The sequence below is a fragment of the Achromobacter piechaudii NBRC 102461 genome (assembly GCF_001571245.1).
Taxonomy (GTDB): Bacteria; Pseudomonadota; Gammaproteobacteria; order Burkholderiales; family Burkholderiaceae_B; genus Achromobacter; species Achromobacter piechaudii.
Genome location: NZ_BCTK01000014.1, coordinates 53924 through 110381, shown reverse-complemented (window position 1 = coordinate 110381; position 56458 = coordinate 53924). Strand labels below are relative to the sequence as shown.

The 56458-nt window shown below is 63.8% G+C and carries 56 protein-coding genes (2 of these 56 cut by a window edge); 20 read left to right on the top strand and 36 right to left on the bottom strand.

Annotated elements, in window-relative coordinates; all coding sequences use genetic code 11:
* The 3 genes from API01S_RS25225 to lipA all read right to left on the bottom strand — a co-directional run.
* Positions 1-810, bottom strand: partial view of an FAD-binding oxidoreductase gene (locus API01S_RS25225; RefSeq protein WP_061306453.1) — the 5' portion only. Its footprint begins 483 nt before the window's first position; 810 of the gene's 1293 nt are visible here — the first part of the coding sequence; its start codon is at positions 808-810; the stop codon falls past the left edge of the window.
* Complete coding sequence (locus tag API01S_RS25220; RefSeq protein ID WP_082305979.1) at positions 804-2240, bottom strand: UbiA family prenyltransferase; 1437 nt, start codon at positions 2238-2240, stop codon at positions 804-806. Before API01S_RS25220 ends, API01S_RS25225 begins: the two co-directional genes overlap by 7 nt.
* Before the next feature lie 377 nt (positions 2241-2617).
* A complete protein-coding gene (gene lipA / locus API01S_RS25215; protein WP_006216431.1) occupies positions 2618-3628 on the bottom strand; it encodes a lipoyl synthase in 1011 nt (336 codons plus the stop codon).
* A gap of 174 nt (positions 3629-3802) precedes the next feature.
* Here lipA and API01S_RS25210 point away from each other — a divergent pair, with 174 nt between their 5' ends.
* Entirely contained in the window at positions 3803-4615 is an 813-nt protein-coding gene (locus tag API01S_RS25210; protein WP_050728427.1) for a substrate-binding domain-containing protein, read from the top strand.
* Positions 4616-4650: 35 nt separating this feature from the next.
* On the opposite strand, the gene API01S_RS25205 is transcribed toward API01S_RS25210, so the two are convergent.
* From API01S_RS25205 to API01S_RS25160, 10 genes are all read right to left on the bottom strand, one after another.
* Positions 4651-5370, bottom strand: a complete 720-nt coding sequence (locus tag API01S_RS25205) for a tetratricopeptide repeat protein (protein WP_050728426.1) — start codon at positions 5368-5370, stop codon at positions 4651-4653.
* Entirely contained in the window at positions 5367-6017 is a 651-nt protein-coding gene (gene lipB, locus API01S_RS25200; RefSeq protein WP_050728425.1) for a lipoyl(octanoyl) transferase LipB, read from the bottom strand. The genes API01S_RS25205 and lipB overlap by 4 nt, the downstream gene beginning before the upstream one ends.
* Before the next feature lie 12 nt (positions 6018-6029).
* Positions 6030-6302, bottom strand: coding sequence for a YbeD family protein (locus tag API01S_RS25195; RefSeq protein ID WP_050728424.1), 273 nt, complete (start codon positions 6300-6302; stop codon positions 6030-6032).
* A gap of 116 nt (positions 6303-6418) precedes the next feature.
* Positions 6419-7285, bottom strand: coding sequence for a D-amino acid aminotransferase (locus tag API01S_RS25190; RefSeq protein WP_061306452.1), 867 nt, complete (start codon positions 7283-7285; stop codon positions 6419-6421).
* Between the two features lie 132 nt (positions 7286-7417).
* Positions 7418-8680, bottom strand: coding sequence for a D-alanyl-D-alanine carboxypeptidase family protein (locus API01S_RS25185; protein ID WP_085947625.1), 1263 nt, complete (start codon positions 8678-8680; stop codon positions 7418-7420).
* A 151-nt stretch (positions 8681-8831) separates the two neighbouring features.
* Positions 8832-9488 (bottom strand): alpha/beta hydrolase, encoded by a 657-nt coding sequence (locus tag API01S_RS25180; RefSeq protein WP_050728422.1) that lies wholly within the window; start codon positions 9486-9488, stop codon positions 8832-8834.
* A 33-nt stretch (positions 9489-9521) separates the two neighbouring features.
* Positions 9522-10223, bottom strand: coding sequence for an ABC-type transport auxiliary lipoprotein family protein (locus API01S_RS25175; RefSeq protein WP_061306451.1), 702 nt, complete (start codon positions 10221-10223; stop codon positions 9522-9524).
* Entirely contained in the window at positions 10220-11176 is a 957-nt protein-coding gene (locus tag API01S_RS25170; protein ID WP_039882511.1) for an MlaD family protein, read from the bottom strand. Before API01S_RS25170 ends, API01S_RS25175 begins: the two co-directional genes overlap by 4 nt.
* Complete coding sequence (locus tag API01S_RS25165) at positions 11163-12002, bottom strand: ABC transporter ATP-binding protein (RefSeq protein ID WP_006216441.1); 840 nt, start codon at positions 12000-12002, stop codon at positions 11163-11165. Before API01S_RS25165 ends, API01S_RS25170 begins: the two co-directional genes overlap by 14 nt.
* A complete protein-coding gene (locus API01S_RS25160; RefSeq protein ID WP_061306450.1) occupies positions 12002-13132 on the bottom strand; it encodes an MlaE family ABC transporter permease in 1131 nt (376 codons plus the stop codon). The genes API01S_RS25165 and API01S_RS25160 overlap by 1 nt, the downstream gene beginning before the upstream one ends.
* Positions 13133-13227: 95 nt before the next feature.
* Here API01S_RS25160 and API01S_RS25155 point away from each other — a divergent pair, with 95 nt between their 5' ends.
* From API01S_RS25155 to API01S_RS29390, 3 genes are read left to right on the top strand one after another with little or no spacing between them, the layout of a single operon-like run.
* Complete coding sequence (locus API01S_RS25155) at positions 13228-14079, top strand: biotin--[acetyl-CoA-carboxylase] ligase (RefSeq protein ID WP_061306449.1); 852 nt, start codon at positions 13228-13230, stop codon at positions 14077-14079.
* On the top strand, positions 14076-14882 hold the full coding sequence (locus API01S_RS25150; protein WP_050728419.1) for a type III pantothenate kinase: 807 nt from the start codon (positions 14076-14078) through the stop codon (positions 14880-14882). Before API01S_RS25155 ends, API01S_RS25150 begins: the two co-directional genes overlap by 4 nt.
* Positions 14883-14894: 12 nt before the next feature.
* Positions 14895-15059 (top strand): hypothetical protein, encoded by a 165-nt coding sequence (locus API01S_RS29390; RefSeq protein WP_006216445.1) that lies wholly within the window; start codon positions 14895-14897, stop codon positions 15057-15059.
* Positions 15060-15070: 11 nt separating this feature from the next.
* Here the strand turns inward: API01S_RS29390 and API01S_RS25145 are convergent, their stop codons facing one another.
* From API01S_RS25145 to API01S_RS25135, 3 genes are all read right to left on the bottom strand, one after another.
* Positions 15071-16357, bottom strand: a complete 1287-nt coding sequence (locus API01S_RS25145) for a 3-deoxy-D-manno-octulosonic acid transferase (RefSeq protein WP_061306448.1) — start codon at positions 16355-16357, stop codon at positions 15071-15073.
* Position 16358: 1 nt separating this feature from the next.
* A complete protein-coding gene (gene waaC, locus API01S_RS25140) occupies positions 16359-17396 on the bottom strand; it encodes a lipopolysaccharide heptosyltransferase I (protein ID WP_061306447.1) in 1038 nt (345 codons plus the stop codon).
* A gap of 160 nt (positions 17397-17556) precedes the next feature.
* Complete coding sequence (locus API01S_RS25135; protein WP_050728416.1) at positions 17557-18660, bottom strand: glycosyltransferase family 4 protein; 1104 nt, start codon at positions 18658-18660, stop codon at positions 17557-17559.
* 244 nt (positions 18661-18904) lie between these two features.
* Between API01S_RS25135 and pgi the strand changes: the two genes are divergently transcribed.
* The 4 genes from pgi (at position 18905) to API01S_RS25115 (ending at position 23475) form a co-directional block, all read left to right on the top strand.
* On the top strand, positions 18905-20476 hold the full coding sequence (pgi, locus tag API01S_RS25130; protein ID WP_050728415.1) for a glucose-6-phosphate isomerase: 1572 nt from the start codon (positions 18905-18907) through the stop codon (positions 20474-20476).
* Positions 20477-20571: 95 nt separating this feature from the next.
* Positions 20572-21141, top strand: a complete 570-nt coding sequence (locus tag API01S_RS25125; RefSeq protein WP_006216451.1) for an SRPBCC family protein — start codon at positions 20572-20574, stop codon at positions 21139-21141.
* Positions 21142-21234: 93 nt separating this feature from the next.
* Positions 21235-22587 carry an MFS transporter gene (locus API01S_RS25120; protein ID WP_050728653.1) on the top strand — a complete coding sequence of 451 codons (1353 nt, stop codon included), beginning with the start codon at positions 21235-21237 and terminating at the stop codon, positions 22585-22587.
* An 18-nt stretch (positions 22588-22605) separates the two neighbouring features.
* Positions 22606-23475, top strand: a complete 870-nt coding sequence (locus API01S_RS25115) for a DMT family transporter (protein WP_006216453.1) — start codon at positions 22606-22608, stop codon at positions 23473-23475.
* 9 nt (positions 23476-23484) lie between these two features.
* On the opposite strand, the gene clsB is transcribed toward API01S_RS25115, so the two are convergent.
* The 12 genes from clsB to API01S_RS25055 form a co-directional block, all read right to left on the bottom strand.
* On the bottom strand, positions 23485-24696 hold the full coding sequence (clsB, locus tag API01S_RS25110; protein WP_061306446.1) for a cardiolipin synthase ClsB: 1212 nt from the start codon (positions 24694-24696) through the stop codon (positions 23485-23487).
* Entirely contained in the window at positions 24693-25559 is an 867-nt protein-coding gene (locus API01S_RS25105) for an endonuclease/exonuclease/phosphatase family protein (RefSeq protein WP_006216455.1), read from the bottom strand. Before API01S_RS25105 ends, clsB begins: the two co-directional genes overlap by 4 nt.
* A gap of 239 nt (positions 25560-25798) precedes the next feature.
* Positions 25799-27586, bottom strand: coding sequence for an aspartate--tRNA ligase (aspS, locus tag API01S_RS25100; protein ID WP_061306445.1), 1788 nt, complete (start codon positions 27584-27586; stop codon positions 25799-25801).
* 40 nt (positions 27587-27626) lie between these two features.
* A complete protein-coding gene (locus tag API01S_RS25095; protein WP_050728412.1) occupies positions 27627-28292 on the bottom strand; it encodes a DUF502 domain-containing protein in 666 nt (221 codons plus the stop codon).
* Positions 28293-28308: 16 nt separating this feature from the next.
* Complete coding sequence (locus API01S_RS25090; protein WP_061306444.1) at positions 28309-28638, bottom strand: FmdB family zinc ribbon protein; 330 nt, start codon at positions 28636-28638, stop codon at positions 28309-28311.
* 206 nt (positions 28639-28844) lie between these two features.
* Positions 28845-30128 (bottom strand): putative Na+/H+ antiporter, encoded by a 1284-nt coding sequence (locus API01S_RS25085; protein ID WP_050728410.1) that lies wholly within the window; start codon positions 30126-30128, stop codon positions 28845-28847.
* A 158-nt stretch (positions 30129-30286) separates the two neighbouring features.
* Positions 30287-31183, bottom strand: a complete 897-nt coding sequence (locus API01S_RS25080; RefSeq protein WP_050728409.1) for a DUF6999 family protein — start codon at positions 31181-31183, stop codon at positions 30287-30289.
* On the bottom strand, positions 31180-33114 hold the full coding sequence (locus API01S_RS25075; RefSeq protein WP_061306443.1) for a StlD/DarB family beta-ketosynthase: 1935 nt from the start codon (positions 33112-33114) through the stop codon (positions 31180-31182). The genes API01S_RS25080 and API01S_RS25075 overlap by 4 nt, the downstream gene beginning before the upstream one ends.
* Positions 33115-33146: 32 nt before the next feature.
* Positions 33147-34055: a fatty acid desaturase gene (locus tag API01S_RS25070; RefSeq protein WP_006216461.1), complete on the bottom strand. Its 909-nt coding sequence runs from the start codon at positions 34053-34055 to the stop codon at positions 33147-33149.
* Positions 34039-34815, bottom strand: coding sequence for a sterol desaturase family protein (locus API01S_RS25065; RefSeq protein ID WP_061306442.1), 777 nt, complete (start codon positions 34813-34815; stop codon positions 34039-34041). The genes API01S_RS25070 and API01S_RS25065 overlap by 17 nt, the downstream gene beginning before the upstream one ends.
* A 135-nt stretch (positions 34816-34950) precedes the next feature.
* A complete protein-coding gene (dapA, locus tag API01S_RS25060) occupies positions 34951-35844 on the bottom strand; it encodes a 4-hydroxy-tetrahydrodipicolinate synthase (protein ID WP_050728405.1) in 894 nt (297 codons plus the stop codon).
* 331 nt (positions 35845-36175) lie between these two features.
* Entirely contained in the window at positions 36176-36661 is a 486-nt protein-coding gene (locus tag API01S_RS25055; protein ID WP_006216464.1) for a GAF domain-containing protein, read from the bottom strand.
* Between the two features lie 158 nt (positions 36662-36819).
* Here API01S_RS25055 and API01S_RS25050 point away from each other — a divergent pair, with 158 nt between their 5' ends.
* From API01S_RS25050 to API01S_RS25030, 5 genes are all read left to right on the top strand, one after another.
* Positions 36820-38022, top strand: a complete 1203-nt coding sequence (locus tag API01S_RS25050) for an aminotransferase-like domain-containing protein (protein ID WP_039883716.1) — start codon at positions 36820-36822, stop codon at positions 38020-38022.
* A gap of 101 nt (positions 38023-38123) precedes the next feature.
* Positions 38124-39050 (top strand): 4-hydroxybenzoate octaprenyltransferase, encoded by a 927-nt coding sequence (gene ubiA / locus API01S_RS25045; protein WP_061306441.1) that lies wholly within the window; start codon positions 38124-38126, stop codon positions 39048-39050.
* Between the two features lie 92 nt (positions 39051-39142).
* Complete coding sequence (locus API01S_RS25040; protein WP_006216467.1) at positions 39143-39547, top strand: DUF1090 domain-containing protein; 405 nt, start codon at positions 39143-39145, stop codon at positions 39545-39547.
* 344 nt (positions 39548-39891) lie between these two features.
* Entirely contained in the window at positions 39892-40284 is a 393-nt protein-coding gene (locus tag API01S_RS25035) for a DUF4148 domain-containing protein (RefSeq protein WP_006216468.1), read from the top strand.
* Positions 40285-40486: 202 nt separating this feature from the next.
* Positions 40487-41608: a saccharopine dehydrogenase family protein gene (locus tag API01S_RS25030; RefSeq protein ID WP_061306440.1), complete on the top strand. Its 1122-nt coding sequence runs from the start codon at positions 40487-40489 to the stop codon at positions 41606-41608.
* Positions 41609-41633: 25 nt separating this feature from the next.
* On the opposite strand, the gene glcC is transcribed toward API01S_RS25030, so the two are convergent.
* Positions 41634-42398: a transcriptional regulator GlcC gene (glcC, locus tag API01S_RS25025; protein ID WP_050728404.1), complete on the bottom strand. Its 765-nt coding sequence runs from the start codon at positions 42396-42398 to the stop codon at positions 41634-41636.
* Between the two features lie 238 nt (positions 42399-42636).
* Here glcC and API01S_RS25020 point away from each other — a divergent pair, with 238 nt between their 5' ends.
* From API01S_RS25020 to API01S_RS25010, 3 genes are all read left to right on the top strand, one after another.
* The gene (locus API01S_RS25020; RefSeq protein WP_061306439.1) at positions 42637-44817 is read left to right on the top strand and encodes a malate synthase G; all 2181 of its coding nucleotides are present in this window, start codon (positions 42637-42639) and stop codon (positions 44815-44817) included.
* Between the two features lie 111 nt (positions 44818-44928).
* Positions 44929-45546, top strand: a complete 618-nt coding sequence (locus API01S_RS25015) for a TetR/AcrR family transcriptional regulator (RefSeq protein ID WP_061306520.1) — start codon at positions 44929-44931, stop codon at positions 45544-45546.
* Between the two features lie 258 nt (positions 45547-45804).
* Positions 45805-46662: a cysteine hydrolase family protein gene (locus API01S_RS25010; protein ID WP_061306438.1), complete on the top strand. Its 858-nt coding sequence runs from the start codon at positions 45805-45807 to the stop codon at positions 46660-46662.
* Positions 46663-46766: 104 nt separating this feature from the next.
* Here the strand turns inward: API01S_RS25010 and API01S_RS25005 are convergent, their stop codons facing one another.
* The 4 genes from API01S_RS25005 to API01S_RS24990 form a co-directional block, all read right to left on the bottom strand.
* Positions 46767-47369, bottom strand: a complete 603-nt coding sequence (locus tag API01S_RS25005) for a TetR/AcrR family transcriptional regulator (RefSeq protein ID WP_006216477.1) — start codon at positions 47367-47369, stop codon at positions 46767-46769.
* A gap of 140 nt (positions 47370-47509) precedes the next feature.
* Complete coding sequence (locus API01S_RS25000) at positions 47510-47818, bottom strand: DUF4148 domain-containing protein (protein WP_050728401.1); 309 nt, start codon at positions 47816-47818, stop codon at positions 47510-47512.
* Between the two features lie 88 nt (positions 47819-47906).
* Positions 47907-48215, bottom strand: a complete 309-nt coding sequence (locus tag API01S_RS24995) for a DUF4148 domain-containing protein (RefSeq protein ID WP_050728400.1) — start codon at positions 48213-48215, stop codon at positions 47907-47909.
* A gap of 302 nt (positions 48216-48517) precedes the next feature.
* The gene (locus API01S_RS24990; protein WP_061306437.1) at positions 48518-49495 is read right to left on the bottom strand and encodes a helix-turn-helix transcriptional regulator; all 978 of its coding nucleotides are present in this window, start codon (positions 49493-49495) and stop codon (positions 48518-48520) included.
* Positions 49496-49636: 141 nt separating this feature from the next.
* Here API01S_RS24990 and API01S_RS24985 point away from each other — a divergent pair, with 141 nt between their 5' ends.
* The 3 genes from API01S_RS24985 (at position 49637) to API01S_RS24975 (ending at position 54276) form a co-directional block, all read left to right on the top strand.
* Positions 49637-51841: a TonB-dependent siderophore receptor gene (locus API01S_RS24985; protein ID WP_050728398.1), complete on the top strand. Its 2205-nt coding sequence runs from the start codon at positions 49637-49639 to the stop codon at positions 51839-51841.
* Between the two features lie 290 nt (positions 51842-52131).
* Positions 52132-52908 (top strand): EAL domain-containing protein, encoded by a 777-nt coding sequence (locus API01S_RS24980; protein ID WP_050728397.1) that lies wholly within the window; start codon positions 52132-52134, stop codon positions 52906-52908.
* 42 nt (positions 52909-52950) lie between these two features.
* Positions 52951-54276: a sensor domain-containing diguanylate cyclase gene (locus tag API01S_RS24975; protein WP_050728396.1), complete on the top strand. Its 1326-nt coding sequence runs from the start codon at positions 52951-52953 to the stop codon at positions 54274-54276.
* A 38-nt stretch (positions 54277-54314) separates the two neighbouring features.
* Here the strand turns inward: API01S_RS24975 and API01S_RS24970 are convergent, their stop codons facing one another.
* The 3 genes from API01S_RS24970 to API01S_RS24965 all read right to left on the bottom strand — a co-directional run bounded on the left by API01S_RS24970 (position 54315) and on the right by API01S_RS24965 (position 55363).
* Positions 54315-54545 (bottom strand): hypothetical protein, encoded by a 231-nt coding sequence (locus API01S_RS24970; protein ID WP_006216487.1) that lies wholly within the window; start codon positions 54543-54545, stop codon positions 54315-54317.
* A gap of 89 nt (positions 54546-54634) precedes the next feature.
* Positions 54635-54793 carry a DUF2256 domain-containing protein gene (locus API01S_RS29000; protein ID WP_082305977.1) on the bottom strand — a complete coding sequence of 53 codons (159 nt, stop codon included), beginning with the start codon at positions 54791-54793 and terminating at the stop codon, positions 54635-54637.
* 114 nt (positions 54794-54907) lie between these two features.
* Entirely contained in the window at positions 54908-55363 is a 456-nt protein-coding gene (locus tag API01S_RS24965) for a fasciclin domain-containing protein (protein WP_050728395.1), read from the bottom strand.
* A gap of 179 nt (positions 55364-55542) precedes the next feature.
* On the opposite strand from API01S_RS24965, the gene API01S_RS24960 reads away from it, so the two are divergent.
* Positions 55543-56458, top strand: partial view of a MerR family transcriptional regulator gene (locus API01S_RS24960; RefSeq protein WP_006216489.1) — the 5' portion only. 47 nt of this gene lie beyond the right edge of the window; 916 of the gene's 963 nt are visible here — the first part of the coding sequence; the start codon lies at positions 55543-55545; its stop codon lies off the right edge, out of view.

Here is a 56458-nt window from a genome sequence, read left to right as displayed (position 1 = left end):
CAAAATGAAGTATGCCCAATTGAACGGCCGTAGCGATAATCGATTGACAAGTGAAATCGGCGGCGTGAACGGCATTTTTCTCGCTCGGACTGCCGGATCGGGACGTACCCCCCCATCGATATGATTGCCGCGCATGAATAGCCCTTTCCCCTCTTTGGATTGGCAGTCGATCCACGCGACGGTGTATTCCCAATCATGCTCGGCACCATCCGCCAAGACAAAAAACTCGTCGAGCGTGTGGTAAGCCCGCGTCTCGGTGACTAGCCAAGGGCCAGCCACGCGCCGCAACTGTAGCTCTGCAGCCAGAATCACCCCCGTCAAGCCCAATCCACCTATCGTCGCGGCGAACCAATCCTCGTTGGTCTGAGGCGAACACTCTATGCGCTCGCCATCTGTGCGCTGGAGGACCAGGCGAACGACGTGGTGGCCAAACGTTCCCAAAACGTGATGGTTCTTGCCATGGACTTCATTCGCAATCGCACCCCCTACGGTAACGATCTGCGTACCAGGAGTGACGGGTAACATCCAACCTCGCGGCACCGCCAGTTGCTGAATATCTCGCAGCAGCACCCCCGCCTCGCAATAAACACGACCTGTAGATTCATCAAAGGATAGGAATCGGTCCAGGCCCGACATTTGCCATAAGGCGCCTTCGGGATTGAGGCAGGCGTCACCATAGCTACGACCCATGCCGAATGCGATACCCGGCGTAGATCGTCTCAATTGCTGCGCGATACGCGAGCGATCGGACAAGTCGTAGACGACGTGGGGGCGCCTTTCCAGACGCCCCCAGGACGAAACCGTTACCATGGCTGCATCACCGTACCCAGCGTCAATACCGCGACAAAGACCACGCCAGCGCACAGGCTTGCTTTGTCCTTCACCGCGAATACCAGCGGATCGTCGTGCATATTTCCTCGGTGCGCCTGCATCCACATCCAGCTAACCCAAAAGAGCATGACAGGGACGGCTCCCCATACTATCTCGGGCATCTGATAGAGGGTCAGCACTTGGGCACTGTTCAAATACAATGCCAACACCAGTACCGACGCATACCCGGCGGTAATACCCAAAGTCTGGATCAAAGGAGCATCAGACGTGTAATAACCGCGTCCATGCACCTTTTTCTTTCCGCTAAGAATCTGAACCTCCAGCTCTGCATACCGCTTCACGAAGGCAAGCGACAAGAAGAGGAAGACGGAAAAAGCAAGCAACCAGAAGGATAGAATCAACCCCGCTGCGGCAGCGCCGGCGATAATCCGAAGGGTGTATAAGATCGCCAACACAAGGCAATCCACGAGCATGAGCCGCTTCAGACCCCATGAATATGCGCAGGTCAACAGGAAATAGGCCGTCAACCAGGGGATAAACGCCCCGCCCACGAAGAAAGCAAGCAGGTAGCTCGCCACCAACAGCAACGGTGCCAGCAATACGCCGCGCCAGATCGGGACCGCGCCACTCGCAAAAGGGCGGGTGCGCTTGCGCGTATGCTGGCGGTCACTCTCCAAGTCGAACAGATCGTTAGCAATATAGACTGCCGACGCGCACAGACTGAACGAAATAAAAGCAACGATCAAGGACAACCAAGTGTCCATATCACTCAGTTGATGCCCGGCGATGAAGGGGACGAACAACAGCACGTTCTTCATCCATTGATGCATGCGTAGCACTCGGCGCCATACCCGCACGCCGTGCTTTACGGGAGGAAACACCGTTTCGACTTCGCAGCATTCCGCAGCCTTGGCGGGCAGGTCGGCCTTCGCATTGACCACAATGGCCCGACGTGCCTTACGCCAAACTGCCAGATCAACAGATGAATTTCCTGCATAATCGAATCCACCACGGCCAAACCGCGACTCTAGCGAATCTGCTTTATGCAAGCCCGAAAGATTGATCTGCCCATCGCTGGCCATCACCTCGTCGAAAATGCCCAGGTGTGCGCCGATCGTTTCGGCAATTGAACGATCCGACGCAGTGCACAGAATTAAAATCCGCCCTTCTTTTTTCTGTTGCTTTAACCAACACAAAAGTTCTTCGTTATAAGGCAGCGACTCTGGATCAAATACCAACGAGCTTGCCAAACGCTGTTTGAGAACGGCCTTGCCCTGCGCTAACCATTTAGGCACGCACAATACGCTACCAGGCCTATCGCGCAGAGTACGCAATGCCGACTCATGCAGCATATCGGTCTTGATCAGGGTGCCATCCAGATCGATTATCAGCGGCGGGGAAAAGCTCAAAAATAACTCCTACACACAGTCCATTAAAAACCATATGGATAGGCAAATAAGCCGCGCCACATTATCAGTACTTTGCTAAAAAACTTGAACTTTGGATATAAAACAGGACCGCTTCTTAGTACGCCTGGGAAGCATCAAGGATGAAACGGCTGACCGGCGTGGCGGGATGGATTCGTCTGCCCCGCCAAAAGGCCTTGCATGTTAACGCCAAAGCCTGCATTCAGGCCGAAACGCACCTAAAACGCAACTGGGAAAACCCTATTTAACCAGTAGCTACCTAACATCCAGACGCCACGTCCAAGCGGTCCAAGGTGGCGTCAACTCACGAAAAGGGGCTGCCAATGCAGCCCCTTTTCGTGATTCAGTACGCTACCGCTTTAATTCACCCCAGCCGCATGCGCCTGCTCGTCTGCATGATAAGAAGACCGCACCATCGCTCCCACCGCCGCATGCGAGAACCCCATCGCATAGGCCTCACGTTCAAACATCGCGAACGTATCGGGATGCACGTAGCGCAGCACCGGCAGGTGATGTTCCGACGGCTGCAAATACTGGCCGATGGTCAGCATATCCACGTTGTGTTCGCGCATGTCGCGCATCACTTGCAGAATTTCTTCGTCGGTCTCGCCCAGCCCCAACATCAGCCCTGACTTGGTGGGCACTTCGGGGTGCAGCTTCTTGAATTCCGCCAGCAGCTTCAGCGAGTGCATGTAGTCCGAACCCGGGCGCGCCTGCTTGTACAAACGCGGCACGGTTTCCAGGTTGTGGTTCATGACGTCCGGCGGGCCGGCGTTCAGGATGGTCAGCGCGCGATCCAGGCGGCCGCGGAAGTCGGGCACCAGGACTTCGATACGGGTGGTGGGCGACAGTTCGCGGATGTGCGTGATGCAGTCCACGAAATGGCCGGCGCCGCCGTCGCGCAGGTCGTCGCGGTCCACCGAGGTGATGACCACGTACGACAGCTTCAGCGCGGCGATGGTGCGCGCGAGGTTCTCGGGTTCTTTGGTGTCCAGCGGGTCGGGGCGGCCATGGCCCACATCACAGAACGGGCAGCGGCGCGTGCACTTGTCGCCCATGATCATGAACGTGGCAGTGCCCTTGCCGAAGCATTCGCCGATGTTCGGGCAGGACGCCTCTTCACAGACGGTGTGCAGATTGTGTTCGCGCAGGATGCGTTTGATGTCGTAGAAGCGCGAACCGGGCGCGGCGGCCTTCACGCGGATCCACTCGGGCTTTTTCAGGCGTTCGGCGGGAACGATCTTGATGGGAATGCGCGCCGTCTTGGCCTGCGACTTCTGCTTTTGCGTCGGATCGTAAACCGCTTGCTCAGGCGCGGACGCAGCGGCGGATTCGTTCGAGGGGACGGGAGACTCGGCAAGCGTAGACATTGGGCACCTTCAAAACCGGCGCGAGTGGCGGCCCGGCCTGAGACAAAAAAAGGCATTTTACCCTTCGCCGCCCGAGTGCGCCCGACAGCGCGCGCCGCCCCCGAATCGTGCGAGGCGCCTGCCGGGTTATCGTCTTGCCTGCAAATCCGTCGAATTTCTCTCGCCTTGCCGCCCATGTCGCACTCTTCTTCGCCTCGCCTCGTCGCCCTGATCGCCCCCCGTCTGGACACCGGACCCGCCAGCCGGGCCATCCAGGCCTGCGCCGAGCGCCTGGCTCCCGAGGGCTACTTCCTGGCCGCGGGTCCCTGGCACGATCCCGCGACGCTGCCGCAGTTGGCGGCGTTGCATCCCGCCGCCGCGCTGGTGATCGGCCCCTTGGACGACCCCATTCTGCGCGCCGGCGTGGCCGCGCTGGAAATACCCGTGGTGGAAACGTGGAACGCCTCGGCGCACCCGCTGGACACTGCCGTCGTCATCGACAACGAAGAAGCCGGCCGCATGGCGGCGCGCCATCTTGCGGAAAAGCGCCACGCGCTGGTGGCCTGCATCAGCGCCGACAACCCTTGGGAACGCGCGCGACGCCAGGGCTTCATCAGCGCGGCGGCTGCGCTTGGGCTGGATCGCGTGGCGGACATCGTTCAGCCCGAGGTGCTGCAGATGAACGATGGGCGCATGGCATTTCTGCGGCTCCTGGCCACGAACACGATCTTTGACGCGGTGTTCTGCACGTCGGACCTGCTGGCCGCCGCTGCGGTATCCGAAGCGCACAACCGCGATCTGCACGTGCCGCAGGACCTGGCGGTACTGGGATTCTCGGATGACGGCAGCGCGGCGCAATGGGCGCAAGGGCTGACGACGCTGGGCGTGGACGCCGCCGATCTGGGCCGTCGCGCGGGGCAGGTGCTGCTGGATCGGCTCCAGGGTGAACTGGCGGCTGGCCAGCATCAGACCCTGGATATCACCTTCGACTCGCGCCTGAGCACCTGATGCGGCAGGCGGCGGGCGGCAATGCCCGCCTGCCCTCACACCTCGTAGAGCGCGGGCAAGCCGCTATCTTGCAGCATGGCGTTGGCTTCCAGCAGGAACGCTGGCGTGGCGGTCTCGGGCACGCGGACCAGCCATTGCACCGCCTCTTCCTTCCTGCCACGCAAGAGCAGCAGGCGGCCCAGATGGAACATGCCTCGGAAGTCACCGCCGTCGGCGCACCGTTGATAGCAGTCGAACGCGCGCTCAAGATCTTGCTCGACCACGTCGCCCGCCTCGTAAAACCGCCCTACGACACCGATGGACTTCACATGGCCAGTCTGCGCGGCCTGCTGATACAAGGCCAGCGCCGCCGCCTTGTTTTGGGTAACGCCGCCGCGACCGGCGCGCAGCATGTGCGCGTAGTTGTACATGCCCCAGTCCAGGCCGCGATCAGCCGCCAACCGAAACCAATACGCGGCGACGGTATCGTCCGCCGCCACGCCCCAGCCGTTTTCATAGCAACGGCCCACCATGTTGATGGCCATCGGATGGTCGGCGTTGGCCGCCCGCTTGAACCAGGCCAGGGCGACCTCGGGCTGACGCGCGACGCCCACCCCATCCAGCAGCATCTGGCCATAAATGGTCTGCGCTTCCACCAGCCCAAGCTCGGCCGCAGCGCTGATCCACGCGGCGTAGGGCTCGGGTGGCCCCTCGCGCAACCGGGCCAGTTGCTCCGGCGTCGTCGCGGCCACGTCGGCGGCGGTGTAGGTCTTCAAACGGTGCTCCTTGCGCGGTGCCAGGCATCCGCCAGATTATGGGCCAGCGCCTCGCCCACCTCGGTAGGCGCGCGGCGCACGCCACAGGCCGCCATGTCGACCGTGCGCAGCCCTTCGTAGCCGCAGGGATTGATGCCCAGGAATGGAGACAGATCCATGTCCACGTTCAGCGACACGCCGTGATAGGCGCGTCCGTTGCGGATCTTGATGCCCAGCGCCGCGATCTTGGCGAGTTCACCGCTGTCAGGGCCCAGATCGGGATCAGGCACGTAGACACCCGGCGCGCCGGGCTTGCGACAGGCACCCGCCACGCCGTGCTGGATCAGGGTGTCGATGACAGCTCCCTCCAGCAGCGTGACGTATTCCTTCACGTACATATCCACGCGGCGCAGATCGAACAACGCGTACGCCATGACCTGGCCAGGTCCGTGATAGGTCACCTGACCGCCGCGATCGCAATGAACGATGGGAATGTTGCCGGGGTTCAGCAGATGCTGGGGCAGGCCCGCCTGCCCCAATGTGTAGACCGGTTCATGCTCGCACAGCCAGATCTCGTCCGGCGTATCGGCGCCGCGCTGCGACGTGTACGCCTGCATGTCCTGCCAGATCGGCAGGTATTGCGCCGGCCGCGCGAGCCACTTGATCACGGCAATTCCGATTTACAGGACCATGGACACCATCGGATGGCCGTGCAGGGCCTTGTACAGGTTGTCCAGCTGTTCGCGCGAGGTGGCGCGAACGATGAACGTCAGGCCCATGTAGTTGCCGCCCTTGCTGGGACGCATCTCGACCGTGGCGGCGTCAAAGCCGGGATCGAACTGCAACACCACGTCGGTCAGCGTTTGCGCAAATTCGGGATGCTGCTTGCCCATGACCTTGATGGGAAAGTCGCTGGGATATTCGATGAGCGATTCTTCGGGCGGAATATGCATGAGAGTTACCTAGAGAGGTTGTTGCCCCTGAATGTTCTTATATGGGGGCAAACTGCACACAGGCAAGGCCGGCCAAAAGAGCACGGGCGGCTGAGGCAGCCGCCCGGAACAACGGTTTACAGCGCGGCGATGCGGGCATCATAACCCGCTCGCAATTGCTCAAAAACAGGGCCGGGCTTGCCCGAACCCACCGGTTTGCCGTCCAGGGAAACAATCGCCAGCACTTCCTTGGTGGCCGAGGACAGCATCAGTTCGTCGGCGGATTCCACCTCTTCCTGCGAGATGCGACGAGCCTCGAACGGGATGCCCGCGGCGTCGGCGAGCTCGCCCATCAGACCGTAGCGGATGCCTTCCAGGATCAGGTTGTTCTTGGGCGGCGCCAGCAGCTTGCCGCCCGAGACCACCCAGATATTGGTCGAAGACCCTTCGGTCAGATAGCCATCACGAAACTGCACCACTTCGTCGGCGTTCGCGTCCACGGCCTGCTGCTTGGCCAGCACGTTGCCCAACAGGGACACCGATTTGATTTCGCAGTGCAGCCAGCGTTCGTCGGGAATGCTGATCGCGGTCAGGCCCTGGGTGCGCTGCGCGGCGGGCGGCGGCGACCAGGGCGAGATCATGCCGAACACGGTAGGCGTGATGGCGGTTGCCGGGAACTGGTGATCGCGCTTGGCCACGCCGCGCGTGACTTGCAGGTACACGATGCAGGTATCGAGGTTGGTGCGCGCGAGCAGTTGTTCGATCAGGTCGACCCAGCCTGCCCGTTCCATCGGCGGCGTGATACGCAGCGCGGCAAGGCTTCGATCCAGACGGTTCAGGTGTTCGGCCATGCGGAACGCCTTGCCGTGATACACGGGAACGACTTCGTAGATGCCGTCGCCAAAAATAAAACCGCGGTCCAGGACGGAGACTTTCGCCTCGTCGACACGCAGGAACTCACCGTTGAGATACACCTGGCTTTCGCCCGGCACGCCCGGAATCATGGGGTACTCCTGAAGGATCAAAAGTCGCGGACGAACCGTAGCGGTTCGCCGTGGAATGAAAAACGGGCGTTTCGCGCACGAAACGCCCGTTGCAAGCTTACACCTGGCGGACGCGCGCGGGGCGCGCCGCGCTTACTGGAACCAGCGCTTGACGGTATCGACCATGCGGCCGAAGAAGCCCGCGCGTTCGACGGCGTCCTGCACCACCAGCGGCTCGGTGCGCAGCACCTTGCCATCCAGCGTGAATTGCAGCGTGCCCACCTGCTGGCCCTTGGCCAACGGAGCGATCAGGGGATCGGTGCGTTGAGCAACCGGCTTCAGATCGCCGGCCTTGCCACGCGGCACTGCAATCGACACCGGCTTGGGCGGACCCAGCTTGACGTTTTCAGCCGTGCCTTCCCAGACGCGCGCATCGATGCCCGGCTGGCTCTTGTCGAACAGTTTCACGGTGTCGAAGTTCTGGAAGCTCCAGTTCAGAAGCTTCAGGCTTTCTTCGGCGCGCGTGGCTTCGCTGTCGGTGCCCACCACCACCACCAGGATGCGGCGGTCGCCGCGCATGGCGGTCGAGACCAGGCAGTAGCCGGCCGAATCGGTGTGCCCGGTTTTCATGCCGTCGACCGACGGATCCGCCCACAACAGACGATTGCGGTTCGGCTGCGTGATCTTGTTGTAGGTGTAGCTCTTTTGCTTGTAGTAGTGGAAGAAGTCCGGGTGATCGGTGATCAGGTGCGAGGACAGCGTGGCCAGATCGCGCGTGGAGGTCACGTGCTGCGGATCCGGCAGGCCCGTGGCGTTCATGAAGTGGGTGTTCTTCATGCCCAGCCGCTCGGCTTCCTGATTCATCAACGCGGCAAACGCGGACTCGCTGCCGCCCACGGCTTCGGCCAGTGCGACCGAGGCGTCGTTGCCCGACTGCACGATCATGCCCTGGTTCAGTTCGTCGACAGTAACCGGCTTGCGCGGCTCGATGAACATGCGCGAACCGCCCGTGCGCCATGCGTGTTCCGAGACGGGCACGGTCTGTTCGAGCGTCAGGCGCTTTTCTTCCAGCGCGTTGAACACGACGTAGGCCGTCATGATCTTGGTCAGCGACGCCGGTTCAACCTTCATGTCGGGGTTGGAAGCGGCCAAGGTCTGGCCGCTGTTCACGTCGATCACGATCCAGGCCTTGGCCGCGATGGTGGGCGCCGGCACGGCCGACACATCCCCCACCGGCACCGCGCCCGAGGCCGTCGGCGCCGGAGCGGTCGCGCCCGCGGCGGCCGGAGCAGCGGCGGGCGCCTGTTGCGTCCAGGCCGGCATCGATACGGCAAGCATTGCTGACAGCACCGCGCCTGTCAGAAGGCGGCGGGTAAAGGCAGTCGGGGATTGAGCGGAGTAAGGCAAATTCTTCATCGGCAACGTGGGTCCAGGAAAGACGCCCGCCGGCGCGGGGCTAGTGGCTGACAATTATAGGCAGGCGATTGGACAGGGCCGGTTCACGCGGGGTTCCTTGTGCACTTAAAACATGCAACCTGATGCAACCTGCGGCCTGCATCGAGCAGGATCAGTCCAGCGCAACCTTCAAACGCGCCTGCACCAATTGGCGCAGCACCAGCAGCTTGCCGTGAAAGAAGTGCGACGCGCCCGGCACCACCACCACGGGAATCGAACGCGGACGCGCCCAATCCATCGCTTCGGACAGCGGCACGACTTCGTCTTCTTCGCCATGGACCATCAGCGTGTCGTCAGGAACCTGGACTTCATGAGACTGGAATCGGTTCACGGCGGGCCCCATCAACATCAACGCGGACGGCAGCACCGCATCGCCCGCGTCCGCCAGCGCGGCGTAGGTCTGCGCGGCCACGGCGGTGCCGAACGAGAAGCCCGCCAGTACCCAGGGCGCCTCGGCAAGCTCGGGATGCAGCTCGCGCATTTGCGCCACGACTGCCAGCATGTCCTGCGTTTCGCCCACCGACTTGTCGAACACGCCTTCCGACTGCCCGACCCCGCGAAAGTTCGGACGCACCGCCACCAGCCCGTGCTGCACGCAAGCGCGCGACAAGGTCGTGACGACCTTGTTTTCGCGCGCACCGCCTTGCAGAGGATGCGGGTGCAGAACCAGGGCCCAGCCTCGCGGCGTGCCGGCAGGCCAATCGATGGCGCAATCGATGCGGCCGGCGGCCCCGGTGAAGGCGTGGGTATCAGTACGAGCGGAGGACATGGCAGGACTCAACGTGCAAAGAGGGAAATCGGTTCAGTTGGCGGACCGCGAGGTGGCGGAAGACTTGGCGGGACTATCGAATGCCGGTTCGTATGACGGGCCGGGTATGGAGCCAAATCCGCGTCGAGGCGTGGCTTCGGGAGCAGCTTGCACCACCCCGGCCAGCCATTGCGCCAGCTGATCGGCAGCCTCGTCCGTGGCTTGGCGCAGTGCTGCAACGCCACCTGCGGCGTCTTGCGTGGGCGCGGGTGTCTGCACCTGAATGCGCTTCTGAGCCACAACGGCGCGGCCGTTTAGCAGCACCGCCTGCAACAGCAGGCGGCCTTCGCTGGACTGGCCGTTTTCGGCATACACCTGTTCGAACTGCATCAACGACAGTTGCAACTGCGGCATTTGAAGATTGATGCGGTCAGCCAGTACCGGCCCTTGGCGCGACAGACGGTCGGTGAGGCGCTGGCGCACGAGTTCAGACGGTGACGAGGCCCAGCGGAACGTCGCATACGCCCTGGGCGCGGCGCTGTCGCCCACGCGCCAGATCATGCTGGTGTCCGACAGGGCGGGCGGCGCTTGCAGGCTCATCGCGATGGGCACGCGCGCCGGCAGCGCCGGCACGGGCTTGGCATCCAGCCCCAGGTCGAACACCGATGGCGGCGTCGCCACGCGGCCGATGCCGCAGCCCGCCAGGGCGCTGGTGATTGTCAGGGTCAAGATCAGTACGGCGCGACGCATCTTCATTTGGGCTGTCTCCCGAAACCGGCAAATCCGGCTTCGCCGGGTCCGGGCGCAACGGGCGCCGGGCCGAACAAGAACGATTGCGGCGTGCTGTCCACACGGCGCAGGGTGATGGTGGCGCCGCGCGCCGCCGCGCTGACGTTGGCGGCCATGTTGGTGACAGCGGGCAGGGTCTCGCCATCCAGGCGGGCGGCGGCCAGCGCGATGTCATTCAGGCTGCGCGTAGCCACCGACAAGGGGCCATCAGGCGCGTTCAGGCGCGCCAGCGCCTGCCGCGACTGCTGCGCAAGATCCGCGATCTCGCGCGCGGCGCGGTCCGCCTGGCGCGACGTGCTGCCCAGCGAATCCACCAACGGCCCAATCTTGGCCAGCGTGGGGCCAAGATCGCGGCTGGCGTCGCGCAGGGACTGCGTGATGTCCGTCGCATTCTGCAAGCTGGCGGTCAGCGCCTGCACGTTCTGTTCGCTCAACACGCGGCGCAGTTGTTCCGTGGCTTCTTCCACATTCGAGAGCAGCTTGCCCCCCCGCTGTTCGATGCGATCGAGAAAGCCCGGACGCAGCGGAATGGCGGCCGGGTGCTCGGCCGATGACGCCAGCCGCTTGATCGACGAGCCGTCGTCGCGCAGTTCCACGTTGGCGATGCCCGTCACGCCCTGCACACCCAGTTCGGCCCAGGTGGATTCGGTGATGGGCGTGTTGGGCGCAACGCCGATACGGATACGCACCTGACCGGGCTTGTCCGGGTTCAGCGCCAAGGACTGCACTTTGCCCACCGGCACGCCCTGATAGCGCACGGCCGATTGCGGATTCAGTCCGCTGACCGCCGTGGCCGAAATGATTTCGTACGGTTGCAGCTTGGTGCGGTCTCGTCCGATCCAGACAGCCACCAGCGCGGCGGCCGCCAACAAGACCAGCGTGAAGATGCCGGCCATGAGCGCATGACTACGGTTTTCCATGATGCAACCCCTTCGGCGCCAGGTCCCCAAGCGCGCGCAAACCGCGTTCGCCCAGGAAGAATGTATGAATGAACGGGTGATCGACCTTCAAGACTTCCGGCACCGTGTCACATACGATCACCCGCTTGTCCGCCAGCACGGCGACACGCGTGGCCAACGCCAGCAGCGTGTCCAGATCGTGCGTCACCATGACGACGGTAAACCCCAATTGCCGGTGCAGACTGCGCACCAGGTCCACGAACTCGTCCGAGCGCAACGGATCCAGGCCGGCCGTGGGTTCGTCCAGGAACAGCAGTTCGGGATCCAGGGACAAGGCGCGCGCCAACGCGACGCGCTTGACCATGCCGCCCGACAGGTCGGAGGGCCGCTTGTCGGCATCCTTGGCGGTCAGCCCGACCATGGCCAGCCGGCACATCACGACGTCGCGCACCAGGTCTTCGGGCACCGTGCGCAGCTCACGCAGCGGCAAGGCCACGTTGTCGAAGACGGACAGCGCCGAGAACAGCGCCCCCGCCTGGAACAGCATGCCCCACCGGTAGGACAGGCGCCGGCGCTCGCCGGGTGACAGGTCGAACAGCGAATGGCCCAGCACCTTGATCGTGCCCGCAGCGGGCTGGTCCAGGCCGATGATCTGCCGCAGCAGCACCGTCTTACCCGTGCCCGAGCCACCCACCAGCACCAGGATTTCGCCGGGGAAGACGGTCAGGTCAAGGTTGTCGTGGACCACATGGTCGCCAAACGCCGTGCGCAATCCGCGCACCGTGATGACGGGTTCCACCGTGACGCTATCGTCGGTGAACAGGCGATTCTGCGTGGCGCTGTTCATCAGACGCCCACCGAACTGAAGATGATGGCGTACAACGCATCCAGCAGGATCACGCCAGTGATCGACGTGACCACCGATGTCGTTGTCCCCCGGCCCAGGCTTTCGGTGTTGGGCTGGATGCGCAAGCCGAAGTGGCAGGCGATCAGCGCAATCAAGATACCGAAGGTCACGCCCTTGAAGATGCCGATCCAGTAATTGGTCAGCGAGATGGCGTCGGGCAAGGACGTCAGGAACCACTGCGCGGACACGCCCAGCTGCATCTGCGCGGCCAGCATGCCGCCCAGGATCGCCATGGCGTCCGTCCACAAGACCAGCAACGGCATGGTCACCGCCAGCGCCACCACGCGCGGCAGAATCAGCCGCTGCCCATGCGAGATGCCCATGACGAGCATGGCGTCCAGCTCCTGCGTGACGCGCATCACGCCGATCTGCGCGGTGATCGCGGACCCGGATCGGCCCGCCACCAGGATGGCGGCCAGCACCGGGCCCAGCTCGCGCACGATCGACACGCCCAGCAGCCGCACGATGAAGCGGTCGGCGCCTATCATTTGCAGTTGCTGCGCGGACAAGTAAGACAGCACCACGCCGATCAGAAACCCCACCAGCGCCGTAATGCCCAGCGCCTGCGCGCCGGTCCGATACACCTGCGCCGAGATCTCGCGCCACGGCCCCAGGCGCGGACGGCGCAGCATGCCGCCCAGGTCCAGCATCAATTGGCCCAGCATGATGAGCAGAGCGCGGCCATTCTCGGCTGCCTGCAATATTGCGCCGCCCAGGCCGCGCATCCAGCCGAAGGTTTCCGGCTTGGGAGGGGCCGTCTGGACCTCGCCCTTGTTCATGGCCAGCGCGTTGAACACATCCTGCTGGCCGGCCGACCAGCGCACGCGCTCGGGCAGCTTTTCGCCCCAGGCCTGCCAGATCAGCAATGCGCCGATGGTGTCCAATCGGCTGATGCCGTGCAGGTCCCACCGCATGCCCTGCTCGGCGGCCTGCGCCATGGCGGCGCGCCGGCGTTCGACTTCGCCAGCCTGGGCCAACGCCAGGACGCTCCAGTCGCCCGCCACATGGCAGACTTTCCCGTCCAGACGGAAAGGCGCGGCGGCGGGCGCGGATGAAGCAGAATGCGGCATGTAGGCGGGGCACCGATGCAAAATGTATCGCCAATGATAAACGCTTGCGCCCTGAAAGGCCGCGCGTGCCGGCCGCGTGCCCTACAATCGCCGCCATGTCCGAACACGTCCGACCTCTCGACCTGCCCGCGCCGGAAATCCTGGCCCGGGAGCTAGGCTTGCGCCTGCCCGTATTCCAAGACATCGCCTGGGCCGGTGACACCGGGTCGACCAATGCCGACCTGCTGGCGCGCGCGCGCTCGGGCGTGGGCGCCGCCAAACCCTGGCTGCTGGGCACGCATCTGCAAAATGCCGGCCGTGGCCGTGCGGGCCGCCCCTGGCAAAACCGGACAGGCTCCACGCTGATGTTCTCGTGCGCTTACGACGTGCACCTGCCCGCCGCGCAACTGCCCGCGCTGTCTCCCCTGGCGGGCGTGGTCGCCTGCGAGGCCTTGCGCGCCGTCGCGGGGCCGCGTGCGCGCGGCTTGTGCATGAAATGGCCGAACGACGTGCAGTGGCATGACGCCAAGTTGGCCGGCGTACTGGTCGAAACGACGCGCAACCCTGGCGGCCGCGAGGCGGGTTACACGGTTGTCATCGGCATGGGGATCAATTTGAGAGATGCTGACGTGCTGTCCCGCGCGCTGGGCCGCGACGTGGCCGACTGGACCCAGGTGCAGGCTGAATCCGACCGCCAGCCAGACGCGGCCGACCTGGTCTGCGCCAGCGCCACCGCCTGGCATGACGCCATCCAGACGCTGGAACGCGAAGGTTTCGCCGCCTTCAAGCATCGTTTCGATCAGGTCGACGCCCTGGCGGGCCGGCCGGTGAACGTGCTGGAGAAAGGCGATATCCTACTTAGCGGCACTGCCTGTGGCGTGGACGAACATGGCCGCCTGCTGGTGCAAACGCCCGAGGGCGCCTCACCGATCTCGATCGGTGAAATTTCGATTCGACGCCAAGCATGATTATTCTTATCGACTCCGGCAACAGCCGTCTGAAGGTGGGTTGGCTGGACGCCAGCAACCCTGACATGCCGCGCGAACCGGCGGCAGTCGCCTTCGACGGCCTGGACCTGGATGCACTGGACGGCTGGCTGGCCGCGCTGCCGCGCCGTCCGCTGCGCGCGCTGGGCGTGAATGTAGCGGGCGAAGCGCGCGGCGCCGCCATCACCGCGATCCTGCAAAAGCACGGTTGCACAGTGACATGGTCGCCGTCCCAAGCCACCACGCTGGGGCTGGTGAACAGCTACCGCGTGCCCACGCAACTGGGCGCCGACCGCTGGGCATCGTTGCTGGGCGTGCTGTCGCGCCTGCCCGGCGCGCATCCCCCCTTCGTGCTGGCCAGCTTCGGCACCGCCACCACCATCGACACCGTAGGGCCTGACAACGTCTTCGCAGGCGGCCTGATCCTGCCCGGCCCGGCTATGATGCGCAACGCTCTGGCCCATGGCACGGCCAATCTGCCCATTGCCAACGGTCAGGTCGTGGCCTACCCCGTCGACACGCACGAAGCCATTGCCTCGGGCATCGCCGCCGCCCAGGCAGGCGCCGTCGTGCGCCAATGGTTGGCGGGCCGCCAACGCTACGGCCAAACGCCGCAGATCTACGCGGCGGGCGGCGGCTGGCCCGAAGTGCATCAGGAAATAGAACGCCTGCTGGCCGACGCCGGCGGCGCATTCGGCGCCGCGCCAGTACCGGTGTATCTGGACCACCCCGTCCTGGACGGCCTGGCGGCGGTCGCCCGCGCCACCCTGGACACCTACGCCTGAGCGAGGCCGGCCATGCGAGTGCTCTTCATCCTGATCCTGCTGGCCAATTTATGGGTACTGGCGCTGGGCCAAGGCTGGATCGGCGTGCGCCCGGAAGACGAAGGCCGGGATACGCGGCGCTTCAGCCAGGAATTGAATGCGGACGCGGTGACGCTGGTGCGGCGGACGGGGCAGTGATCGGGGCCTGATCAGTCCAGCCAGGCCGACAGCGCATCCATCGACCGCTGCGTAGCACCCGCGTGCAATTCGAACCAGCGGCGCGCGGCTTTGCTGGCCTCGCGACGCCGCGCTTCGTCGTCCAACATGGCGATCGCAGCATCCACGGCCGCCTGCGGATCGGGCTGGCGCAGCACCGCACCCGCCGCAATCGCATCCTCCGCCGCCTGCTTGAAATTGAACGTGTGGGGTCCCACGATGACCGGCACGCCGGCCGCGCAGGCTTCGATCAGATTCTGGCCGCCCAGCGGCGCGAAGCTGCCCGCCACGATGGCGACGTCGGAAGCCGCGTAATAGAAAGCCATCTCGCCCAGGCTATCGCCAAGCAGCACCGAGGTTTCAGCCGTGGGCTCGCCACCCGCGCTGCGGCGCATGAATGGCAACCCTGCATCGTTCAACAAGCGGGCAGCCTCGTCAAAGCGCTGCGGGTGTCGCGGGATCAACAGGAATAGCGGCGCGTTCGGCTGACCGCTGTGGCGCTTGATCGCGTCGATGAACGGCGCGTCCTCGCCTTCGCGGGTACTGGCGATGGCGACGACCGGCCGCCCCAGCCGAGCGCGCCATTCACGCCCTGCCTGCACCTGCGCGGCCGGCAGGACCAGATCAAATTTCAAGTTTCCCGTTACCACGGGCACCGGCGCGCCGGCCTGCACCAACCTGGCGGCATCTTCCACCGTCTGGGCCAGCACACTATTCAGACCGGCCAGCGCTTCGTGCATGACGCTGCCCATGCGCTTGGCCTGACGCAGCGAAGAGGCGGAATACCGCGCGCTGACCAGCGCCATCGGCACGCCCGCAGCGCGAGCAGCGGCCAGCAGGTTGGGCCAGATCTCACGTTCGATAAGCAGGCCGCAGCGCGGCTCGTACGCGCGCATGAAGCGGCGCGTCGCACCAGGGAAGTCGTAGGGCAGCCAGGCTTGCCGCAGTTGCCCACGCGACACGGCATCGGCAAACAATCGCTGGCCTTCCGCGCGCCCGGTCGCGGTCATGTGGGTCAGCAACACCGGCAGGCCACGGACCAGCAAGGCTTGCAGCAAAGGCTGCGCGGCCCGGGTTTCACCCAGGCTGACGGCATGTACCCAGACCGGGGAATGCCATGCGAAATCGGTAATGGGCGACGGCGACTTGGGCGCATGGCCGAAGCGTTCGGGCGAAAACACCTGCCACTGACCACCCGCCCGTTTGGCGCGCCGCGCCATCCAAAGCCACAGCAGCGGAGCGAAAAGCCGCAACGCCAGCGTGTAGACGCCGCGATTCATGTCAGTGCGCGGCCAGCGCCTGTTCGACCGAGGCCATCACCGCCTCGCGCGATGGCGAAGCGCCCCGATCACCCAGGCTGGCGGTGTAGTTGGAACCGACTAGCGGCGTGCGGACCGGCGTGGAGGCGCGATAGATACCGATGGTCGGGCGGCCCAAGGCGGCCGACAGATGCGTCAAGCCGCTGTCCAGGCCCACCATCAGGCGCGAGCCGGCAAGCAGGCGCGCTACGGAAGTCAGATCCATCCGGGGCATCACTTCCGCCCCATCCATGCCGGCCACCAGCAGGCTGGCGCGTTCGGCCTCGGATTCGTTGCCCGCCAGAAGCTTCAGCGTGCATCCGGCCTCGCGCAAACGGCGGAACACAGCTCGCCAATCTTCTTCGGGCCAGAGTTTGTCATCACGGCTGGCCGACGGCATGATCACCGCGTAACCGCGATCGTTATCCAGATGATGCAGGCGCGGCAGCTCGGCGGCGTTAAGCCCGGCGCTACCTACTTCGACGACCGGCTCGGCCGGTTGCGCCGCCTGGCGCACGAAGTTCTGCAAGCCGAAATCGGGCAGCCCGGCATGCGTGTAGCCAAAGGTCAGGCCCGCCAACTTGCGCTGCCGGATCACGGCGGGCTGCCAGAATTCGACGCGATGGCGCACGTTGTAGAACAGCGAGGCAAGGGGTTCGCGCGCCGAGCGCCAATCCAGCCCGTGACGCACGCCACGCGCCTGGCGCACCAGCCACGCGGACTTCAACAGGGCCTGCATGTCCAGGACGATGTCGTACTGGGTCGAGCGCAGCCGCTCTTTGAGCGCCCGGCGCTCCATGCGCACCTGGGCCGACCACCACGACTTGCGCCAGCGCCGATGTGCGACTTTGATGATTTCGTTAACGGCCGGGTGCCAGGACGGGATCTCCGCGAATGCTTCCTCGACGACCCAGTCGATCTGTGCGTCAGGCACATGCCGGGCAATATCGGTGATTGCCGGAAGCATGTGGACGAGGTCGCCCAGAGAGGACGTGCGTACGATGAGAATTCGTGTGGGCATGAGCAAGGATTCGAGCTGGCGCCGCCCTCAACCCGATGTTGGCAGGCGCCGTTCAACGCAGCCCGCACTGTACAACAACATTGCCGGTTAGCGCGATGCGCCTTTCACCGGCCTATGGCAGGAAATTCTGGGCAATGGTGGTTAGCGAACGCCGTATCGGTCAAAGACGTTTTTTCTTCTTTACGATCATCCACTTGGGCATGCGAAACAGTACCAAGCGGCGATAAAGCACCACATACGTGGTCGAAAACACCGCCGTGAAAAACATTAACAAGTAGGGCTGCTGCCAAAAGAGCACGGCGGGAATAACCGCCAGCGAGGAAAGCAGCCACAGGTACGGAGATGTCATGGAATTGCGCTGCGTCTGATGGCGCATTTCGCGCGAGCCTATCGCCCAGCGCACCAGGCGCTTGTAGATCAGCATATGCAGGTGCACGCCGTCCGGCGCGCCGGGAGAGCGACCGCGCAGCCATTTCTTGCGGTAGATGGAGAACAGTGTTTCGAACACGGGATAAATGCACAGCAGCAGCGGAAACCAAGCCGACACTTCAGGGTGGCGCGCCAGCATCAGCACCGACAATTCGCCGATCATGAACCCCAGGAAGTAGGCCCCGCCATCGCCCAGGAATATGTGCCCGTGCGGATAATTCCAAACCAGAAATCCGATAATGCCGCCCAAGGTGCTAAGGGCAACAATCAACAAAAACCGGTCTCCGAGATAAAACGAAACATAGGCAAATCCTGCCAATATCATTGCGGACACCACGGCCGCGAGGCCGTTATATCCGTCAATAATATTTATGGCATTTGCAGCCCCACTGATCGCCACTGATGTAAAAATCAAGGAAATAATCCCGAACTGCAGCAGCCAATCAATTCCAATAATGTCGACACGCGTCACGGCCGCGCCAAGCAGATAATAAGCCAGCGCGCCCGAAAGCATTGCCATTCCGAGCCGCACCAGGACTCGTACCTGCTTGGTCAGGTCCTCGGCGAAACCGCCCAGAAAGGCGGGCATCGAAGCGGCCAGCAACAGGACCATATTGGGCAGAACGTCCGGCTCGCGCACCGCCACCAACGCACAAGTGACGCCACTGGCGATCAGCAAGGACAGCCCCCCAATGCGCGGCACCGGCCTAGCGTGATACTTTTGCACACCTTCCAGATCGTGGTCGGCCGTCAGGCCGTCATGCCAGGAACGGTAGCGAACGATCAGCAAGGTCGAGAACAGCGAAACCAGAAACGCTACTAGAACGTACAGCATAAAAAAACGCGCCGGAAAGAGAAGTCGCGGAATTGTAGCGTCAGACGCAGACAAGACATGCAAACAATATGGACAGCTTTGCAAAAGAATGGAAACGCGGCTTGCAAAATAAAAAGGGCCTGCGTGGCGCTCTGCCGACCGGCTAAACTCGCGCTTTTACAGATTTGCGCGAACAGCGCCCGCCTCGGGTTGGATGAGGTGCATCTGGACTTGGAACTTCAGTATCAAGACGTATTTACAAAATATGCTGCCTTTAAACCCTATTGAATTGGCCAAACTGCCGCGCCAGCCCGAATGGCAATCGTTCTGCCAGGCCGTCCAGGCAGCCTCGATCTGTACCGATGAGCTTCGCTTGATGCAAGCCGCCGGGCTGACGATTGATCTGAGCGCGCAGGTCTCTTCCCATGAGGCCCGGGCCGCCGCGACAGCCCTGCTCGAAGCACGTGGCTTTGACGCGGCTCGCACCGCCCTCCTTGCCGGCGACCACGTAAACAAGACCGAAGACCGAGCCGCCTGGCACACCATGCTGCGCGCACCCGAACCCATCGAAGCTGTGGCTCGCGAGCACCAGCGAGTCCGCGAATTTGTGCAACAGGCGGATGCCCAGGGAAAATGGAAAGCGGTGATCCATATCGGAATCGGCGGCAGCGACTGGGGCGTGCGCCTCGCCACGGACGCGTGCAGCGGAAGCGGCGCGCGTCGGGCGTTGAAGTTCGTGGCAAATATTGACGGGCACGCGCTGGAAGACGCCATCCTTGGCCTGAATGCCGAAGACACCCTTCTGGTGGTGACGTCCAAGTCATTCACGACGACCGAAACCTTGGCGAACCTGCGTCGCGCGGTGGCCTGGCTGACCCAGGCGGGCGTCGAACAACCCTACGATCAAGTCGTCGCCATCACCGCCCGCCCGGATGCAGCCCGGGCGCTCGGCGTTCCGTCCTCTCAGATCTTCGAGTTCTGGGATTGGGTCGGCGGGCGCTATTCCTTGTGGTCGGCCGTTGGGCTGCCCGTGGCCATGGCGGTCGGAATCGACGTCATCGAAGGCATCCGCGAGGGCGCCGCAGCGATGGACGAACATTTCGCCCAGGCGCCCATCGCCGAAAACGCCCCGGCGCAGCTTGCCTTGGCCGGTGTAGCCAATCGCAGTGTGTTGGGATATAGCTCACTCAGTATCGCGGCCTACGACGCGCGCCTCCAATTCTTGGCTCCCTACCTCCAGCAACTGGACATGGAATCGCTGGGCAAATCGGTGGACATGGCGGGCGACCCGGTGGGCGTACCCACCGGCCCGTCCGTCTGGGGCATGCCGGGCACTGATGGCCAGCACACGTTCTTTCAGTGGCTGCACCAAGGCACGGACGGCGCTGCCGTCGACTTCATCATGTGCCGGGAAGCCGACCATCAGTGGACAGAAGAACACGCGATGCTGCTTGCCAACTGTCTGGCGCAACGCCAGACACTGCTGCGCGGGACGTCGCTGGAGGCGGATCGTGACGCCATGCTGGCCCAGGGTGTGCCCGCCGACAAGGCGGAATGGCTCGCGCGCCACCGCCGACACGAAGGCGGCAGGCCCTCGACGCTGATCGTGCTGCCCAGGCTGACGCCCCACGCGTTGGGCGCCCTGCTCGCCTTGTACGAACACAAGGTCTTCGTGCAGGCGCTGATCTGGGGGATCAATCCCTTTGATCAATGGGGCGTCGAGGCCGGCAAGAAAATGGCCAGCGGCATCTTGCGCGAACTGCATGGGCAAGAGCCAGACGCCGACCACGACCGCTCGACCGAGCATTGGATTTCGGTTCTGACCCAAGACCGCTGACTCAAGCTCGCTGCTTGCCTGGCCCGAGGCCCAAGTAGCCAAACCCGATATTTGGGACGAGAATGTGCATATAAAGCTTCTAAAAGGAGACAGCCATGCGCATTGCCGATGCCCAATGGATTCCTTCGACGCAGCACCAGACATGGGATGCGTTGACCGACCCGAGAGTCTTGCAGAAGTGCATTCCGGGCTGCGTGGAAGTTGCGATGCGCAGCCCGACCGAATATGCCGTCACCCTGCGTGCGAACATCGCAGGGATCGACACCGACTACGAGGGCGAGATCCTGCTCTCCGACGTCAATGCTCCCGACAGTTGCACGCTGGTGTTCGAAGGCAAGGGCCGCGCGGCGTGCCTGGCCATCGGCACCGCCCAGGTCAACCTCAGCACCAAGGACCAGGGCACACGAGTCGCTTACACGGTCGCCGGCATGGCGGGCGGGAAGTTGGCCGAGTGCGGCGAGGGGCTGCTGCTCAAGGCGGGCGACAAGATCATCCAGAAGTTCTTCGCCGCCTTCATCGACCACATGGCAGCACAGCCACGCCTCGCGCCGCCGCCCCCTCCTCCCGAACCCGAACCGCGCGGGGTGTCCAACTCCCGCTGGTCATGGCTGCTGGTCGTGGTCATCATCGCGGTTTTCTGGGGCTACCACTCGTTTTACAAGTGAAAACCCTAGTGGGCCGGTGATATCCTAGGCGGCATGACTCCGCCACCGCCCTCGCCCGCCGCCGATCCCGCCCGTTCAAAAAGGGATTTGTTGATGGCCATGGCGGGGGTGTCGGCGACGGTGGTGTTGGCCGCGCTGGACTCCACGATCATCAGCACCACGCTGCCTCGGGTAGCCGAGGCGCTGGACGGCATGGCGCTCTATGCCTGGGTAGGTACCGGCTACCTGCTGGCCACCGCGGCCTCCATCCTGATCTTCGGCCGGCTAGGCGACATGTTCGGCCGCAAGCCGCTGATGCTGGTCTCCGTCCTCATCATCGCGCTCGGTTCCATCGCCTGTGGCCTGGCGCAATCCATGACTCAATTGATCGTGTTCCGCACCCTGCAAGGGGTGGGCGGCGGCATGATGATCGCCACCGCGTTCGCGGCGCCCGCCGACCTGTTTCCGGATGCCAAGCAGCGCGTGCGATGGATGGCGCTGGTGTCGGCGGCCTTTGCCATGGCCAGCGGCATAGGCCCGGTGCTGGGCGGCGCGGCCACCCAGGCGCTGGGTTGGCGGGCCGCGTTTTTCATCTCGCCCATTGCCGCCGCGGGCGCTTTCTTTTTGTTGGCGCGGTATTTCCCGCGCATCCGGCCGATGCATGACGGCAGCCGCAAGATCGACTGGGTGGGCGCCATCCTGCTGGTGCTGGCGGTGGGCGCGCCCCTGGCGGCGCTAGAGCTGGCTTTCGCTCGCGGCGAGCATGCTCACCCTCTGCTGGGCGGCTTGCTGGCACTGATCGGCGTAGCGGCCATCGTCATCCTGATTCCCACCGAACGCCGCGTGCAATCCCCGATCTTTCCACTTCGGGTGCTGGCGGGGCGCGAGTCGCGGCTGCTGAACCTGGCGGCAATGATGGTCGGCGCGGTGATGTTCGTGCTGATTTTCTACAGCCCGCTGCTGTTGCAGCAGGTGCTGGGCTACACCCCCAGCGAAGCCGGTCTGCTGCTGACGCCGCTGGTCGCCGCGATTTCGGTGGGCAGCATCATCAACGGCCGCATGTTTCCCAAGCAGACCGAACCGCAACGCCTGATGGTGTTTGGCGGCCTGCTGCTGGCGAGCGGCACGCTGATGGTGCTGTTGATCTCGCCGGGCACCTCGGCCTGGTGGATCCTCGCCGCCTTCTTCGTCAACGGCTGCGCGTTGGGCTTCCTGCTTCCCAATCTGACGCTCTTCATGCAGATGTTGAGTGAGCGGCGGGATGTGGGCGTAGCGTCCGCGCTGGTGCAGACCACGCGCGCGATCGGCAGCGCGCTGGGCACGGCGCTGGTCGGCATCATGATTTCGCATGGCACCGTACTAAACGGAGTGCGAGCCGGCCTGGTCTTGTGTATTGTCCTGTCCCTGACCTGTGCGCTGCTGGCGCACCGGGTCAAGATGAAGAATCTGGTCACCAGCCGGAAATAAGGCACACCGAGACACACCATGCGTCAACGCAACTTGCTGGACCTGCTGCTGCTGGCGGCGGTCTGGGGCGGCTCCTTCCTGTTCATGCGGGTCGCCGTCAAGGATTTTGGGCCCGTCGCGCTGATCGAGCTTCGTGTCGGTCTGGCCGCGCTGTTCCTGCTACCCGCCGCGATATGGCGTGGCAAACTGCCGGTGATTGCGCGGCACTGGAAGGCGCTGCTGGTGGTGGGCACGCTGAACGCCGCCGTGCCGTTCCTGCTGTACGCCTACGCCGCGCAATCGCTGGGCGCGGGGTTTCTGTCGGTGGCCAATGCGGTGACCCCGGTGTGGGGCGCCGTCGTCGGGTGGCTGTGGCTCAAGGACCGGCTGCCGTGGATGCGGTCACTGGGCCTGTTGATCGGCTTTGTCGGCATCATCGTGCTGGTGTGGGACAAGCTCAATTTTCAGGCGGGCGGCACCGGGCCGGCCGTGCTGGCCGCCGTATCCGCGCCCGTCTTCTACGGCATCGCCGCGAACTGGACCAAGCGGTTCCTGACCGGCGTAGACGCGCTGGCCAGCGCCACGGGCAGCATGATCGCGGCGTCGCTGGTGCTGCTGCCGATGGCGGTGTCCGCCTGGCCGGAAGCACCCGCATCGGCAGCCGCCTGGATTTCCACCGTGCTGCTAGCCGTGGTCTGCACCGGCGCGGCCTACATCATCTTCTTCCGGTTGATCGCCAACGTGGGTCCGACCGCCGCCGTCAGCGTCACCTTTCTGGTGCCGATTTTCGGCGTGGTGTGGGGAGCGTGGTTGCTGGACGAAAGCATCACGCCGTCCATCGCCGTGGGCGCTGCCATCATCCTGATTGGCACCGCGTTGGCGCTGGGGCTGGTCAGGCGGCGCGGATGACGCGCGGCGTCAGTACTTATCGGACGAACCCGTCAGCGCCACGCCAATACGCAGCAGCGTGTAAGAGGCCGCATCCACCCAGCGACGCAGCCAGCCCCGGCGCTGGTAATCCAGCGGACGAATGAACCGGCCGCCTTCGCGGATGGCCGTTTCCAGGCGCTCTTGCAGGTCCCATGCAAAGGGCTGGTCGTCAACGACGACGTTCGCTTCGCGCGCCAGCAGCAAGCTGAAAGGGTCCAGGTTGGACGAGCCCACCGTGGCCACGTTATCGATGACCGCCACCTTGGCGTGCAGATAGCTGGGCATGTATTCGTAGATCTCGATGCCGTCGCGCAGCAGCTGGTCGTAAAGCGAGCGCGTCGCGTGATACTGCATGCGGTACTCGACCTTGCCTTGCAGCAGCAGCCGCACCCGCACGCCTCGCGCAGCCGCTTTCGCCAAGGCGCGGCGGAACTGACGCCCCGGAAAGAAATACGCGTTGGCGATGAGGATGTCGCGACGCGCCTGCGAAATGCCGTACAGATAAGCGCGTTCGAACGTCTGGCGAAAACGCAGGTTGTCGCGCAACACCAGCGCGGCGCGCAGCGTGCCGCACGGCTTGACGCGAGTGTGATGCGGCTTGGTCAGCCGCATGCGGCTCCAGTCGCGCGGATGACGGCGCAGCCGCGCCCAATTCAGACGCACCCATAACAGGTCTTGCGCGTAGGCCGCTTCGGTGACCATCGGCCCTTGAACCTGCACGGCGAAGTCAAAGCGCGGCCCGGAGATGCCATCGGTCGGATCCAGGTCGTCGTAATCATCAACAATATTGATGCCGCCGATGAACGCGATGCTGCCATCCACCACCGTGACCTTGCGATGCAGTCGTCGAAGACGGCTGCGCGATGGGACGAAGCGCGCGAACCAGCGCGGCTCAGGTCGGAAGATGCGGCATTGCGCGCCGGCTTCCAGCAATCGGGCGCGCACGGCGGCCACGCTCATGGCGCTGCCGAAACCGTCCAGCACCACCCTGACCTTCACCCCGCGCCGCGCGGCCGCCATCAGGCATTCCAGCACCCGCACACCCGTGCGGTCCAACATGAAGATGTAGGTTTCCAGATGCACGCTGACGCGCGCAGCGTCGATGGCCTCGCACAGTGCGGGGAAGAAGTCGGCGCCGTTCTGCAACAGGCGGATGCTGTTGCCGTCCGTCCATTCCAGCTTGACCTGCTCGGCCCTCACGGAAGTTCCAACTCGGCCAGCAAGGGGGAATGATCGGACAGCCGCGCCCATTCCCGTCCGCGCAATACGCGCGCGCTGCGCACGGCAAAGCCGCGCTGATAGATGCGATCAAGGCGGAACCAGGGAAATACCGCCGGGAAGGTACGCGGCGGCGGCTGCAACAGCCCCGCGCTGCCTTCCATGCCCAGCTGATTGGTGCGCTCCAGGACGGACAGGCCGCCATTGGGCAAGCCGCGGAGCGCGTTGCTCAGGCGCTTGACCGAGTCGCGCAGGCGGGGCAATTCACCGCCATGGCTGCGCGGTGCATGCGAAAACACTTCGTACAAGCCCAGTTGCTGCACGAACAAGGGGGCCAGGCGGTCGTTCCAATCGTTGAAATCGCCGGCGATCAAAATGGGTTCGCCATCGGGCACCATGCACCGGATGCGTTCGGTCAGCGCCAGGACCTGACGGGTACGGCTGCCGGCGAACAAGCCCAGGTGAACCACGAAGCAATGCACCGGGCGTTCATCCACTTCGATGCGCGCGTGCAGCAACCCGCGCTGCTCAAGCCGATGATCGGAGATGTCGACGTTTTCGTGGTCAAGAATGGGAAAGCGCGATAGCAGCGCATTGCCATGATCCGTGGCGTGTCGAATGGCGTTGCGGCCATAGGCCACGTCCAGCCGCAGAGCGGCGGCCAAGGATTCGTGTTGGGCGTCGAGCAAGGATTTTTGCTCGTTGCGGCCTTGGACTTCCTGCAGGAAGACCAGGTCGGGGCGCAGGCCATACAGGCCCAGGCGCAATTCATTCAGAGAGTCACGCCGGCCCAATGCCGAACGGCCCTTGTGAATGTTGTAGCTGACGACACGGATGAGCGACATAAAAGCGATGGCGCCTTTGAAAGCAGAGGAACCACTGGCCAAGCCCAGGAGCAGCCCCAGCCAGCACCGCCAACAAGACGGCGTTTGCCAGATTACTCCAATTCAGCCGCTTCGCTGCAACAGCACATTCGCTGCAAGCAAGTGCCGCCCCCAAGCGAGGCCGCCGAGGATCCGGCTCCGCCGGTCCCGCGAGGCGCCCCCCTTGGGGGGGAGGCGCCCCCGGCGCCTCGGGGGGGGTATTACTTGGCCTCGACGTTACGCAAACGGATGTGCAATTCGCGCAACTGCTTTTCATCGACTTCGGACGGCGCTTGCGTCAGCAGATCCTGAGCGCGTTGCGTCTTCGGGAAGGCGATCACGTCGCGGATCGATTCAGCGCCGGTCATCATCGTGACGATACGGTCCAGGCCGAAAGCGATACCGCCGTGCGGAGGCGCGCCATATTGCAGCGCGTCCAGCAGGTAGCCGAACTTCTCCTGCGCTTCCTCGGCGCCGATCTTCAGCGCGCGGAACACCTTGCTCTGGACTTCTTCGCGGTGGATACGGACCGAGCCGCCGCCGATTTCCCAGCCGTTCAGCACCATGTCGTAAGCCTTGGCGAACGCCTTGCTGGGATCGGTTTCCAGGAAGTCTTCGTGGCCGTCCTTGGGGCTGGTGAACGGGTGGTGGGCGGCGGTGTAGCGGCCGTCTTCCTCGTCGTACTCGAACATCGGGAAGTCGACCACCCACAGCGGCTGCCAACCGGCTTCGAACAGGCCGGTCTTCTTGCCGAATTCGCTGTGGCCGATCTTCACGCGCAGCGCGCCGATGGCGTCGTTGACGACCTTCTCGCGATCCGCGCCGAAGAAAATGATGTCGCCATCTTGCGCGCCGGTGCGCTTGACCAGTTCGGCCAGCGCGGCGTCGTGCAGGTTCTTGACGATGGGCGATTGCAGGCCGTCACGGCCCTTGGCCACTTCGTTGACCTTGATGTAGGCCAGGCCCCTGGCGCCGTAGATGCCGACAAACTGCGTGTAGCCGTCGATCTCGCTACGCGACATTTCGGCACCGCCGGGCACGCGCAAGGCGACCACGCGGCTGCCGGGCGCCGTAGCGGCGGCGGCGAACACCTTGAAGTCCACATCGCGCATGACGTCGGTCATGTCGGTGAATTCCAGCTTCACGCGCAGGTCCGGCTTGTCCGAACCATAACGGCGCATCGCTTCGGTCCACGGCATGATGGGGAACGGCGAGGCCAGATCGACACCCTGCACCACCTTGAACACGTGGCGGATCAGGTTTTCGAAGATTTCGCGGATCTCGAATTCGTTCAGGAACGACGTTTCGCAGTCGATCTGGGTGAATTCGGGTTGGCGGTCAGCGCGCAGGTCTTCGTCGCGGAAGCACTTGGTGATCTGGTAGTAGCGGTCAAAACCCGACACCATCAGCATCTGCTTGAACAGCTGCGGCGATTGCGGCAGCGCGAAGAAGTGGCCGGCGTTCACACGCGAGGGCACCAGGTAGTCGCGCGCGCCTTCGGGCGTGCTCTTGGCCAGCATCGGCGTTTCGATGTCGATGAAGCCGAGCTGGTCCAGGAACTTGCGCGTTTCGATCGACACGCGGTAACGCAGCATCAGGTTGCGCTGCATTTGCGGGCGGCGCAGGTCCAGCACGCGGTGCGTCAGGCGGGTCGTTTCCGACAGGTTGTCGTCGTCAAGCTGGAACGGCGGAGTGACCGACGCGTTCAGGATTTCGACTTCCTTGCAGAGCACTTCGATTTCGCCCGAAGCCAGCTCGCTGTTGGCGGTGCCGGCCGGACGCTCGCGCACCAGGCCGGTGACGCGGACGCAGAATTCATTGCGCAGGCGCTCGGCGGTAGCGAAGGCGGCGTTGTCCGGATCGAACACGATCTGGGCCAGGCCCGCGCGGTCGCGCAAGTCGATGAAGATGACCCCGCCGTGGTCGCGGCGGCGGTTCACCCAGCCGTACAGGGTGACGGTCTGGCCGAGATGGTCACGGCAAACCTGGCCGGTGTAGCAGGTACGCATGCGGGATGACTCCGTTGTGTGCTTAGTTTGAGCGTAAGGGTTACGAATCGGCGCGCGGCGCGTCTTGCACGCCAGTCGCCGGAGAGAGCGGAGCCGGCCGATCCTCGGGCGCGAACGCCTGGGTCGGGGCGACCACGCCCATGGAAACGATGTACTTCAATGCCGCGTCCACGCTCATCTGAAGATCGATCGCGTCGGCGCGAGGCATCATCAAAAAAAAGCCGGACGTCGGATTCGGCGTCGTGGGCACATACACGCTGATGTGGTCGCCTGGCATCAGGCTGGCCACTTCACCGCTGGGCGTGCCGGTGACAAATGCGATGGTCCAGGAACCCGCGCGCGGATACTGCACCAGCACCGCACGGCGAAACGCCTGACCGTTGGGGGCCAGCACGGTATCGCTGACCTGCTTGACCGAGTTGTAGATGGAGCGCACCAGCGGAATGCGGCCCAGCAGGTTTTCCCACTGGTCCACCATGGTACGGCCGATCAGGTTGGCCGCAAACACGCCCGTCAACAGCACCACCACGATGACCAGGACGAAGCGGAAGCCGGGGATGTCGATGCCGAACAGCGATTCGGACGACAGAAAGCCAGGCACGAACCCTTCCAGGGTGGCGACCAGCAAACCCAGCACCCACACCGTGATGACCAGGGGAACCCAGATCAGCAGGCCGGTGATGAAGTACTTCTTGATCAGGCGCATCCGCATCGCGAGAGCTCTAGGTGGCGGCAGTACCGCCAGCAGGCGCCGACGGGGCGGCCGCCGGCGCAGCGGCCGCGGCAGGCGCAGCGGGTGCAGCCGGCGCGGCCGGGGCGGCGCTTTCCGACGGTGCAGCGGCGCCCGTGGCGGCAGCGCCCCCTGAACCATTGTTGCGGAAGTCTGTCACGTACCAGCCGGAACCCTTGAGCTGGAATCCAGCCGCGGTCACCTGCTTGGAAAACGTGCTTTGGCCGCATTCGGGGCAAACCGAAAGGGGCGCATCGGAAATCTTCTGCAAGACGTCTTTGGCGTGGCCGCAGGCGCTGCACTTATAGGCGTAGATGGGCATCAGGAGGCTCCCAGGCGCGCGCCCGGAAATTCAAAGCCGTCAATCGACAGACACGGGCGGTCCGGGACGACGGATGGGCAGGGCCGGAAAAAAATTCGGGAAAGTCTTGAATTTTAGCGGTTTTTCGTAAACCGTCGGTGTCCGGCGGCGCCCCGGGGGGCCAAGCCGCGTCGCCGGGGCGCCAGTCCCGGGGAAGTCGGCCGCTGCTAGACGGGAAGCAGGAACATGATGGCCGCGATCAGCGTGGGGCCCAGCGCGGACAGAAACAGGCGTCCGGACGAAATGCTGCCATCGGGAAAATGGTTTTTCAAGATGGCGAAACCGGCCGGATTGGGCGCATTGGCAATCACCGTCAGACCGCCGCCCGTCACCGCCCCGGCCACCAGCATGTAGCGCCAGGCCTCGTTGGTGCCTTCAACCAGCGAACCGAGGTAGGTCAGTGCGGCATTGTCCGTGATGGCCGTCAACGCAGTGGCGCCCCAGAACAGCACGAACGGCTCCAGCCCGCCCAGCAGGTCCTGCAACCACCATTTCTGCAAACCGCCCAGCACCACCAGGCCGGCCAGGAAGAAGCCCACCATCAGGCCTTCCTTGATCAGAAGGCGGTTCTGATGGCGCTTGTACGCTTCGGAAAAGCCGATGAACATCATCAGCAGGCCCAGGAAAATCGCGGGGTGATGCGCGGTCAGCACCACGGCCACCAGGAACAGCAGGTGCACCAGGATGACAATGGCCGGCACCGGCGGACGCGAATCCGCCCCGCCACGCGCGTCGACGCCGCCGCCCGTGCCAATGGAATGTTCCATCAGCGCCTTGCGGCAGATGAAGGTCAACAGCGCGGCGTTCAGGCAGACGGCAACCGCCGCGCGCCAGCCGAAGTGCTGCACCATGAAGGTCGTGTCCCAGCCGAAGGTGGACGCCACCATCAGCACCGGCGGTGCGGCGTAGGACGTCAGCACCCCGCCGATCGACACGTTCACGAACAGCACGCCCAGCGTCAGGTACTTGAAGCCGGCGCGGCCGCTGGTGCGGAAATAGGCATCGCGCAGCAGGATGGCGGCCAGCGTCATCGCGGCGGGCTCGGTGATGAACGAGCCGCCCAGCGGCACCAGGGCCATCACGACGAAGAAGGTGGCCAGCTCGCGCGGCAGTGGCAGCGCGCGCGCCACGATGCGAACCAGCAACCCCACCAGCTCCAGGATCGGGCGGCTGGCCGCGACCACCATGATGACGAAGACGAACAGCGGCTCGGTGAAGTTGCGCGTGTCCATGTAGCTGACCGCGCTGGCCGGCCCGGACAGCGCCGCCATGGTCACGATCAGCGCAAAGGCCCACACGCCGAACACGGCTTCGACTTCGGCGAACAGGTGCCAAAAGCCAGCGTGCGGTCCGCCACGATGCGCCAGACGGGCAAAAACGGGGACCGAAAAGGTATGAAGAACCGCCACGGCGAATAGAACAGTGGCGATGACTTCAATGGGCTGAGGCATAGGAACGACTTCCGGAATCAAGACTCACGCAGCGCGTGCATGGCGTCATGCGAACGCGGTCCGGCGCGGCTCGCCGAACAAGGGACGCAATATAACGCAGGCTTTTTTCCGTGTAACGCAGGGTCTACACCAAGTTGCGACCCGTGCCACCACCGGGTTCAGGAAATGGGCGCGGGCGGCTCCGCCCCCTGCTGCGCGGCCTTCATCTCCATCAGCAGGCTGTGCAGCATTTCGGTCGACAGCCCATGCAACACCAGCCGATAACCGGCGCGCAATGTCGACATCGGCACCAGCGGATGGCTGTTGTTGACCAGGATCAGATGCTGCGGCGCCCCCAGCAATTTCGCCGCATAGATGCCGATGGTCTCGTCCAGTTGCAGCGAATTGGCGGCGCGCCAGAAGTCGTTGTCGGTCAGCATCAGCTGGTACAGCGGCGTGAACAATTCGATGGCGCTTTGCAGGTCGAGGAAGTTCAGCTTGCCCTGCGGCATGTCTTCCAATTTCAGCGGTGGGTCCTCGATCATCGAAAAATCAACCGACGCCGGCGCATGCATTTCCACGCCCGCTTCGCGCAGCGCCTGGTTCAGGCGAATCACGAAGTTAAAGAGGTTCAGGTCGTGCTTGACGAACAATTCGTCTTTCAGATCATCGATCTCCAGCGGCTTGAGCGGCGTGGTCGTGATCGGCACGGGCGAATTGGCGGCGATGAACGCCAGCGCCTGCGCGCCCAGATGGAAGTGGCGCAGGATCAGCCAGTTGGCCTCGGGCGACACAAACCGCTTCAGGCCCCAGGCCAGGATGCGGTGCAGCAGTTTGGAATGCGACCAGCGGCGCGGCAGGAAGGTCTTGACCGCCTGAATCAAAATGATGAAGGCGCGCGCCAGCGGCCGCAGGAACGGCAGCAGGTACTGGCGCGACGCGCAGCTTGAATCGGTCAGCCAGGCCTTCTTCACCTTGTCCGGCAGCGGCGTGCTGCGGTCCAGGTACAGGGCCAGCCACGGGCTGGGGTCGGCCGGGTCGTGCGGTTTGGAGAGGAAATCCGGTTCCTTGCTCATGCGGCGTCGCCCTCCATCACGTGGTGGAACTGCATCAGGTACAAGGCAGCCGTGCGGCGCGCGGTGTCGACGATGCGTTGTTCGGCGCGGCCGTCTTCATCGCAGTCCAGCGCCAACTCCACCGCCGTCAACCAGCGCGCCAGATGGTTTTCATCGTTGTGGCCGTGGTATTCCAGGAAGCGGAACGCGTCGGGCGGCAGCTTCAGGCTGGCCTTGAGCAGCGGCAACAGCGCCGGCACGATCCGTTGGCCGGTGCCCTCGATGATGTAGATAGCGCCCAAGAGGCCGATCGGGTCGCGCGTGGCGGCCAGGCCATGCAGGTAAGCGTTCAGCGCCTCGCCGCCCGGGTTGCGGCGCAAGGCGTCGATGTTGTCCACCACGCCGCCGGCCGTGCGGTAGTCCTGGAAGAGAATCTGGAAATCGTTCTGTTCTTCGCCCGCGTGCATGTCGATCAGCGCGGCCAGGGGCGCGTATTGCTCGGTCAACGAGGCGGCGCCTTCGCGCATCCACTTGCTGCCTTCACGCACCTGCGGAATCCAGTTCTCCATCCAGTTCAGATAATCGGCCGTCTGGAATTCGCGGCGACGCAGCCGGCGCACGACGGGCGTGCGCCACACGCGCGAGCGGTAGTCATGCCAGATCGCGGCCAGCTCGGTCAGCAGTTGGCCCAGGCCCTGCGGGGCCATGTCGGGGTCATGCGGCGGCGCGATGGCGTCGGCGTCATCGCTTTGCGCATCTTCGCGCGGCGTTTGCGTTTGCGCGTGCGAGTGCGTGGACGTGGCGGCGGCAGGCGCATGCACCGCCTCGGCCTCCAGCAGCATGTAGGCCGCCATGAAGCGCCCGGATTCGGGGATGTAGCAGAAGATCTGCTCGCCCGGCTTGATCTCGCGCGTTTCCAGGAATTCGGCCAGCATGATGAGGATCGATGCCGCGCCCGTGTTGCCACGCCATGCCAGGTTGCTGAACCAGCGTTCGCGCGGGATCACCAGGCCCGCTTTCTCCATCAGATCTTCGACCACGGGGATGAATTTTTCCGACGAGTAATGGCACAGGAAATGGTCGACCTGGTCCGGGTCCAGCCACCCGTCGCGTACAAGCTTGGCGTATTCGTGGATGCCGATGTCGAACAGATGCGGCAACAGCCGGATGTCCTGGCGCAACGACAACGCGCCGTCGGCCTCGGCTTCGTTCCACGACGGATAGTCCAGATGGCCCTTCTGGCGGTCGGCCGACAGGCCCAGCTGCATGCACACGGGGTAATCGCCCGAGAACGAACGCTGATGCACCCACTTGAGCTTGAGCCTGACGCCTTGCGATGCGCCGGCCACCGCACGGCCCGTATTGCCCAGCAGCAGCGCGCCCGCGCCGTCCGACAACATCCAGCGCAGGAAATGCGCGTCAAAATCGGCGTCGTAGCCGCGCGCGGCAAAGCGCGAACGCTTGAACAGACGCGAGGGCAATTCGCTGGCCACGGCCAGCGCGCTGGCGTGACCGCCCATCTCGACGCCCTGCGCCGCCGCCTGGATCGCCGACACGCCCGCCGCGCAGATGCCATGCACCGACAGCGTTTCCATGGGCTGCGCGGCAAGCTCCCCCTGGATCATGTTGGCGAATCCCGGCATCAGCGCATCGCCGCCCGACGATCCGCTGGTCAGCATCGACACGGCGGCCAGGTCGGTGTCGCCACGTCGCAGGCAGTCGCGGATGGCGTTGGCGGCCAATTGGGCGTTGGTGAAGACCGTCTGCCCTTCCGGGTCTATGGCGTAGTAACGATGCTTGATGCCGTTCTCGGCCAGGATGCGGCCCTTGATGCGGCTCGACATCCGATTCAGCGGTGCGATGTAGTTGTCCATGGCGTCGTTGGACACGGGCTCGCCCGGCATGAAGTAGCCGGCGCTCTCCAGGTAGACACGGTTAAACGCGATAGGCATGTGACGGGTCTCGATGGGTAATGGATAAGGCGCTAGCGAACGTGCTCGGGCGCCATGGAAGAACGGCTGCGCAGGCGCGGCATGAAGATGCCAAGCACAAAGACGCGAGCCATATAGGGCACCAGCCCGCGCTCGTTCAGCGCCGGGTCGACGCGCGCGCGGTAGTGGTCGCGATGCAGCCGGGTCAGGTCGGACCAATGCGCGCGCGGGTGCTCATGATGCGCGGTGTGCAGGCCGATGTTGAACAGCAACGGGTTGACCAGCCCTTCAAAATTGCGCGCGTAGTTCAGTCCCGCGACATGGCGCGGCCCGCCGTCGGCATGCGCGTGCTGGAGATAATTGGTGGCCAGCAGCCAATGCAGGCCATGCAGTTGCGGCACGATCACGAACACCAGCGCCTTGACCGGGTTGACGGCCAGCAGCCCGCCCCACAACCCCAGCCACGCGCCGTATTGCGCCACGCTGTAGCGCCACGCGCCCGGCCAATGTCGGCGCAGGCGTCCCAGCCACGCGAAGAACATCGGATACAGCACCCAGCCCGCCTGGAACGGATGCAGCACATAGCCCCACAGGTGATTGGTGTCGCCCCCGAAACGATAGGTGCGGGCGGCGTCGCGCTCACCATGCTTGTAGCGATGATGATTGGCCACGTGCGCGGGATAGAACACGAAGGTCGGGTGCCCCTGCAACAGCGTGATCCAGAAATCGGTGGCGCGATTGGCCCAGCGGCCACGCCACATGCGGATGTGCGTGTGGTTGTGGTGGATGACGCCGATGCCCAATGTCAGGAACAGCATCAAGCCATACAGCGGCCACCAGAAGCCGTACACCCATTGCCAGGCCGCCAGCGCGGGCAGCGCAGCCAGGTAGGCCAGGCTTTGCCAATCGCGCCGGTTGCGCAGCGACGGCAGGCGGCGCCGGAGGTCAGGCCTTGCCGGCAACAGAGTCTCGGCGCTGGAACGCGTCCAGCTGTGGGGCCGCGGCCTCGGCTTTTAGGCGCGTGCGGAACAGGCGGTCCATGAACGTGAACTGGAAGCCGTAATTGCCGTTGTAGCAGGCGTGGTGCAGATGATGACGCCGGCTGGCGGCGAACCAATGCGCGTAGGACACCTTGGGAAAGAAATCGTAGTTGGCGTGGCCGATGCAGTTGAAGAACAGGCTGAACAGCGGCACCGAGGCCAGCGCCCAGAAGCTGAAATCATGCAGCACCATCGGCAGCATGATGACGTTGCCCAGCATCAGCGCTTCGATGGGGTGAAAGCTGTAGGTCGAGAACGGCGTGGTCACCACCGAGCGGTGATGCGGCAGGTGGAACCGTCGCAGCAGCTTCGTGTGCAGCAAGCGATGGTTGATCCAGAAATGGACGTCGTTCCAGGCCACCAGCACCAGGATTTCAACCACCACCTTCTGCCAGCTCGGGTCGGGATCCAGATGCGCCCAACCCAGTTGCAGCAAGCCCCACGGAAAAATCATGCCCGTGCCGAACAGCAGGATGGACAGCCCGGACTGCGCGAATTCGCGGCGTAGCTGTCCGGGACCCAAGGGGCGCGGGTCCAGCGGCCGGCCTATGCCCAGCGCCGGCAACACGTGCTGGGTCAGCAGCCAGGTCGCCGCGCCGAACACCAGATAGATGCCACCGAAGAACAGCAGCCCCGCCAGCATGACCTGCCAGGCGGACAAGGCTTCAAAAGCTTGAGCCATGAACGTGTTGTTTCACCCTGAAGAATGGCCGCATCATAAGCAATCCGTCAGCATCCCGGGAAGGCATTTACTACTAAATGAATCCGGGCACCACAAAAGTTCATGGATGGCTTTGCAAGGGCGCCCCAGCGCGGGCTATGGCTGCGGATACTGGCGGTTCAGGCCGGCGACGGCGGCGTCCAGGCGGGCGGCCAGTGCGGCGCTGGCAGTCGGCATGGGTTGCCGCAACTCTTCGGTCAGCAGGCCCTGGCGGCCCAGCTGCGCCTTCAGCGGGCCGGGGTTCGGCTCTTCGAAGGCCAGGCGGATCACGGGGGCCAGGGCGTGGAACAGCCGGCGCGCCTGGTCCAGTTGTTGGTTGCGGACCGCCCGGTACATCGCCACGAACAGGTCGGGCCGCAGATGCGCGGCGGCCGCGATCATGCCAGCGCCGCCCAGGCACAGCACGGACAAGGTCTGCAAGTCTTCGCCGGCCAGCACGTTCATCTGCCCATCCGCGATCAGCGCCAGCGTCTTGTCCAGCGACCCGCCGCAATCCTTGATGGCCGCCACGTTCGGATGGGCGGCCAGCGACAGCAAGGTGGATGTGTCCAGGGTAGTGCCCGTGCGGTACGGAATGTCGTAGAGCACCAGGGGGAAGCGCGAGGCATCGGCCAGGCGGCGGAAATAGGCGGCGGCCCCTTCCTGACCGGCCCGCACGTAGTACGGGGCGGGCGCCAGGATGCCGGCAAGCGGCCGGGTGCCGAAGGCCGACAGGCGCTGCAATACATGCCCCTGGTGGTTGCCCGCCAGGCCCATGATGACGGGCAGCCGCCCGGCTTCGGTCAAGACCGCGTCCAGCACCGCCAACTGTTCGGCGTCATCGAGCGAGGCGGCCTCGCCGGTGCTGCCGCAGACGACCAGCCCGTCCACGCCCGCAGAGGCATAGTGGCGCACCAGCCGGCGCAAGGCGCCGCCGTCGACCGCGCCGCCGGAAAACGGCGTCACCAACGGCACCCAGACGCCCTGGAAAACAGATTGTTGAATAGACATGAGAACACTCCTTCGATGTAGGCGGACCGTGGTTGGACCGTACAGAAGTGCTCGGGATATCAGAGGTGCGCGAGAGGCGCCAAAGCGCCGCCAGAAGGCCGCTGTTCCGTCGCCCATCTGACGGAACAGCATGCTCCGGTCAGATGAGCGGCTGTTTTTTGGATTTCAGGCCGACGGCAGCCAGCACCACGCACAGGGCGCGGAGGCAGGAAGCGGATTGGATGGCCTGAGAATTCATGAATGAAAAAACGCGCGTAAGCGGCGATGCGCAAATCTACCGGGCGGCCGTCTACGTGTCAACGGCGCGCGGCGCAGGCGACACGCAACGCCTTTAGCGCAGGCTGTCCAGGAACACCGCGCACAGGGCCTGCATGCCTTGGCGGTCGTCCTCGTCGAAGCGGTCGGGCACGGGGCTGTCTACGTCCCAGACGCCGATCAATTCGCCCTGATGCACCAGCGGCACCACGATTTCTGAACGCGAAGCCGCGTCGCAAGCGATGTGGCCGGGGAAGGCGTGCACGTCCGGCACCAGCTGCGTTTGCCGCTGGCTGGCGGCCGCGCCGCAGACGCCCCGGTTCAGCGGAATACGCACGCAGGCCGGCTTGCCCTGGAAGGGTCCGAGCACAAGCTCGACGCCATCGAAGAAATAAAAGCCGGCCCAGTTCAGATCGGGCAAGGCCTGATAGGCCAGCGCGCTGAGGTTGGCGGCGTTGGCAATGCGGTCGGGCTCGCCTTCAAGCAGCGCGCGGGCCTGCGCAACCAGCTCTTTGTACAGGGCGGACTTGGACTCGGCGACGATGGGAGCGGCTTCGAACATAGCGATAAATGTAACTGTACAGGCGGTTTTCGATGCAGGTGATTTTAGGGGTTCCGCGCGTTAAAGGGGCCGGGCTGCTACCGTATGGGACAATACTTTTTTACCGCAGTCCCCCTCACAAGCCTCTCCCTTTACCCTTCTTGATCAAGAAGCAATCCATGGACAAGCCTCTCGAACCTGCGTTTTCCTTTTCGGAACGCGCCCAGCAACTTACCAGCTCCGCCATCCGCGAGATCCTCAAGGTCACCGAGCGCCCCGAAGTCATTTCGTTCGCTGGCGGCCTGCCGGCGCCCGGTGGCTTCCCGGTAGAAGTGGTACGTGCTGCATTCGACAAGGTATTGGCCACCAACGGTCGCGCGGCCCTGCAATACGGCCCGACCGAAGGCTATGCGCCGCTGCGCCAATGGGTTGCCGATGACCTGAACCGCGCGGGCGCCAACGTCGCCGCCGATCAGATCCTGATCGTTTCGGGTTCGCAGCAAGCGCTGGATCTGCTGGGCAAGGTGCTGATCGACAAAGACAGCAAAGTGCTGGTCGAAGACCCCAGCTACCTGGGCGCGCTGCAATCGTTCAGCCTGTACCAGCCGAAGTTCGTGCCGGTGCCCACGGATGAAGGCGGCCTGGTCCCCGAAGCCATCACGCCGGAACTGGCTGACGGCGCACGCTTCTTGTACGCGCTGCCCAACTTCCAGAACCCCACGGGCCGCACGCTGAACCTGGAACGCCGCATCGCGCTGGTCAAGCGCGCCGCCGAACTGAACCTGGTCATCGTCGAAGACGACCCCTACGGTGAACTGCGCTACGCAGGCGAGCCGCAGCCGGGCCTGATCTCGCTGGCTGCTGAATACGGCGCCAACGTCGTGCGTCTGGGCACGTTCTCGAAGGTGCTGGCCCCCGGCCTGCGCCTGGGCTACATCGCCGCCGCACGCCCGCTGATCAACAAGCTGGTGCAGGCCAAGCAAGCCACCGACCTGCACACGCCCACGCTGACGCAGATGGCCGTCTACGAAATCGTCAAGGACGGCTTCCTGGAAGAACACCTGCCCAACGTGCGCGAAATCTACCGCGCTCAGGGCAGCTGCATGCTGGACGCCATCAAGCGCGAATTCCCGTCCACCGTCACCTGGACCAAGCCGGAAGGCGGCATGTTCATCTGGCTGACGCTGCCCGAACACATGGACAGCACCAAGCTGCTGGAAAAGGCCATCGCGCAAAACGTGGCCTTCGTGCCCGGCGCGCCGTTCTACAGCGGCGCGGGCAAGCAGAACACGCTGCGCCTGAGCTTTGCCACCGTGCCGGAAGACAAGATCCGCACCGGCATCGCCATCCTGGGCAAGCTGCTCAAGGAATACACGGCCTGAAAAAGCCGCGCTTGAACGCAGGTTGACCTTCGACGGCCGGGCGCAATGCCCGGCCGTTGTTTTATGCTGTCGGCTTTCCAGCCCAATTTCCGACCGTGACAGTGAGCGCCTCGCAACAACCTCCCGTCGATCTCAGCGACATCGTATTCACCGACTGGGTCGAACGCTGGCTTCCAAGATCCTGGCGGCCGTACGCCCGCCTGTGCCGGCTGGACCGGCCCATCGGTACGTGGCTGACGCTGCTGCCGGCCGTGGCCGCGCTGGTTCAGTCGGCGGGTGGCTTGCCTGACCTGCAACGGCTGATCGTCTTCTCGTTGGGCGCGCTGCTGATGCGCGGCATCGGCTGCACGGTCAATGACATGTGCGACCGCAACTTCGACAAGCACGTCGAACGCACGCGGTTCCGCCCGCTGACCAGCGGCCAGCTGTCGATGAAGAATGCCGTGTGGTTCCTGCTTGGCCAGTTGATGGTGTGCGGATCGCTGCTGTTTTTCCTGAACGAAATGAGCCGCTGGCTGGCCTTGGCGGTGCTGCCCTTTGTATTCATCTATCCGCTGTGCAAGCGCGTCACGTACTGGCCGCAAGTGGTGCTGGGCATCTGCTTTAACTGGGGCATGCTGATGGCCTGGTCCGACACGCAGAACGTCGTGCCGCTGGCCGCCATCGCCATGTGGCTGGGCGCGGTGCTCTGGCAGGTGGGCTACGACAGCATCTACGCCTATGTCGACGTGCGCGACGACCGCAGCCTGGGCCTGCACTCCACCGCGATGCGCTTTGGCGATCAAGGCAAGCTGTGGATCGGCGGTTTCTACGCCGCCACCATCTTGCTGTGGGCCTGGGGCGGCTACGCGATGGGCTTGTCGTGGGCGTACCAGGTGGGCATGGCGGCCGTCGCGGTGCATCTTGCCTGGCAGTTGAAGGTATTCGACATTCAGCGGCCCGACCGCAACTTCATGCTGTTCCGCGCCAACCTGTGGCTGGGCGCGCTGCTGGTCGCGGCAGCCTTGGCCGGCACGCTGATTTCCTGACCGGACGGAGCCGGGCGCCAGGCCCGGCGCATTGCCGCCACGACGGGATCGGGCGATCATGGCGGCACCGATACGCCTTACGGAGACACCGCATGCCCTCCTTTGTGAAATCCCTGGCCACCGCCGCCGCCGCTTGCGCCCTCTTCGGCGCGGCCCCGGTTCAGGCCGCCACCGATTGCTCGGCGCTGCGCGGCTGCGCCGCCAAGTTCTGCGAAATCGAAAACGACATTGCCGCCGCGCGTGCCCAGAACAACACCCGGCGCGAAGCCGGCTTGAAGAAAGCACTGGCCGAGGCCAAGGCGCATTGCACCGACAGCCGCCTGCAATCGCAACGCGAAGCCGACGTCCGCGAAAAGCAATCCAAGGTGTCCGAGCGCGAGCAAGAACTCAAACAAGCGCGCGCCAAGGGCAAGCAGGACAAGATCGACAAGGCGCAGCGCAAGCTGGAAGAAGCCCAGGCCGAATACAACGCGGCGCTGGTGGAACTGAATCGCTAGACGGTTCGAACCTTTCGCACCATGACTAGCCCCGGCCCCCCGGGGCTTTTTCATGGGTGAGCACTATCGCCCCGCATGCACCGCGACACCCCTGCGCAAGGTGTCACCCGAGCCATTCGACACCCAAGATGTCGTGTCACCAGATGGAAATATCACCACCTATGGCGTCATCTGGCGAGATGAGCGGTGATTAGTGCATATTTTGGAAAGATGTTTTCTAGGAATAAGGGTTTATCCCAGGGTTGTTTGAGCACAGAATGCATCTCATCGGGACACAGCAAGCGAACCCCAGCAATGACGCCAGAGGTTCGGATCCCAAGCTCACAACATACCGGAGGTCTGCTATGAAAACCCTTGCAACCGCATTGATGCTGTCCATGTCCGTCCTGGCCGCTGGCGCGCAAGCTGCCGAAGCCGACCAAGCTCCCACCCGCGCACAAGTTCAAGCCGAACTGCAACAAGCCAAGGTCTCGGGCCAGTACACGTTTGGTGAAGAAGGCTACCCCGCCCCCATCGCCCAGAAGTCCAGCCTGACCTCGCAACAAGTGCAAGCTGAACTCGCCCAGGCCAAGAACGCCGGCGAAGTCACCTTCGGCAATTTGGACTACCCGCCCGTCGCCGCTGCTGAACATGCCACGACGTTGAGCCGCGCCCAAGTCGAATCGCAACTGGCTCAAGCCAAGGCAGAAGGCCTGGTCACCTTCGGCAACATGGACTACCCGCCCGTGCGTGGCTGATCCATCGGCCTGAACAGGCTGCAAGCCATCGCAAACAAGCCCCCCGGCAAACGCCGGGGGGCTTTGTTTTTGACGATTCGACAGCTGATTAAGTCGTTTCGGCGTTAAGTTAAGCCGTTACGACACTTTTGATTCTACAAATCGACAGCACTCCCGCATAGGATGAGGCCACCCCCATCCCCCTCATTGCAGGAGCAGCACCATGTCCACGTCAGCCACCCGCCCCATCGTCTTGCTGGGCGCCGGAAAAATCGGATTTGCCATCGCCTTGATGCTTGAACGCAGCGGCGATTATTCGGTCCTGGTTGCCGACCAGGATCCCACCCGCCTGGGCGTGCTGGCCGAACTGGGTTGCGAGACGCGCCAGATCAGCGACGACGAGTCGGTCGCGCGCTGCATCGAAGGGGCCTACGCCGTCGTCAACGCCCTGCCGTTTCATCGGGCAACCGCCGTGGCGGGGCTTTGCGCGCGCGCCGGCGTGCATTATTTCGATCTGACCGAAGACGTCGCCAGCACCCATGCCATTCAAGCGTTGGCCGGCGATGCGCGCAGCGTCCTGATGCCGCAATGCGGTCTGGCCCCCGGCTTCATCGGCATCGTCGGTAACGCGTTGGCGCGCCGCTTCGACACCCTGCTGGATCTGCGCATGCGCGTGGGCGCCCTGCCGCGCTACCCCTCCAACAGCCTGCGCTACAACCTTACGTGGAGCACCGAGGGCCTCATCAACGAATACTGCAACCCTTGCGAAGCCATCGTCGACGGCCAACTGACCAGCGTGCCCGCGCTGGAAGGCTACGAAACTTTTGCGCTGGATGGGGTGGAATACGAGGCCTTCAACACCTCGGGCGGCCTGGGCACGCTGCCCGCGACGCTGCTGGGACGCGCGCGCAACGTGGATTACAAGTCGGTGCGTTACCCCGGCCACTGCAACATCATGAAGCTGCTGCTCAATGACCTGCGCCTGCGCGATCGCCGCGATCTGCTCAAGGATATTTTCGAGTCCGCCATCCCCACGACCGAGCAGGATGTCATCGTCATCCAGGCGTCGGCGTCCGGTCATCGCCACGGCCGGCTGGAAGAAGAGTCGTACCCCATCCGAGTGTTCGGCGCCGATGTCGACGGCCATCGCCTGAGCGCGATCCAGCTTTCCACGGCGGCGGGCATTTGCGCCGCGCTGGATCTGGTGGCGCAAGGCGTCTTGCCCCAAAAGGGTTTCGTGGGCCAGGAAGCGATTGATCTGGACGCATTGCTGAACAACCGCTTTGGCCGCATCTACGCAGGCAAGCCGCTGGCGTTGGCCGGCTGCGCCACCGCCGACCGCTAAGAGCCGGCGTCATCCCCGCGCGGCGCTACGTCCAGCCTTCCAGACGCAGCGTCGCGCGCACCAGCCGCTGTTCTTCCTGCTCGATGTCGGACAAGCTCTGACGCACGCTGTCCACGTGGTCGGCCGCGGCTTTGCGCGCCAGTTCAGGCTGGCGCCCCGTCACGGCATTGAACAGCCGCGTGTGCTGACGGTCGATCTGCCGCTTTTCCGGTTCGCGGTGGTAAAGGTTGTTCACGCACGCGAACACCGATCCCAGCAGCAGATCCGTCAGCGATTGCAGCGTGTGCACCAGCACCGGATTGTGCGAAGCCTCGCAGATCGCCAGATGAAACGCATGGTCCAGATGCGCATGCGTGGCCGTGTCGGTGGCCGTGCCCTGCGCGGCCACCATCTCGTCATAACGGCGCCTGATCATGATGAAGTCGGCTTCGGTGCCGCGAATGGCGGCAAGCCGGGCAGACTCGGCCTCTAGCAGCGACCGCACTTCCAACAGGTCATACAGCGTGCGCGGCTGCGAATTGAACAGATGCATCAACGGCCCCGCGTCCACCTTCGAGATGTGCGCCACGAAAGAGCCCTTGCCCTGCGAGGTATGGATGATTTCGCGGGCGCGCAACAGCTTGAGCCCTTCGCGCAACGCCGTGCGTGACACGCCCAGCTTTTCGGTCAACCGCCGCTCCGACGGCAAGGCCTGCCCCGCCTTGAGTACGCCGTCCAGAATCAGGCGCTCGATTCGTTCGGCGACTTCGTCCGCCACCTGGCGAGGTTTTTCTTCGATTTCCGCGTACATGCAATCTCCGCACCAGTGGTATGACCAAGCCGTTCGTGTGGTTTCGGCTGTCAGCCACGCCCCGGTAAGTGGCTGATATAAAACCATAAAAATCGGTCACCTGTCTTGTGGCGACGAAATAAACTGGTATGACCAGCTGGTTTTACGGTAGACATGGCAGCGGGTGCGAACGATGATGTCAGGACAGATTCGCCCGGCGCCCCGCGCCGGCCAGCCCTTCTTACCGCTAGAGACCCGCATGACTCAACGCATCCAGCAACACGGCCTGCAAGTGGCGGCCAATCTCAACCAATTCATCGAACAGGAAGCCTTGCCCGGCACCGGTCTGGATGCAGACAGTTTCTGGCAGGGCTTCGCGGCGCTGGTACACGACCTGGCGCCCAAGAACCGCACCCTTCTGGCCGAACGCGATCGCTTGCAGGCCGAACTGGACACCTGGCACCGCGCCAATCCCGGCCCCGTCGCCGACCCGGCCGCCTACCGCAAGTTTTTGGAAGGCATCGGCTATCTGTTGCCGCAACCGGCCACCGTGCAGGCCACCACCGAAAACGTCGACACTGAAATTTCCCAGCAGGCGGGCCCGCAACTCGTCGTGCCGATGTCCAATTCGCGCTACGCGCTGAACGCCGCGAACGCGCGCTGGGGCAGCCTGTACGACGCGCTGTATGGCACGGACGCCATCCCCGCCACGCCCGGGGACACCGGCAAGGGCTACAACCCCGAACGCGGCGCGGCGGTGATCGCGCGCGCCCGCAGCTTCCTGGACACGGCCGCCCCGCTGGCCAACGGTTCGCATGCCGACGCCCAGAGCTACACCATCGAAGGCGACCAGCTGCGCGTGAACCTCGCCAAGGGCGTCGTCACGGGCCTGAAATTCGGGTCGCAATTTGCCGGCTACCAAGGCGAGGCTTCGGGCCCCACGGCCATCCTGCTCAAGAACAACGGCCTGCATTTTGAAATCCAGATCGACCGCGCCAACGCCATCGGCAGCACCGACGCCGCCGGCGTGAAGGACGTGCTGGTTGAAGCCGCGCTGACCACCATCATGGACTGCGAAGATTCCGTCGCCGCTGTCGACGCGGAAGACAAGGTCCACATCTACCGCAATTGGCTGGGCCTGATGAAAGGCGACCTGACCGAAGACGTCACCAAGGCCGGCAAGACCTTCACCCGCAAGCTGAACGCCGACCGCCAGTACACGCGCCCGGACGGCGGCGCGCTGACCTTGCACGGCCGCTCGCTGATGTTTGTGCGAAACGTCGGCCACCTCATGACCAACCCCGCCATCCTTGATCGCGATGGCCAGGAAATCCCCGAAGGCATCCTGGATGCCGTCGTCACCAGCCTGGCGGCGCTGCACGATCGCACTGCCAAGCTGAATTCGCGCACGGGCTCGGTTTACATCGTGAAGCCCAAGATGCACGGGCCGGCCGAAGCGGCCTTCGCCAGCGAACTGTTCGATCGCGTCGAAGACCTGATCAAGGTGCCGCGCAACACCCTGAAAATGGGGATCATGGACGAAGAGCGTCGCACCAGCATCAACCTGAAAGCCTGCATTGGCGCGGCCGCCTCGCGCGTGGCTTTCATCAATACGGGCTTTCTGGATCGCACCGGCGACGAGATGCACTCCAGCATGGAAGCCGGCCCGATGCTGCGCAAGGGCGACATGAAGTCCACCGCCTGGATCACCGCCTACGAACGCAACAACGTGCTGGTCGGCCTGGACAGCGGCCTGCGCGGACGCGCCCAGATCGGCAAGGGCATGTGGGCCATGCCTGACCTGATGGCCGCCATGCTTGAACAGAAGATCGCGCACCCGAAGGCCGGCGCCAACACTGCCTGGGTCCCCTCGCCCACCGCCGCCACGCTGCACGCGCTGCACTACCACCAGGTTGACGTGCAAACGGTGCAAAAGGAATTGGAACGCACCAAGCTGGACAGCGTGCGCGACGATCTGTTGAGCGGTTTGTTGAGTGTTCCCGTTGGCGACCCGACCAAGTGGTCCGCCGAGGACATCCAGCAGGAACTGGACAACAACGTCCAGGGCATCCTCGGCTATGTGGTGCGCTGGATCGATCAAGGCGTGGGCTGCTCCAAGGTGCCGGACATCCACAACGTCGGCCTGATGGAAGACCGCGCCACGCTGCGCATTTCCAGCCAGCACATCGCCAACTGGCTGCGCCACGGCGTGACGAACAAGGACCAGGTCATGGAAACGTTCAAGCGCATGGCGAAGGTGGTCGACGGCCAGAACGCCGGCGACCCGCTCTACCAGCCCATGGCCGGCAACTTCGACACGTCGCTGGCCTTCAAGGCAGCATGCGCGCTGGTGTTCGAGGGCTTGACGCAGCCGAACGGCTATACCGAACCGCTGCTGCACAAGTACCGCCTGCAATTCAAAGCCGCCGCGCAGGCCTGACCGCCAGCCTGACAACCCGTCACGCATCGAACCGGGCAGCTGAGGCTGCCCGTTTTTTTTCGCCAAGGAATCTGCCACTTGTTTTCGCACGATCGTGCTAAAGTCCGTCCCATGACAGCCAGAACGGAAAAAAGCGAACTGACTTTCGCGGCCATCGTGGACGCGGCATTGGACCTGGCCGCCACTCAGGGCATGGAAAGCCTGTCGCTGGGCCAGATCGCCAAGCGGCTGGGCATCAGCAAGAGCGGCGTGTTTTCGCGCGTAGGGTCGCTGGAGGCCCTCCAACAGGCGGTACTGGACGAATACGACAGGCGCTTCGTGGCCGCTGTTTTTGCCCCGGCCATGGCGCATCCGCGCGGCCTGCCGCGCCTGAACGCGCTGGTCTCACTATGGGTGGAACGCGCCAGCAATGTCGAAATGGCGACGGGCTGCGTGTATGTGGCCGGCGCTTTCGAATACGACGACGTGGAATCTCCGCTGCGATCTCTGTTGGAACATAACCTGCGTCGGTGGCGCGCAGCCATGGTCCGCACGGTGCAACAGGCGCTGGAAGCCGGCCATCTGCGGCCGGACACGGATCCTGAGCAACTCGTTTTCGAGGTCTACAGCCTGATGATCGGCCTGATGCACGACGCACGCTTCCTGCGGGACCCCAAGGCGCCGGCGCGTGTCCGGGCGGCTTACGACCGGCTCATATCGACGTATCGCAGCTTCACGTACCTGGAATGACAAGCTTTGATTGATCCAGTCCGCCGGCATAGGCGGGCGCCTTTTTTTCCCTTATTTCGCACGGTCGTGCGAAATTAATCAGGAGTCCGTCATGTGGATCTCGATCGTCCTGGCCGTTTCAGCCATCATTGCCATTCTGTGGCGGCAATGGCGCGCCCTGCTCCGTCAATTACCCGACCGCGCCGAACATCTGGTGCTGTTCTAGTGAAGTTCCGCCATCCCGGTCTATATTCCGGTTTAGCCCAACCGAATCCCGTCATGCCGCGTTCCGTCCATCTTCTGATCGTCGATCCGCAGAACGATTTCTGCGACTTGCCCGAGTCCCATCTGCCGCGCGACCCGCTGACAGGCCAGGCCATGCAGCCCGCCTTGCCGGTGCCGGGCGCTCACGCCGACATGCAGCGGCTGGCATGCTTCATCGACGCCACCGCCCCCGCGCTGACCTCGATCACCGTGACGCTGGATTCGCATCACCGGCTGGACATCGCGCACCCCACGTTTTGGCATAACAGCGAGGGCGAGGCCGTCCCGCCCTTCACGACGATCACTTCTGCGCAACTGCGCGCGGGCCAATTCTTGCCGCGCCACGCTGACGACCTGCCGCGCACCATCACGTATCTGGACGAACTGGAAGCGCGCGGCCGCTACACGCTGATGGTGTGGCCCGTGCATTGCGAGATCGGCACCTGGGGGCACAACGTGCATCCCGACGTGCGCGCCGCCTACAACCGCTGGGAAGACGCCGGCCAGTTCATCGTGCGCAAGGTGCCCAAAGGCACCAACCCATGGACCGAGCACTACAGCGCGTTGATGGCCGAAGTGCCCGACGCCGACGACCCGCGCAGCCAGCTGAACCGAGCCCTGCTGGGATCTTTGGACCGCTCCGAGCTGATTTTGGTCGCCGGGGAAGCGGGAAGCCATTGCGTGCGCGCCACCGTCGAGCATCTGGCCGAACACCTGCCGGGGGGCAATCCTTCACGCATCGTCTTGCTGACCGACTGCATGAGCCCCGTCACGGGATTTGCCGACGCGCAGACCGCCTTCCTGCAACGCATGCGCGATCTGGGCATGCAGGAACGCACCAGCGTCGACATGGCTCGCGCGCTGCAACACTGAGCGCGCAATGACAACGGCCGCCTGCTGACGCCGGGCGGCCGTGATCGAAGCTTGTTGTTGCAGCCGCTCGGAAACGCACGCGGCTCCGACTGCTTGGGACGACTTTACGCGCTTGCCGCGGGCTTTGCCGCCTTGTCGCATTCCACATACAGCGCGCTGATGGCTTCGCACAACGCGGGTGGTTGCTGGAACAGCCGCGACACCAACAAGCAGCCTTGAACGGTAGCGAACACCGCGCGCCCAGCGGCCTCAGCCGTGCCGTTGAACTTCAGCGTGCCCTGCGCCGCGCCTTCCGCCAGCACGCGTGCCAGCCACGCTTCATGCGCTCGGAAAAAGCCTTGCAATGCACCCCGTACGCGCTCGGACAAGCTCATGATGTCGGCGGCCAACATGCCGCCCAGACAAAGCTCACCAGCGCCGCAAGCGCGCGTTTCCATCATCGACAGATACTGCTCCAGCTGCGCCTGCGCAGGCTGCGCGGTATCGATCGCACGGACGGCGCCAAGCGCGCGCGTGCTATAGGCTTCGACGGCTTCGTACAGCAGGTCGTCCTTGCCCGGAAAGTAGTAGTGGATGCTGGACGTCTTCACGCCCACATGCTCCGCCAGATCGCGGTAGCTGAACCCGTTGCATCCGCGCGTGCGAATGAGCTTCTCGGCATGCGCCAGAAGCAGGTCTCGGGTGGTGTTGGGGGTCGGGGTGTCCATGGCTGAATATTACCTACTAATAGGTCGGTCCGTCATCGGTGGCCGCCCTAATGGGGGATCGGGAGGTGGACCGGATCGCCCGTGCGAACCCCGGCCGGGAAACATCCCGCCCCCCGGGGTCCGCATGTGCCGGCATCCGATTAGCCTTGCACGGGCGGGTAGTCCAGTTCGCCGCTTTCGGTCAGGCCTTGCGCACGGGCAGCGGCCAGTTCCTGCTTGACCTGAGCGCGGGTCTTGTCGGCGCCGACGCTGGCAAACGCGGTGGCGGCGTAGCCTTCTTCGCCGGAAACCAATTCACCATTGGCGCGGGCGGCGGCCAGTTCTTGCTGTACTTGGGCACGGGTCACGGTGCTGGCGGTGTTCAGCGCGGGCGGGTAGTCCAGCTCGCCGGCTTGGGCGGCGCCAATGAAGGAAGCGGACAGGATCAGGGCGGATACGAGGGTCTTCATGGTGAAACTCCAATAGAAAGGGATGTTGCGTACGATTGAATTCGAGTGCTTGCGCTATCTATGACTAGATAGACAGTCGATGAAAAAATCAGCCTTGCACGGGCGGGTAGTCCAGTTCACCGCTTTCGGTCAGGCCTTGAGCACGGGCGGCAGCCAGTTCTTGCTTGACCTGAGCGCGGCTCTTGTCGGTACCGACGCTGGCAAACGCGGTGGCGGCGTAGCCTTCTTCGCCGGAAACCAATTCACCATTGGCGCGGGCGGCGGCCAGTTCTTGCTGCACTTGGGCACGGGTCACGGTGCTGGCGGTGTTCAGCGCGGGCGGGTAGTCCAGTTCGCCGGCTTGGGCGGCGCCAATGAACGAGGCGGACAGGATCAGGGCGGATACGAGGGTCTTCATGGTTGATCTCCAAAAAGCAATGTGAGGAATGCGTGGGTTCGATTAAGCTTCGGTGTTCTGAGCAGCTATCTACTTGTAGGTAGATGCCCAGGGAAATAAAAAAGCGGTCCTACTGTATTTCTGGTTGCGGCGTCAGCGGTGTTTGGTTTGCTGCGTCGATGGATGAATCTTACCTACTACTAGGTAGATAGCACAAGCGGGTTTTGTGAAACCAAATATTTCTTGGTGCGCATGCGCAACGGTGTGGGGACGAGCACTCGTGACTTCGACAACGCCAGCGATGCCATTGCGAACCAGGCCGCTTACCAAGCTCGGGGCGACGTGCCGTAGCGCGCCTTAAAGACCTTGCTGAAATGGCTGAGGCTTGAAAAGCCCACTTCCCCCGCCGCCTGCGTCACGCTCATGCCGGCTTGCAGCAAGTCCGATGCACGCTCCAGGCGCACGTCACTCAAGTACGCATGCACAGATCGGCCCATGCTTTCGCGCATGAGCTGTTGCAGACGCTTTTCGGACAGGCCCACCGACCGCGCCAGACGCCCCGGCGGCCAGTGCTCGGCGCAGCGATCGCGCAGCAGTTGGCAAGCGCGGTCGACACGCTGATCGACGCGAGCCATCGGCGCGGCCAGCGCGTCGGGCAGCGACAGCAGTTGGACGAAGGCCGACAGCATTTCCAGCGACTTCGCGCAATACCAAAGCCGTCGCGCCTCCGGGGCGGGCGGCGCATCGCCGATCAGGCCAAGCGCCAGCGTCAACAAGCTGGCGGGAGCATCCAGGCAAGCCACCAGCGACCCTTGCGAGGGCACGCTGACGTCGCGGTGAAAGCGCTTTTGCAACAGCGCGACGGGCATCGCGCCGCTAGCGCGCGCCAGCGCCTCGGGCGTGTACCGGATGTCGATCATTCTGACGCGGCGATTGGCCGGCAGGCGTGTGCCCCATCCGACCGCGTGCTCGTGGTTGAACAGCAGCGCAGCGCCCCCGGAAACCGTCAAAGGCTCGCCACCTTCCACCGCCAGCAAAGCTTCGCCCTCCAGCCACACCTGCATCCCGAACACGGGCGCGCCCGGCGCGGGAATCGTCAAGGCGCGTCGCGGGCAGCCGTCCAGCACCACCAGGCTGACGCCGTCGTCGACCCGCAGCACGCGCTCGATGACCGCTTCCCAGTCGTCCGTGTCGGGCACGGTAGGCAGCGTGCCCCGCCACCACTCGTGCCGCTTGGGCGGGGTGGTGCAGGGCTCGGGCACTGACAGAGTGGGCAGGGGCGCGGCGGCGCTGGCGGGCATAGAAATCGGGCGCAAAAACGGGGCAGCAGCAAAACCGTCAATCGGCGCCGAAAAAACGTCAGACAGCAAAAGCGAGATCTGAAATCATGCGACGCACAGAAATGATTCTTGTTAATTATAAATTGATCCAGGGGTAACACCGTGTCCTTTTCAGTCAAGCCGCTGCCGCTGGCGTTGCTGGCCGCCCTTGCGGCGTCCGCTGCCGCCACCGCGCAAACCGCCCAACCCGCTGCAAACGGGGTCACGACGCTGGCCCCCGTCGTGGTGCAGGGAGCGAACGACGCATCGCCGACCTCGGGCGCTGACTATGTGACCACGCGCAGCCGCTCCGGCACGAAGTCGGACGCCGCGCTGATCGACACGCCCCAGACCATCAACGTCATCACCCGCAGCGAGATGGACGAACGCGGCGTCACCTCGGTCGCCCAAGCCGTTCGCTACACCCCCGGCGTGTTCGCTCAATACGGCGACAGCGACGTGCGCTATGACTGGCTGACCGTGCGCGGCTTTACGCCTTCACGCTATCTGGACGGGCTGCTGCTGCCCTTTGGCGCACGTGGCTATTCGCAACCGCGCATCGACACCTACGGGCTGGAACGCATCGAAATCCTGAAAGGGCCGTCTTCGGGGCTGTACGGGCAAAGCGCGCCGGGCGGCCTGGTCAACATGACCAGCAAGCGTCCCACTGCTGAACCGTTCAACGAAGTGGTGTTGCAGGCGGGCAGCTTCAACCGTTTTCAGGGTGCGTTTGATTTCTCGGGCCCTGCCGACGAAGAGGGCAAGTTCCTGTACCGGTTGACCGGCACGCTGCGTGACAGCGACACGCAATACCAACACGTCGACGACGAACGCCAATTCATCGCCCCCAGCTTCACGTGGCGTCCGTCCTCCGACACCAGCCTGAACCTGAGCGCCCAGTATCAGAAGATCACGAGCCACGGCGGTGGCGGCGCCCCCGTGCTGCCGGTCATCGGCACATTGGAAAAGAGCGCCACCGCCGGCTACATCCCGCGCGACCGCTTCGTGGGAGAGCCGGGCTACGACATCTTCACCAACGAGCAAGCCATGATCGGCTACACGCTGGATCACCGGCTGAACGACACCTGGAGCCTGCGCCAAAGCGCCCGCTACACCAACGTCGACACCAACACGCGACGCGTGCAGATCGGCGCGATGGTGTCGGACACCCAAGCCATCCGCTATGCCTGGGCCTTTCCCGAAACCTCGCATACGTTCCAGATCGACAATCAGTTGAACGCCAAATTCAGCGCCGGCCCCACGCGCCATGACGTGACGTTCGGCCTGGATTACCTGCGCGAGAAGTCGCGCTACAACGAGAGCAGCCTTGGCCTGATGCTGCCGCCCGCCTCGCCGCTGTTCAACGTGTTCGACCCGGACTACGGCACGTCGGTGACCCGCCCCGCCACGGCCAACAAGATCAATATGACGCGCAGCCAGCTGGGCGTGTACGCGCAAGACCAGATCGAACTGGATCGCCTGCGTTTCACGTTCGCCGGGCGTTACGACTGGACCGAAGGCACCACCGACAATGGCGTCGCGGGCAGCGGCGGCCAATGGGGCTGGACGTCGCGCACATCCGATGCCGACCGCTTCACCGGCCGCGCGGGCGTGACCTATCGCTTTGACAACGGCATCGCGCCCTACTTCAGCTACTCGACATCGTTCCAGCCGATGACGGGCATCACGCGCGATGGCTCGCCGCTCAAGCCCACCACGGGCGAGCAATACGAAGCCGGCGTGAAGTATCAACCCGACGGGTACGACAGCTTCGTCACGCTGTCGGCCTTCCAGATCACGCAGAAGAACGTCAACACGCCCGATCCCGTCAACACCAGCTATGTCGTGCAGACGGGACAGGTACAGGTGCAGGGCCTTGAGCTGGAAGGCAAGGCCAGCTTCGACAACGGGCTGGACCTGACGATGTCCTACGCCCTGAGCGACAGCGAAATCACCAAGACCAACGTGGCCGCGCAGCGCGGCAACCAACTGATCTTCGTGCCGCGCCACCAGGCCGCGCTCTGGGCCGACTACACGCTGCGCAGCGGCCCGCTGCAAGGCGTGGGCCTGGGCGCCGGCGTCACCTACCGAGGCGGTTTCTACGGCGACTTGAACAACCGTTACGCCCTGCCCGCCGTCACGCTGGTGGACGCCGCCATCCGTTATGACCTGTCCCGCGTCAGCCCGTCGCTGGCGGGTGCTCAAGTTGCATTGAACGTGTCGAACCTGTTCGACAAGCGCTACGTCGCCAACTGCCTGGGCACGGCCGTCAGCTGCTACTGGGGCGCGGAACGCACGGTGATGGCGACCTTGCGATACCGCTGGTAAGCCGTCGCCCGGCCCTTTGGCAAAAGCCCCATCGGCATCGGGCGGGTGACCTGCGCAGACCCCTGGCGAAACGGTGTTCTTGAACCCGTGTCGCCACGCGGCTGCGCGGGTCGTTGACCTGGCATAAACGGCGCGCCTGAACGGCGCCGATCCCGGCAGGTCGATTCATTGTTCTGGCAATCGTGCATCTGGTAAAGTCGCGCAGCTAACGGCCCTATGGCCGGCGCCGCGTGGGGCCGTGGGTCCCGGTGATAACCGCCCATCGAACTTTCCCTTCCGATTCCGCCAATATGATTCCCATCCACGGCTCGGCCCAGCCCGCCGCATCAGGCGGCTCGTGCCACGGTTGCAAATCAGATGAGGTAGCGTCGATCGACATGACGTTCGCGTTTCAGCCCATCGTGGATCTGAAATCTGGCGATGCCTATGCCTATGAAGCGCTGGTGCGGGGTCCTCAAGGCGAGCCGGCAGCCTCCGTGCTGTCGCAAGTGGACGACGCCAACCGCTATCACTTCGACCAGCGTTGCCGCACCACCGCGATTGAACTGGCCGCCCGGCTCGGCATGGATCGATACCTGTCGATCAACTTCATGCCTAACGCGGTCTATCAACCCGCCGCGTGCATCCGTACCACCTTCGAGGCAGCAGAGCGGCACGGTTTTCCCGTCAATCGGATCATTTTCGAAACGGTCGAGGGCGAGAGCATTATCGATCGCGCACATCTGCTGGAGATCTTCCAAGCCTACAAATCGTATGGCTTTCAGACCGCGATCGACGACTTCGGCTCAGGCTATTCGGGTTTGACGCTGCTGGCGGATTTTCAACCCGACCTCATCAAGCTCGACATGGCGCTTGTGCGCGGCATCGACACAAACATCGCGCGTCAGCGCATCGTTGCGGGCGTACAAAGAATCTGCACGGACCTGGGCATTCGCGTCATTGCGGAAGGGATTGAAACGGCCGGCGAGCGCGACTTTCTGGCGTCCCAAGGCATCTCTCTCATGCAAGGTTATCTGTTCGCCAAGCCAGCCTTCCAGGCCATGCCGCCGATATCCAATGCCGGTTGATTGCCGCTGCGGCGTCCGGGTCGCGTCAGCGGAGCTCCGAGCATGAACATGCCGCAGCAGCAACTGTTCGAAGCGGCATTCATGCAAGCGTGGAACGCGCTGGTCATCACCGATGCGGATCTGTCTGCGGGCTGTCGCGTTCAGTTCGCCAACCCCGCGTTCACCGCCATGACAGGCTATTCACTTGAAGAGTTGCGCGGGCGGTCTCTGCGCATTCTTCAAGGACCGGCCACCGATCCCGCAGTCATCGAATCCCTGCGCGCCTGTTTGAAAGAAGGACGGTATTTCGAAGGCAGGGCAACCAACTACCGCAAGGACGGTTCAGACTACATCGTGCGGTGGAATATTTCGCCGATCCACGACGCGAGCGGCGCGGTCACGCACTTCGTGTCGGTGCAGGAAGATATCTCTGAATTGGTGCGTATCGGCCGCAACAATCACTTGCTGGCTCGCGCGCTCGATGCAACAAGCGATCTGGTCATGCTGACGGACGCAGAGGCGCGGATCAGCTTTGTGAACAAGGCGTTCGAAAACGCCACGGGCTATTCCCTATCCACCATCAAAGGCAAGACGGCGGCGATCCTGAAGTCGGGCGAGCATGACGACGCGTTTTATGCAGCCATGTACCGCACGCTCTCAAGCGGGCAGGATTTTCGGGCCACGTTCGTCAATCGCAAGCGAGACGGCTCGCTCTTTCATGTCGAGCAGACCATCTCGACGATTTTCGATGAGCAGGGCCGTGCGACCCACCACATCAGCGTCAGCAAAGACGTGTCGCAACAGGTGGAAAGAGAACAAGCGTTATTGCGCGCCGCCACGAAGGACAAGCTCACCGGACTCTACAACCGCGCGCATGGCGAAAAAACGCTGCGAGATGCCGTTGCGAGCGCTCAGACGGGCGACGATCCACTCAGCTTGATCATTGCGGATGTCGACCACTTCAAGCGCATCAACGATCATTTCGGGCATCTCGCCGGAGACCGGGTGCTGAGCGAAATCGCGAGAATCCTGCACGGTGCGGTGCGCAGCCAGGACACGGTAATTCGTTGGGGAGGCGAAGAGTTCGTCATCGTGCTCGCCGACTGTCCGATCTCGGATGCGATCGACATTGCGGAACGCGCGCGCACCTGCGTGCATGCGCATCGTGACGCGGAAATCGGATCCCTGTCCTTGTCCCTGGGCGTGGCGCAGTTCGTTCCCGGCGAAACCATCGAGGAACTCATCGCACGCGCAGACACCGCGCTATACGAGGCCAAACGCGGCGGACGCAACAGGCTGTCGGTTGCGCGCACGGCGGAAACTGCCGGGGTGGATCGCATTGAGCGGCGGAACGACGCGACAGCGGCAGAATCAACAGCCCCATCCTGATCCCTTCCCCTGTTCGCTCGGGGCGGCATCGGATGCGATCACATGCCCGCAGCGAAACCGCCCCTTCGTCGATAGTCCTCGGCACGCGCCAACGTGCGATAAAAGTCCGCGCCCAGGTTGATGAAATCCTCCATCTCCTGGTGCGTAAGCTTGTATTGCACGGTCTCGATGAGAGCGGCGTAGGCAGCTAACACCTCTGGCCAGTCTTCGAAGCTCCGTGCGCCTGATGTCCTGATGATCATCTGCGCGACCAATTCCTGCGTGTCCATAAGAACCTCTTCTACCCAAACACGGCTTTTCCCGCGGCGGATTCATGGCAAGGGCCGACTTCTTGCTCGCTTGCCCATACTCCTTCGCATCACTGCATCGATTCCCGCAAAGTTCGCGCCCCCTCCCTTTTGCAGCGTTCGGAACAGAAGCGCACCTCGTCCCAAGCGCGTTCCCATTTCTTGCGCCAAGTGAATGGCCGCCCGCAATGCAGGCAGATTTTTTCTGGGAGCGGTCGGTTCCTGGGCATGACTTGAATCCGGTACTGAGCGGGCGCGGCTTCGACGCAAGTGACTCAGGGCCGCTCTGGGCGGCCCCGCGTCGGTCATAGAAAACCGAAAAACCGAACCGATTTTGTCCCGAATTACTTGGGCATCAGAACCGTGTCGATGACGTGGATGACGCCGTTGTCGGCGACGATGTCCGTCTTGACCACATTGGCGCCATCGACCTTGACCTTGCCATCGGCGACGGTCACGGTGATGGGGCTGCCTTGAACCGTCTTGACCTCGCCTGCCTTGACGTCCTTGGCCATGACCTTGCCCGGTACGACGTGATACGTAAGGACCTTGGTCAGTGCGGCCTTGTCTTTCAACAACGCATCCAGCTTGTCCTTCGGCACTTTGGCAAACGCCGCGTCAGTCGGCGCAAACACGGTGTATGGCCCGGGCCCCTTCAGGGTGTCGGTCAGCCCGGCGGCCTGCACGGCAGTCGTCAGCGTATTGAACTCGCCCGCCGATTTAGCCGTATCCACGATGTCGGCAGCGTTCGCCAGGCCGCAGGCCAGGGCGATCGTCGTTCCAGTCAGAAAACGCTTCATGATGAGCTCCAGAATGTCATTGATATGGGGGTTCGCATCGGGGCACCCTCTTACCGCGCGTGGCAACTTGGAAAAGGCGATGCGTGGGAGTAGAGTAGGCGGCACCACTCACTTCGTCCATATTTTGAACCTATAAATGCGGTATTTACTGGTTCAAAAACGGTTCATTTATGGAACATATGCCCGACACTGACATTGACCGAACCGGTTCAACCGCCGCCTACCGGACCGGAGTCGCAGCCCGGCTGGCCGGCCTGCCCGTTGAAACCCTGCGCGTCTGGGAAAGGCGCTATCACCTGTCCTCTCCCGAGCGCTCGCCGCGAGGCCAACGGCTGTATTCGGCCGAGCAGGTCCATCGGCTCCGGCTGTTGAAACAGCTCGCGGATCAGGGGCACGCCATCGGCACGCTGGCGACGCTGACGCTGGAGCAGTTGCAGGCCATGCTTGGCGCGCAGCCCAGCCTGGCCAGCCCTGCCTTGCGTGCGGTGGCGATCGGCGCGACGCTCGCTCCGCGCCTTTCTGGCGGCGTACCGGGTCAGGACGGCGTCGTCGATTTCATGGCCGGGCCGGATGTCCGCGTGATCGGCGCGTGCGCGCGCCTGGACGACGCCGGTTCGTTGCCGCGCCATGCAGACGTGCTCATCATCGAAATCTCGGAACTGGACGCTAATGCCTTGGCGCCCATCGAACGCGCGCGCGATGCTACCGAGACCGGCGCCGTGGTGGTGCTGTACCGCTTCAGCTCCAACGCCACGATCCGCACGCTGCGCGCGCAAGGGTGCCTGGTCGCGCGCATACCTGCTCAGTTGAACGAGCTGGCGCCACTGTGCCGTTCGGCCGTCGCCGGCTTGAATCTTGCCGCGCTGGGCCCGGCTTCGGCCGTCGAATTCAACGAAGACGCGCTGGCCAAGATCATGACGCTGCGCAATCCCATCACATGCGAGTGCCCCAGGCACCTGGCCGAACTGCTGATGATGGTGGGCAGCTTTGAGCGGTACAGCGCACAGTGCGCGTCGCGCGACGAAGCGGACGCCCAATTGCACCTGGCGCTGCAACAGGCTGCCGGACAGGCGCGCGGCATCCTCGAAATCGCCA

Coding starts and splice junctions, on each gene's coding strand:
- API01S_RS29000 (WP_082305977.1), bottom strand. CDS start 54,793: ATGCCCAGGAACCGACCGCTCCCAGAAAAAATCTGCCTGCATTGCGGG.
- API01S_RS25175 (WP_061306451.1), bottom strand. CDS start 10,223: ATGAAGATGCGTCGCGCCGTACTGATCTTGACCCTGACAATCACCAGC.
- API01S_RS25030 (WP_061306440.1), top strand. CDS start 40,487: ATGTCCACGTCAGCCACCCGCCCCATCGTCTTGCTGGGCGCCGGAAAA.
- API01S_RS25115 (WP_006216453.1), top strand. CDS start 22,606: ATGCGTCAACGCAACTTGCTGGACCTGCTGCTGCTGGCGGCGGTCTGG.
- API01S_RS25055 (WP_006216464.1), bottom strand. CDS start 36,661: ATGTTCGAAGCCGCTCCCATCGTCGCCGAGTCCAAGTCCGCCCTGTAC.
- API01S_RS25105 (WP_006216455.1), bottom strand. CDS start 25,559: ATGTCGCTCATCCGTGTCGTCAGCTACAACATTCACAAGGGCCGTTCG.
- API01S_RS24965 (WP_050728395.1), bottom strand. CDS start 55,363: ATGAAGCGTTTTCTGACTGGAACGACGATCGCCCTGGCCTGCGGCCTG.
- waaC (WP_061306447.1), bottom strand. CDS start 17,396: ATGCCCACACGAATTCTCATCGTACGCACGTCCTCTCTGGGCGACCTC.
- API01S_RS25190 (WP_061306452.1), bottom strand. CDS start 7,285: ATGATTCCGGGCGTGCCGGGCGAAAGCCAGGTGTATCTCAACGGTGAG.
- API01S_RS25065 (WP_061306442.1), bottom strand. CDS start 34,815: ATGGCTCAAGCTTTTGAAGCCTTGTCCGCCTGGCAGGTCATGCTGGCG.
- aspS (WP_061306445.1), bottom strand. CDS start 27,586: ATGCGTACCTGCTACACCGGCCAGGTTTGCCGTGACCATCTCGGCCAG.
- API01S_RS25125 (WP_006216451.1), top strand. CDS start 20,572: ATGCGCATTGCCGATGCCCAATGGATTCCTTCGACGCAGCACCAGACA.
- API01S_RS25080 (WP_050728409.1), bottom strand. CDS start 31,183: ATGAGCAAGGAACCGGATTTCCTCTCCAAACCGCACGACCCGGCCGAC.
- API01S_RS24990 (WP_061306437.1), bottom strand. CDS start 49,495: ATGCCCGCCAGCGCCGCCGCGCCCCTGCCCACTCTGTCAGTGCCCGAG.
- API01S_RS25210 (WP_050728427.1), top strand. CDS start 3,803: ATGTCGCACTCTTCTTCGCCTCGCCTCGTCGCCCTGATCGCCCCCCGT.
- API01S_RS25185 (WP_085947625.1), bottom strand. CDS start 8,680: ATGAAGAATTTGCCTTACTCCGCTCAATCCCCGACTGCCTTTACCCGC.
- API01S_RS25020 (WP_061306439.1), top strand. CDS start 42,637: ATGACTCAACGCATCCAGCAACACGGCCTGCAAGTGGCGGCCAATCTC.
- API01S_RS25000 (WP_050728401.1), bottom strand. CDS start 47,818: ATGAAGACCCTCGTATCCGCCCTGATCCTGTCCGCTTCCTTCATTGGC.
- API01S_RS24995 (WP_050728400.1), bottom strand. CDS start 48,215: ATGAAGACCCTCGTATCCGCCCTGATCCTGTCCGCCTCGTTCATTGGC.
- API01S_RS29390 (WP_006216445.1), top strand. CDS start 14,895: ATGCGAGTGCTCTTCATCCTGATCCTGCTGGCCAATTTATGGGTACTG.
- lipA (WP_006216431.1), bottom strand. CDS start 3,628: ATGTCTACGCTTGCCGAGTCTCCCGTCCCCTCGAACGAATCCGCCGCT.
- dapA (WP_050728405.1), bottom strand. CDS start 35,844: ATGTCTATTCAACAATCTGTTTTCCAGGGCGTCTGGGTGCCGTTGGTG.
- API01S_RS25120 (WP_050728653.1), top strand. CDS start 21,235: ATGGCCATGGCGGGGGTGTCGGCGACGGTGGTGTTGGCCGCGCTGGAC.
- API01S_RS24980 (WP_050728397.1), top strand. CDS start 52,132: ATGATTCCCATCCACGGCTCGGCCCAGCCCGCCGCATCAGGCGGCTCG.
- API01S_RS25050 (WP_039883716.1), top strand. CDS start 36,820: ATGGACAAGCCTCTCGAACCTGCGTTTTCCTTTTCGGAACGCGCCCAG.
- API01S_RS25005 (WP_006216477.1), bottom strand. CDS start 47,369: ATGGACACCCCGACCCCCAACACCACCCGAGACCTGCTTCTGGCGCAT.
- API01S_RS25180 (WP_050728422.1), bottom strand. CDS start 9,488: ATGTCCTCCGCTCGTACTGATACCCACGCCTTCACCGGGGCCGCCGGC.
- API01S_RS24975 (WP_050728396.1), top strand. CDS start 52,951: ATGAACATGCCGCAGCAGCAACTGTTCGAAGCGGCATTCATGCAAGCG.
- API01S_RS24970 (WP_006216487.1), bottom strand. CDS start 54,545: ATGGACACGCAGGAATTGGTCGCGCAGATGATCATCAGGACATCAGGC.
- API01S_RS25040 (WP_006216467.1), top strand. CDS start 39,143: ATGCCCTCCTTTGTGAAATCCCTGGCCACCGCCGCCGCCGCTTGCGCC.
- API01S_RS25035 (WP_006216468.1), top strand. CDS start 39,892: ATGAAAACCCTTGCAACCGCATTGATGCTGTCCATGTCCGTCCTGGCC.
- API01S_RS25010 (WP_061306438.1), top strand. CDS start 45,805: ATGCCGCGTTCCGTCCATCTTCTGATCGTCGATCCGCAGAACGATTTC.
- API01S_RS25095 (WP_050728412.1), bottom strand. CDS start 28,292: ATGCGCCTGATCAAGAAGTACTTCATCACCGGCCTGCTGATCTGGGTT.
- API01S_RS25145 (WP_061306448.1), bottom strand. CDS start 16,357: ATGAATCGCGGCGTCTACACGCTGGCGTTGCGGCTTTTCGCTCCGCTG.
- pgi (WP_050728415.1), top strand. CDS start 18,905: ATGCTGCCTTTAAACCCTATTGAATTGGCCAAACTGCCGCGCCAGCCC.
- API01S_RS25085 (WP_050728410.1), bottom strand. CDS start 30,128: ATGCCTCAGCCCATTGAAGTCATCGCCACTGTTCTATTCGCCGTGGCG.
- API01S_RS25195 (WP_050728424.1), bottom strand. CDS start 6,302: ATGCATATTCCGCCCGAAGAATCGCTCATCGAATATCCCAGCGACTTT.
- API01S_RS25135 (WP_050728416.1), bottom strand. CDS start 18,660: ATGCTGTACGTTCTAGTAGCGTTTCTGGTTTCGCTGTTCTCGACCTTG.
- API01S_RS25015 (WP_061306520.1), top strand. CDS start 44,929: ATGACAGCCAGAACGGAAAAAAGCGAACTGACTTTCGCGGCCATCGTG.
- glcC (WP_050728404.1), bottom strand. CDS start 42,398: ATGTACGCGGAAATCGAAGAAAAACCTCGCCAGGTGGCGGACGAAGTC.
- API01S_RS25155 (WP_061306449.1), top strand. CDS start 13,228: ATGTCCGAACACGTCCGACCTCTCGACCTGCCCGCGCCGGAAATCCTG.
- API01S_RS25170 (WP_039882511.1), bottom strand. CDS start 11,176: ATGGAAAACCGTAGTCATGCGCTCATGGCCGGCATCTTCACGCTGGTC.
- API01S_RS25160 (WP_061306450.1), bottom strand. CDS start 13,132: ATGCCGCATTCTGCTTCATCCGCGCCCGCCGCCGCGCCTTTCCGTCTG.
- API01S_RS25090 (WP_061306444.1), bottom strand. CDS start 28,638: ATGCCCATCTACGCCTATAAGTGCAGCGCCTGCGGCCACGCCAAAGAC.
- API01S_RS25165 (WP_006216441.1), bottom strand. CDS start 12,002: ATGAACAGCGCCACGCAGAATCGCCTGTTCACCGACGATAGCGTCACG.
- API01S_RS25150 (WP_050728419.1), top strand. CDS start 14,076: ATGATTATTCTTATCGACTCCGGCAACAGCCGTCTGAAGGTGGGTTGG.
- API01S_RS25075 (WP_061306443.1), bottom strand. CDS start 33,114: ATGCCTATCGCGTTTAACCGTGTCTACCTGGAGAGCGCCGGCTACTTC.